The sequence below is a fragment of the Escherichia sp. E2586 genome (assembly GCF_005781105.1).
Classification (GTDB): domain Bacteria; phylum Pseudomonadota; class Gammaproteobacteria; order Enterobacterales; family Enterobacteriaceae; genus Escherichia.
Genome location: NZ_VATN01000007.1, coordinates 287,232 through 342,062, shown reverse-complemented (window position 1 = coordinate 342,062; position 54,831 = coordinate 287,232). Strand labels below are relative to the sequence as shown.

Below are 54,831 nucleotides of genomic sequence, written 5' to 3'. Positions count from 1 at the left end.
AATCCGGCCCCCGCAACCAATTATTGAACACCCTAACGGGTGTTTTTTTGTTTCTATTCTCCCATAAAAAAAGCGCCATTCAGCGCCTTTTTATCATCCTCTTCTCGCCAGCGTCGCCCCATCGGCAAAATACGCTTTAATTCCCGCAAGAATAGACTCCGCAACTTCCTGCTGGAAAGTCGCCGTTTTCAATTTGCGTTCTTCCTCAACGTTACTGATAAACGCCGTTTCGACCAGAATGGAAGGAATATCTGGCGCTTTCAGCACAGCAAACCCGGCCTGCTCAACCTGATTCTTATGCAGTTTGTTGATTTTCCCCAGCTTATTTAGCACGGCCTTACCAAACTTCAGGCTGTCGGCAATGGTCAACGACTGCACCATATCGAACATGGTGTGGTCGACATAGCGGTCGCCGCTTTTGCTCACACCACCAATCAAGTCCGAGGCGTTCTGGGTTTGTGCCAGATATTTTGCCGCAGTACTGGTTGCGCCTTTGGTAGAGAGCGCAAACACCGAGGAACCGCTCGGCTGGCGACTGGTAAAGGCGTCGGCATGAATAGAGACAAACAAATCAGCACGCTGTTTCTGTGCTTTTGCTACGCGCACTTGCAACGGAATGAAGATGTCTTCATTACGCGTCATGTAAACCTTCATATTGCCCTCTTTCTCGATCAGAGAGCGCAGACGGCGAGCTATTTGCAATACCACGTCTTTTTCGCGCGTTTTGTATTTCCCCACCGCGCCGGAGTCTTCGCCGCCGTGGCCAGGGTCGAGCATAATGACAATCGGACGATCGCGCCCGGCCTTGCCTGGCTGTGGGCCACTCTGCGCTGGCGGCACCTGCTTTTCGAGGTCGCCTTTGTTGTAATCTTCCAGCAGCGCCAGCAATGGGTCCTGCATGTCCTGAGCATTGGCCGGATAAAGGTCCATCACCAGACGTTCTTTAAACCCGGCGACCGGCGCGAGGGCAAACATCTGCGGTTTTACATTTTGCTTTAACTCAAAAACCATCCGCACGGTTTGCGGATCAAATTGGCCGACGCGTGCCGACTTGATGAACGGGTCGTCAGCGCGGATTTGCGCAGCCATCCCTTTGAGCACCGAGTTCAGGTTTACATCTTCGATATCCACCACCACGCGTTCTGGGTTACTCAACGCGAACTGCTTATATTTCAGCTGACGATTTGATTCTACCGTCACGCGGGTGTAGCTGGACGCAGGCCAGACGCGCACCGCCACGACCTGGCTGACCGCAGCCAGACTCACCTGGCTTACGCTCAATAGCCACATGGCGCCCGCGCCTTGCAGTAAACGACGACGGCTGATTGCAGTGTTGGATCCTGACATGCCTCTCCCGAGCAAAAGAAATCTAAGCTGTGTAACAAGTAAACGACCAATTTGACCGGAAACTTTAGCGAAAGACGCATAATCTGTCATCTATAAAACGGTAAACATTCTATTTATATTCACGGTATTACTGATAAAAAAGTCGCACTCGCATAAAATTTGCACTTGCGCACGGCGAAAAAACAGAATAAAAATACAATAATTTCGAATAATCATGCAAAGAGGTGTGCCGTGGTAAAGGAACGTAAAACCGAGCTGGTCGAGGGATTCCGCCATTCGGTTCCCTATATCAATACCCACCGGGGAAAAACGTTTGTCATCATGCTCGGCGGAGAAGCCATTGAGCATGAAAATTTCTCCAGTATTGTCAATGATATTGGGTTGTTGCACAGCCTCGGCATCCGTCTGGTGGTGGTTTATGGCGCACGTCCCCAGATCGACGCAAATCTTGCAGCGCATCACCACGAGCCGCTATATCACAAGAATACGCGCGTGACCGACGCCAAAACGCTGGAGCTGGTGAAGCAGGCTGCGGGTACGTTACAACTGGATATTACCGCTCGCCTGTCAATGAGCCTCAACAACACGCCGTTGCAAGGCGCGCATATCAACGTCGTCAGCGGCAATTTTATTATTGCCCAGCCGCTGGGCGTGGATGATGGTGTGGATTACTGCCATAGCGGGCGCATCCGGCGGATTGATGAAGAAGCGATTCATCGCCAACTGGACAGCGGTGCGATTGTGCTGATGGGGCCGGTGGCGGTTTCGGTCACTGGCGAGAGCTTTAACCTGACCTCGGAAGAGATTGCCACTCAACTGGCCATCAAACTGAAAGCTGAGAAGATGATTGGTTTTTGCTCTTCACAGGGTGTCACTAATGACGACGGTGATATTGTCTCCGAACTTTTCCCTAACGAAGCGCAAGCGCGGGTAGAAGTCCAGGAAGAGAAAGGCGATTACAACTCCGGTACGGTGCGCTTTTTGCGTGGCGCAGTGAAAGCCTGCCGCAGCGGCGTGCGTCGCTGTCATTTAATCAGTTATCAGGAAGATGGCGCGCTGTTGCAAGAGTTGTTCTCACGCGACGGTATCGGTACGCAGATTGTGATGGAAAGCGCCGAGCAGATTCGTCGCGCAACAATCAACGATATTGGCGGTATTCTGGAGTTGATTCGCCCACTGGAGCAGCAAGGTATTCTGGTGCGTCGTTCTCGCGAGCAACTGGAGATGGAAATCGACAAATTCACTATTATTCAGCGCGATAACACGACTATTGCCTGCGCCGCGCTCTATCCATTCCCGGAAGAGAAGATAGGTGAAATGGCCTGTGTGGCAGTTCACCCGGATTACCGCAGTTCATCAAGGGGCGAGGTTTTGCTGGAACGCATTGCAGCCCAGGCGAAGCAGAGCGGCTTAAGCAAATTGTTTGTACTGACTACGCGCAGTATTCACTGGTTCCAGGAACGCGGATTTACCCCGGTGGATATTGATTTGCTGCCGGAGAGCAAAAAGCAGTTGTACAACTACCAGCGTAAATCAAAGGTGTTGATGGCGGATTTAGGGTAAGCGATGGAAATCGCCAGATGCGACATGCGTAACACTCGTAGGCATGATAAGACGCACATGCGTCGCATCAGGCAATCACATTTATCCCCGCGAACCAAACAACGCTGCCAGCCCGCTACGCCGCTCGGTGCGCGTAGCGATTGCCGCACTTAAAATGCGTTCATCGGCATACAATGACAAACGCCGACGCGCGCGGGTCACCGCGGTGTAAACCAGCTCTCGCGTTACTACCGGCGTGCGTTGGCTCGGTAAAATCAACGCCGCATGGTCGAACTCCGATCCCTGCGATTTATGTACTGTCATCGCCCACGTGGTTTCGTGCTCCGGCAGGCGACTCGGTTGCACCGACTTGATATTGCCATCCGGCATTGCAAACCAGACGCGCGTCCCCTGCCCGCGATCCAGAGCGACACCGATATCACCATTAAACAACCCAAGCGCACTGTCATTACGGGCAATCATCACCGGCCGGCCTTCGTACCAGCGCGAGTGCGGATGACGATGAATTTTGCGCTTCTGTTGCATAAACTGTTCAATTCGCTCATTCAGTCCTGCCACGCCAAACGGCCCTTCCCGCAGGGCGCACAAAAGCTGATACTCATTGAACGCCTGAATGATTAAATCCGGCTCGGCACGTGCCTGAAGCAGATCCAGATAGCGTCCGTAACCCGCAAGAGCTTCCTCAAGCATCGCAATATAATCTTCGCCGCTCTGTAAAAGCCGTTTTTCGATATCAGTAAAATCCTGCTGAAAAACTGTTTTCACTGCCGTCTTATCGCCACGATTAATAGCCGCCGCAAGCTGACCAATGCCAGAGTTGCTGCCGAAACGGTAACTCTTTTGCAGCAGGCAGAGACTATCGCGCAATGATGCCGCTTCTGTGCCGCTTCCCGCCGGAACGTGGCTTCCCGTCAGGCGGCTCAACTGCCCGGCACGCTCTGCGGTAAAGCCCGCATTGGCATAAGCACAGATATCGCCCAGCACAGCTCCAGCCTCAACCGAGGCCAGTTGATCGCGATCGCCGAGGAAGATCACTCGCGCATGATCGGGCAAGGCATCGATCAGCCGAGACATCATAGGCAGATCAATCATTGACGCTTCATCCACCACCAGCACATCAAGATGCAGCGGGTTACCCGCATGATGGCGTAAACGCTGGCTACCTGGCTGCGCGCCCAGGAGGCGGTGCAAGGTGCTGGCGTCTTCTGGTATGCGTTTCTTTTGTTCATCGGTCAGCGGTAACTGGCGCAGAGCCTTGCCGAGAGATTCTGTTAAGCGTGCGGCAGCTTTCCCCGTTGGCGCAGCCAGGCGGATACGACAGCGTTCACCGTCGGCCATCTGAATTAACGCAGCCAACAACTTCGCCACGGTCGTCGTTTTACCTGTGCCGGGGCCGCCGGAAATTACCGAAATGCGCCGCGTCAGTGCCACTGCTGCCGCCACTTTTTGCCAGTTAACTTCATCACCAGGCGGAAAGAGTTTATCCAGCGTTTGCGCCAGCAACGCTTCATCCACCTCGATGGCATGATTCACCTCATTGAAGAAGCGCGCCACCGTACGCTCGTTACACCACATGCGATTCAGATAAAGGCGATCGCCACAGAGGATCATCGGCGTTGGTTCATCTCCCCGGCTGACCGCTTGTGAAGCCAGCAAGCATTCTTCCCAATTTTGTAGCTCACCGATTTCACTGACACAGGTCGCCAACAGCGGATGCGACGCCTCGTTATTTTCCAGTCGTGAAAGCGGCAAACAGACGTGTCCCTCTCCGGCATCATGACTTAACAGTGCCGCCGCGAGGGTGACGGCAGGATGTTCATCTCCCGCCACGGTCAGGGCAAATTGCACATCCAGCGGGCGTAGCTGTTTGTGCTCCACAGCTTCCAGTAATTGCTTTTGCAATTTCATTACGCCTCCTCCAGGGTCATACCGGCAAACATCTCATCCATCAGGTCAATCAACTCGGCGTTGGGTCGGGTCGCGTAGATCCCTTGTTGCGGATGTTCTTTATCAACGCCACGCAGGAACAGATAGATAACGCCGCCAAAGTGACGATCATAGTTGTAATCAGCAATGCGATGGCGCAGATAACGGTGCAGCGCCAGGGTATAAAGCTGATATTGCAGATCATAGCGGTGTGCCTGCATCGCCGCTGCCATAGCCTGTTGGGTGTAAGCCGAACTGTCTTCACCCAACCAGTTGGATTTATAGTCGAGCAGGTAATAACGCCCTTCGTGGCGAAACACCAGGTCAATAAAACCTTTTAACATGCCGCGCACCTGCATGAACTCCAGCGGCGGGCAGCCTGCGGATAGCGGGTCAAACTGGCGGATTAACGTATCAAGCTGACTGGCGATAAGCGGTTCACTAATCGGCAGATAAAACTCCATCTCCACCTGTTTATCGCGGTCGGAAAGCTGATTCAGGCTAACACCCGTTTCATTGAGTGGTGCCTGAAGAATAGCGGTGATCCACTCAGTTAACACAGGTTCCCAGTGCGCTTCAAAACCGCCAAGCTCCAGTTTTTCCCGCACCCAGTTCGGGTCAACCGGCTGGGTAAAATCCAGGTCTTCAAACAAACTGTGCAAGAACGTCCCCGGTGACGCACCGCGCGGAAACTGATGTGGTGTTAACGTCGGTTCTTCAACGACGCTGGCAACGCCTGCAGCATCGACATCCAGCCGAGGCATCAGATCCTGGGCGATACCGTGACCACGCTGTTGCAAACCAGAGTAGCTGGTGACGCGCCAGTTATCGCCGGGCAATCGTTGTAACGTCCTGGCATTCAGTTCTGCAGTTAAAGCATCATTAACCTGCCATGGCTGGTTATCACTGGTTTGTGCCGTTTGCCAGGCTATGTCATCATCGCACAATGCTTCAATACAGGCGCGAAGCCCTGCCGCATCTTGCGGTTCTCCTTTTTGCAGCAAGCGCCCGAGCGCACTTTGATGAACGTCGGTGTCACCTTTTTTATCGCCACGACGGCGCACCAGCGGCGCAACACCGAGACTGCAATGCCAGACCGAACGCGTGAGCGCCACGTAAAGCAAACGCAGATCTTCAGCCAGACGTTCGGCTTCAGCGAGATCTACGCTTTCTGGCGCAGCGTTAAGATCCAGAACTGCTTCAAACGAGCCTCGATCGTGATAGAACGCCTGATCCTGTACACGGAAATTGGTGATAAACGGCAGCCAGACCAGCGGATATTCCAGCCCTTTCGATTTGTGGATCGTGACGATCTGCACCAAATGTTTGTCGCTTTCGAGGCGCATTTGTTGGCTGGAGGCATTACTGTCTGGCTCAAGGATATGTTGCGATAACCAACGAACCAAAGCATGTTCACTTTCCAGCTGTGTTCCCGCTTCTTGTAGCAGTTCGCTGATATGCAAGATGTCAGTAAGACGCCGCTCGCCACCTGCCGTTGCCAGCAGGTTTTCTGCAATGTTGCGCGCCGACATCAGCGCTCGCAGCATTGGCATGACGCCGCGTTTGCGCCAGATTTGCCGATAACCATCGAACTCTTCAACCACCGCGTCCCACGCATTTTCGTCATTGTTCAGCGTTTCGATATCCAGCGCATTCAGCCCCATCATTGACGTTGCCAGCGCACTGCGCAGGGTATTCTCACGTTCGGGCGTCATCACCGCCTGCAACAACCAAAGCATTTCCTGCGCTTCCAGAGTTTCAAAAACACTGTCGCGGTTCGAAAGGTAAACGGAAGGGATTTCCAGCAACGTTAAGGCATCGCGCACCTGGGCGGCCTCCTGGCGGCTGCGCACCAGCACACTGATGTCCGAGGCACGTACCGGACGTGCATCATCGCCGTTCATCAGCAACGCTTCCCCGCGCTGCCCGGCCTGTAACCAGTCGCGGATTTGCGCGGCACATACCTGCGCCATCGTACTTTGATAATCGCCAACGCCGCAGCTTTCGCCTTCCATCAACCACATTTTCATCGCTGGCTGCGTTTCACCTTTAAATACAAAACGCAGTGCCTGATTTTTCCCAGCAGATTTCACAGGAATAAACGGTATTTCGCGAAACATGAACGCGTCATCAGTCTGGCTGAAAAGCTTGTTTACGCTGTTCACCATTCCTGGTGAAGAACGCCAGTTGGTATCTAAGGTGTAGTGTGCGTGAACTTCGCTACGCGCCTTCATATAAGTGAAGATATCCGCACCACGGAACGCATATATGGCCTGTTTCGGATCACCAATCAGCAGCAATGCGGTTTCCGGCTGATGGTGCCAGATACGGCGAAAAATCCGGTACTGCTGCGGGTCCGTGTCCTGAAATTCGTCGATCATTGCCACCGGGAATCGCGTACGGATCGCTGTCGCCAGAGCCTCACCGCTTTCGCTACGCAGCGCGGAATCGAGCCGACTTAACATATCGTCAAAACCCAGTTCGCCACGGCGACGTTTTTCACGCGCTACCGTTTCGCGGATCTCAGCCAATGCGCGGGTGATCACCAGATCGCGGATCGACAATGGTTCTGCAATCAGTTGATCGATCGCCTCAAACAGCGGATGTCGCGGGGTTTCTCCCCCGGCTTTCGTGCGATCTTCTAAGAAACGCTGAGAGAATTTTTCCAGCGACTCTGGCAACTGATAACTGTTTGTCTCTTCTTCTGCCCAGGCACTAATCTTGTCTATCCATTTAGCCTGATTGCTACGGTTAAACTTGCGTCGATCAATGCCAGAAGATTCGATCAGCGCATCCAGTTCACCCACTGCGTCGCACCACTGCTGTTTTACCGTATCAATACGCGCCACAATTTGCGCGTGGCGGGAAGCCAGCGTTTCATCATCGGGCGGCGGTGCTTTGATAACCGGCGCTTCGCCTTGCAAATAACGATTAATATCGCGCAGTAACGCCTGCGGCCCTTTCCAGGTTTCAAAGACGACCTGAGCAATTTCACGCGGTAACGGGTAGCAATGGCGACGCCAGAAATCGGCGCAGGCCTGGTAGCGCAGTAACGATTCATCTTCAATCAGTTGCTGCTCAAACAACATGCCGGATTCAAAGGCATTCAGGTTGAGCATACGCTGGCAAAAACCGTGAATGGTAAAGACTGCCGCTTCATCCATCTGCCGTTCGGCTAACAGCAACCACTGCGCGGCCTGTGCTTTATCGTCGATCTCTTCCAGAAGGCGTGCATAAAGAGGATTGTCGGTGGTTTCACGCAAACAGGCGATGCGCAACTCGTGGATATTGCTACGGATACGACCGCGCAATTCTGCAGTGGCAGCCTCGGTAAAGGTCACCACCAGCAGTTCTTCAACGGTCAGCGGGCGGGGAAAGGCGGCAGAACCGCCTAGTCCAAGTAACAGGCGCAAATAGAGCGCCGCAATCGTAAAGGTTTTGCCTGTGCCGGCAGAGGCTTCAATCAGGCGCTCGCCCTGTAAGGGCAAGCGCAAAGGATCTAGAGTCTCGGCGACATCACTCATTCTTTTCACTCATCAGGGGCATTGTTTGCTGCAACGCGCTGACGTTCTCCCACACTTTCCAGCCTTCAGGGTGTACATATTCTGCTTTCCCATTCTGGCTGCCGGAAATCTGCGACAGGATAGCCATGCCTTGCGGCTCGACTACCGCCTGATGGAAGAAATCGGCCAGTTTTTGCGGCGTCAGCAGTTTAATCTGGGCTACGATTTTATCACGCGAATCGAAGCGCATATTGCCGCGATCGAAATCTTTACTTAACTTCGATGCTTCTTCGCCGAGTGTTTGCGGTGCCTGCAGCATCTGGGTAATAACCGCCTGCTGGATTTGCGCAAACTCTTCTGGCTTCATCGCCCGCAATTTCGCTTCTGCTGTCGGGAAAAACGCCTTGTAACGCTCCCACAGGTACGATGGCTGTTTTTCGTTGCTTTGAAGCAGGAAGCCCATGCCCCACTGACGCCCTACGCTCATTGGGAACGCGAACACGGCATAGCCCAACTGTTCTTCGGTACGCAACTGATTGTAGAACCACGGCTGTACTATCTGCCCCAGCAGAGAACTATATGCTGAACTGGTGTATTCATCGTAGCCAGTCGGTACAAATACCGCTGCCAGCGCAGAGTCGGTGCTGTTACCGGCTTTTTCAAAGATGACGGATTGTTTTTTATCAACCAGTACATCTTTGTTACGACACCACTCTGAGCCATCAGCGCCCAACTGTTTTTGCACATCGCGCGCCAGCGTTGTTGCCTGGGCTTCAGTCATGTTGCCAATAACCATAAACTCTGGTCGAGCCCCTGATTTTAAGGCGTCGCGATAGGCCAGCACCTCTTTCAAGGTAATGGAAGGCAAAATTTTGCGCCTTTCATCACGCGAGAAGTAAGGCACCTGGGAGAGCATCTGCGCAGGCATAATCGCCTGCTCAAACGCTTTGCCCTTTTCTGCGGAATCCATCATCTGGTTATACCAGGATTTTGCCTGCTCAAGCTGATCTTCCGTAGCGGTATAGCTAAAGTACCCCTCGAGCAATGCCTGGAACAGCTGCGGCAGACGCTGGGTGTAACCATTAGCATTAACCATTAGGCCGTTGTTAGCATTGGTGGAAAAACTAATGCCGCCAACCGACGCCTGGTTGCTTAACTGATCAAGCGACAGCCCTGCGAGATAATCATTGAGCGCAAACATCACCTGATTGCGGGCGCTGTCCATGGCTTTCGGATTACGCAAAATCAGGCTGACATCGGCTTTTGGCTCGCTGGCAAAATAACGGCTCGGCGCATACACCACACGCAGGTTCGATTCATCCACGATCAACTCTGGATGATCGTATTTCTTCTCTGACTTAATCAGCGAGAAATCGTCAGGAATATAGGGGTTAAGCTCCGGTAAGGAGAGCGCAATATTGGCGGCTTTTTGCTGCCAGTCAGCGAAAATTTGTTCGCTGATTTTATCGACCTGATAAGGCGCATCGACAAAATAAGCCGTTTTATTGTGCGGCTCTTTCGGGCTGATATACCAGATACGCGCATTCTGTGGCGTCATCATCGCCAGACGTTCTTTTACTGCTTTAGCATCATACCGATCGGCAATATTGACCGCGTCCAACGTATGCGCCACAGGAACGCGAATCATGGTGTCCGCCAGCCATTCGACGTAATCCATATCACGGGTGATTGACGGATAACGGAAGTCGATATCCAGCACATTCGCCAGTTCATCGAAGTATTGTTTATCAATGCCTTTTTCACGTAACAGATTGAGATAGCTAAAAATTGCCGCCACAACCTGATCGCGATTCGCCAGGCCTTTATCGGTTAAAGACGCAGAGATCGCTAAAACGCCGCTGTTGCCGTTGACGATAGGATCGGAGTTGGCGCTAATGCCCTCAACTAATCCCTGTTTTTGCAGCCAGTCAGAAAGTGTACCTGGGCTGCGATTGCCAATCAGATAGGTAATCAATTCATCGGTTTTACTACGGAATTTCGCCGAATTGTTATCAATACGAAACTCGACGCGCAGCACTTTACGCGGCAACGCCGGAACATAATGAATGATAATGCCCTTTTGCGCGTCGGTGACTACCGGTACGGTGATTTCCGGTTTTTTGCTCTCTTTGTCCGGCACGCGACCGAAGGTGTCTGCCGCCATCTTCGCCAGTTCTGGTAGCGGTTTATTGCTGTAAATAACCGCTTTCATCAGATTGGCAGAATAATATTTCTCATGGAAATCTTTCAGCGCCTGCTGCACCGGATTACCGGGTTTGTCGCTTAAGGTTTCCAGGTTACCGCCAGAAAACTTTGAACCAGGGTGCGCCGGGTTGATCGTTTCTGCGCTGACCTGCGCCATGCGCATCCCGTCACGTGTGCGTGCCATAGTCAGTTCGGCGTTCACCGCATTACGCTCACGTTCGGCATATTTCTTGTCGAGCAAGGGTTCAGCGATAGCATCGGCCAGGCGGTCTACCGCACCAGGCAAGGCGTCGTTCTCAACTTCCAGATAGAAAGCCGTGCGATACGGCGCAGTGCTGGCATTGTGACTGCCGCCGTGCATTTTGAGGTATTCAGCCAGACTGTCAGCCTGCGGGTACTTTTTCGATCCCATCAGACTCATATGTTCAAGGTAATGAGCCAGCCCCTGATAAGCCTCAGGATCTTCCAGCGACCCAACGGGCACCACCAGCGCCGAAAGCGATTTAACCGCCTGCGGATCTGAAACCAGCAATACCACCATACCGTTATCCAGACGTATAGCCTGATACTGGCGGTTATCTTTATCGCTTTTACGGATGGTTTCCTGAATCGGCTGCCATCCCGTTTCTGCCTGACTTAAGGGTGCCCAAAGGGCAACAAACAACAATAATGCTTTGAACCAGGTGCTGCGGGGCATTCACGGACCTCATTATCAACTTTATTTTCCACCCAGATTCAACACGTTAATGAAAATCATCTGGCAGGACTTAATCTTGTGCTGCACGAGTCAGCCTATGTCTATATAACCATCAGTCCGTGACTGATGCGCATCATAAAGTAAGCAAATGAATTGCGCAATTTTTATACAACACTCATGACTGATTAAAGCGAAACAGCGGTAACAGGAAACGTTGCGACTGTTCAATGATGGCTTCCATTGTCTCTGGCGTTAATTGCCGCCATAGCCGTTGATACCAGATATCATCACCTTCGCCACGCACCATCATGTTGCCTTCGTAAGCCTGAAGGAATTTCGAACGAGCTTTTTGCAACGTGGATTCGTCGTCCAGCATGGCATCGTTTTCTGCGTCATAACAGGTTTTTAGCCATGCACCGCCACTTTCAGGTAACACCAGCAATGGCGCGGACATACCTTCACGATACCCTTCAATCAGCTGTGAGAGGTAATGCAAAGCCTGTTCGGCAGCAAGCGGCGGAAAACGCCACTCGCCGTCTTTGCGTAGAAAAAGGCGACTTTCACCATTACCACCGCTGGCACAGTAGACAAGGTGTTCCAGCCAAAGTTGCATTCCCTGCGCCACACTTAATAAAGAGGGACGCCAGCGCAACAGGCCATCTGACTGGACCTGCGGCAACCAGCCCGTTATTTGCACGCCGTTACAGGCGAGATCGATTTCCATGCTCTGGCCCGGCTGACGGCAGGCAATGACTCTGTCTGCAAGCTGCTGCATCTCCTGGCACTGTGTTTCCCAGAAAATTTCACCAAAGGCACCATACGGCAAATCACCTGCCGCCCGAAATCGGCGGAACAAGCGTTCGGCATCATCCTGCTCGACCAGTGCATTTAATAACTGCTGGTTGATTTGATAACGACTAATCCCTTCAAGAATAAAAGGTTCGGTATCGGGAATTTCGCTGTCTTCGGTACGGAAGTTCACTTGCAAACGCATCTGGAAAAACGCCCGCACCGGATGCGCCCAGAATCGTTGTAGCGTTTCCAACGGCACGGTTTCCGGCAAGGTAAACGGTAGCGGCTGAACAAATTCAGAATGTGCCTTACCTGCCTGGCTGGCCGCGGGTAGCCACTCGCGCGCATAGCTTTGTAAGTTACCGGGCTGGTAGTTTTGCGGGTCAAACGGCATCCGGGTATGGTGGCAAGTAAGATGCGCTTTTACCCTTGCCTCGCTTTCATCACAGTTAAGCGCTTCATCGCCCGGTAGATAATGGCTTTGCCCGATGTAGTCGATCAGTTCCTGCACCAGAACTGACGGGAATCGTTCGCTGTTATCCTGAATAGAGCGGCCGATATAGCTGATATAGAGTTTTTGCTGCGCGGATATTAACGCTTCCAGGAACAGATAGCGGTCATCATCGCGACGGCTACGGTCACCGCGCTTCGGTTTCTGACTCATCAGGTCAAAACCTAATGGTGCAAGCTGGCGCGGGTAAACGCCGTCGTTCATTCCCAGCAGGCAAACCACTTTGAACGGAATTGAACGCATCGGCATCAGAGTACAAATGTTAACTGGCCCCGCGAGAAAACGCTGGCTGATACGTTCCTGATCCAGGCGTTGTGCCAGTTCATCACGCAATAACGATAGCGGCACTGCGTCGCCATACTGCGCACCTAAACCTTCAGCGATAATCGCCTGCCATTGTTGCTCAATAAGCGTCATCGCCGCTTCGGTTTCCGCATCCGGCAGGAAGAAGGCATTGAGCATATCGCGGCAAACCGGCAGCCACTCCTCAAGCGGGCGCTCCTGCGCCAGCCCGCGACGCCAGATGTTTAGCTGCATTAGCAGTGACGCCAGGTGTCCTACCAGCTCTGCAATCAGGCCGCTCGATTCATCGTAAGGTAGAACCGATTGCCATTCCCCCTGAGCACTTTCCATCGCGTAGCCCAGCAACATGCGCGTCAGGCCAAATCGCCAGGTGTGTTGTCCGGTGGCGGGGAGTTCCAGCTCACGAACGTTATCGTCATCTATGCCCCAACGAATGCCGGATTCGTTGACCCACTGGCGCAAGTAACGCAGCCCTTCTTCGGTAATGTCAAACCGCGCCGCCAGCACCGGCACATCCAGTAATGCCAGCACATCCTCCGACACAAAGCGGCTGTCCGGCAACGATAACAGGCTGATAAACGCTTCCAGTACCGGATGCGACTGCCGCGCCCGACGGTCGGAAATGGCATATGGCAGATACCGATCCGCTGGCGCACTGCCAAACACGGCCTGAATAAACGGACTGTAGCTGTCGATGTCGGCCACCATCACGATGATATCTCGCGGAGTAAGTGTCGGATCTTCCTCCAGCATCGCCAATAAGCGATCGTGCAAAACTTCAACTTCACGCTGCGGGCTATGGCAAACGTGGAAGGTGATACTGCTATCCTGCGGGTCAAGCGGGCGTTTGTTATCGCTACGGGAAAACTCTTCGATGTTCACACCAGCAACGGCGTGGTTTTCCAGTTCCAGAATGTCGGACTGTATGTTATGCAGCAGGTTATCTGGCGTAACATCGACAAAAGCGTCCAGCTCCTGGCTGCTCTCCAGGTCAGAAAGGAGATAGATGTAGTCGCGCCCCAACTTACCCCAGGAGGCCAGTAGCGGGTTGCCGACATCCTGTTCACCGTCGCTGTTAAAGAGCTGTCCGGCATTTTCGCTATCGCGAAATAGCGGCAATTCGCGATCTTCAAAACTGTGTCGACGCTGGCGGGTCAGCAGTTTCGCCAGATAAGCAGGATCTTTAATATCGCCCCAGTAATAACGGCAAGGGTTGGTAAACAGGAGATGGATTTCAATATGTTTACCCAGCGCCTGTAGCGCCTGGAGATAAACAGGCGGTAACGCGGAAATACCGCATATAAAGACACGCGAAGGTAAGCCGGGTGGGCAGGTCGTCGCAGACTCCAGTGTTTCGATAAAGCGTTGATAGAGATTGGCACGGTGCCAGCGCGGTTGCCCGAGTTCATGGGTATATTCCACCAGCACCTTCCACAACGGCGCTTGCCAGGCCTGCGCTTCTCCCAGCCCTTCAACCAGATGCCCGGCTTCCCACTGTGCCAGCCAGTCCGGGCGATAGACCAGATATTGGTCAAACAGGTCCGCCGCTTTTGAGGAAAGCTGAAACAGTTTTCGCTTGTCGCTATCGTCAGTCAGGTAATGACGCAATAGTGTAAAATCTTCGCGATCCAGCAGTTGCGGCAGCAGAGTCATCAGTTTCCAGCTCATACTCCGCTTGTTAAAGGCGCTCTCTTTGGGGATCTCCGGTAATACACGGACAAACATATCCCAGATAAAGCTCGCAGGTAGCGGAAAATCAATGTTTGCCGCAATGCCGAATTTCTGCGACAGGGTCATTTGCAGCCACTGCGCCATACCGGTACTTTGCACCAGAATCATTTCTGGCTCGAAAGGATCGTCCAGCCGTTCGCGTTCGACAATAAACTCCATCAACGCTTCCAGTACGTCCAGACGATTGGAATGGTAGACCCTTAACATAGCGGCTCCTGACTACTGACGATTCGGGCAATGCAGGCGGGTCATCTCGCCTTCTCTGCCCCCGGGTGAAAATAGCGTAACGCTGATGCTGACACATCCCGCCTGCGATGTCTGCATTCGGTTGACCTGCCAGTTTGCAGGTGGCGAAATCGCGCGCAGTTGTGCTTGCTGCCAGGCGTGCCGCCAGAGCTGCTGGTACTGGTTTCTGCTGGCAAGACTGGTGCTTAATGTTCGCTGGTAACCAGATAACGCAGTGACAATCATCACCATCAGTACCATCGCCAACATCACCTCCGGCAGGCTAAAACCTTGCTGATTCTTCAGGGAAGCTGACATAACGCCTCCTCTTTCAGCGGACAAAAATCACTCCAGCCATGTGGCGAAAATACGATATTCCCATCGATGGCTTCCCCCATTCGCCATAATGAAACGTCTTCATAACCGGCTATTAGCAAGGCTTTATTATCCGCAAGTCTTCGCAGGCAAGCTCGAGCACCCGTTGCGGCATATTGCGAACACTGAACAGCTTGCTGTACCTGCCAGGCATGCATTTTCCCCCACTCAAGCGCCGACTGCACAATGGCCTGACGGCGTAATGACTGGCTTTCCATAGTCACGCGAGAGGCAAAACTACGATCCTGCTGGCTCATTCCTTGTAGCAGCAAGCTGCCCAAAACCAGCAGCATCAGGACCAGTGCCAGCGATGAAACACCCTTTTCGCGGTTCACAGGTTGAATCCTGTCACGCTATAGCTGGCAAGTACCACGGTTTGTGGATCAGCCTTGCTGGCAGCGTGCATATTAACCGTCAGCATCGGCGGGAAACCGCTGTTATCCTGTCGGGTAACCTGAAAAGTGTCGATAACGACGGCATCTGGATTGGTCAATTTATCCCAGCCCTTACCTTCACAGGATGTCGTGCCGCGTAGCGTTTCCAGGACATTGTCTTTTAGCCGAAATCCAATCTGGTCGGATTCTTTTCCCGGCTCATGCTCCCAGATACCGTTACTGTTCGCATCCCACTGCACAATGATGCAGTCACCCTGCCCAACAATTTTCAGACCTTCACCGGGACAGGTTCCATGACAATAACCTGCTCTCTGGAGATGCTTCGCGACTGTAAATACCCGCAGCCAGATTTCATCTTCCAGCGCCAGCTTGCGAGTAGTAATCAAACTTTCACGCTGTAATGCGGGCAGAAATCGCACAGCTCCCAGCAGCAGTACGCTACTGATTGCCATAGCAATCAGCACTTCCAGTAGAGAAAAACCTTGCTCTTTTATAAGCATCCTTCTGTTTCTCCTTGCTGACAAAGCCGGAGCCTTCCCCATGGCGAAACGACCAACCACCACTCGCCCGCTGAATTTTTGAAGCGAATATGTCCGGCCCATGCAGTATTGCGTAGGCCAAAGAAAGTGAGCGAAGGTGTCAGGTCGCTCATTTCGACTTCGGGCCAGCGAGGCACAAAGACCAGCGGTGAACTGCCATGACAGGTATTCGCCCCAGCGGCGGCACTCGCAAGACACCATGACGTTCCTTCCCTGATGACACTGATACTGTGGTCGCGGTTATGCCAGTTGGCATCCTCACGTAAATAGAGCAAATAGTCTCGCGCCTGGCTGGCGGTTTGCCATAACCGTTGCGACTGCTGCCAGTACTGCCAGCCATAGAGTCCACTTGCACTTAGCATGACCAAAATCAGCATCGCGACCAGTGTTTCAATCAGCGTATAACCACGTTGTTTTTTCATGCCGGCAGTATGCGGCGCGGAGAAAAAAAGACGAGTGCCAGTTTCTATTTCTTCGGCCCGTCTTCCGGACTATTTACCCTGTTGCAGGGCGTTGCAAAATTTCGGGAAGGCGTCTCGAAGAATTTAACGGAGGGTAAAAAAAACCGACGCACACTGGCGTCGGCTCTGGCAGGATGTTTCGTAATTAGATAGCCACCGGCGCTTTAATGCCCGGATGCGGATCGTAGCCTTCAATCTCAAAGTCTTCGAAACGGTAGTCGAAGATGGATTCGGGTTTACGTTTAATAATCAGCTTCGGCAGCGGACGCGGTTCGCGACTTAATTGCAGATGGGTTTGATCCATATGGTTGCTGTACAGGTGCGTGTCGCCACCGGTCCAGACAAAATCACCCACTTCAAGATCGCACTGCTGCGCCATCATATGCACCAGTAACGCATAGCTGGCAATGTTAAACGGCAGCCCCAGGAAGACGTCACAGGAGCGTTGATAAAGCTGGCAAGAGAGTTTGCCGTCTGCGACATAGAACTGGAAGAACGCATGGCATGGAGCCAGTGCCATTTTATCCAGTTCCCCCACGTTCCACGCCGAAACAATAATGCGGCGGGAATCCGGGTCGTTTTTCAACTGGTTCATCACTGTGGTTATCTGGTCAATATGACGTCCATCCGGCGTTGGCCAGGCGCGCCACTGTTTGCCATATACCGGGCCGAGATCACCGTTTTCATCAGCCCATTCGTCCCAGATGGTGACATTGTTTTCGTGCAGATAAGCAATGTTGGTGTCGCCCTGCAGGAACCACAGTAGTTCGTGGATGATGGAACGCAGGTGGCAACGTTTGGTTGTCACCAGCGGGAATCCATCCTGCAGGTTAAAACGCATCTGATGACCAAAAATGGAAAGCGTTCCGGTTCCGGTACGGTCGTTTTTCTGTGTGCCTTCGTCGAGCACTTTTTGCATCAGTTCTAAATACTGTTTCATGGTTCCTCAGGAAACGTGTTGCTGTGGGCTGCGACGATATGCCCAGACCATCATGATCACACCCGCGACGATCATCGGGATGGAAAGAATTTGCCCCATGCTGATGTACTGCACCCAGGCACCGGTAAACTGCGCGTCGGGCTGGCGGAAAAACTCAACAATGATGCGAAACGCGCCGTAGCCAATCAGGAACAAGCCAGACACGGCCCCCATCGGGCGCGGTTTACGAATATACAAGTTGAGGATAATAAACAGCACCACACCTTCCAGCAGCAGTTCGTACAACTGTGACGGGTGGCGAGGCAGCACGCCGTAAGTATCAAAAATGGACTGCCACTGCGGATTGTTTTGCAGCAACAGAATATCTTCGGTACGGGAACCCGGGAACAGCATGGCAAACGGGAAGTTCGGGTCAACGCGGCCCCACAATTCACCGTTAATAAAGTTGCCCAGACGCCCGGCGCCAAGACCAAACGGAATAAGCGGTGCGATAAAATCAGAGACCTGGAAGAAGGAACGTTTGGTGCGGCGGGCGAAGATAATCATCACCACAATCACGCCAATCAGGCCGCCGTGGAAGGACATGCCGCCGTCCCAGACACGGAACAGATACAGCGGATCGGCCATAAACTGCGGGAAATTGTAGAACAGAACATACCCAATACGTCCGCCAAGGAAAACGCCAAGGAAACCCGCATAGAGTAAGTTTTCAACTTCATTTTTGGTCCAGCCGCTCCCCGGCCGGTTCGCCCGACGTGTTGCCAGCCACATCGCAAAAATGAAACCTACCAAATACATCAGGCCGTACCAGTGAAGCGCAACGGGCCCTATTGAGAAAATGACCGGATCGAATTCCGGAAAATGCAGATAGCTACTGGTCATCTGTCACCACAAGTTCTTGTTATTTCGCTGAAAGAGAACAGCGATTGAAATGCGCGCCGCAGGTTCCAGGCGCTCCAAAGGTGCGAATAATAGCACAAGGGGACCAGGCTGGTTGCCGGATACCGTTAAAAGATATGTATACGATCCGCGCTATAGCCCCCCGCGAATCAGCCCGCCCATGCCGCGACGCTCCATAAATGCCGCAACCTGATGACGAACTTCAGTCGCCAGTTGTGCTTCCAGGCTGCGCTGCGCAAGGTTTTCCGCTTCGGCAAAATCAATGCGCCGCAGCAAATATTTTACGCGCGCGACAGAACGCCCGTTCATAGACAGATGGCGATACCCAAGTCCAATGAGGATTGCTACGCACATAGGATCTCCCGCCATTTCGCCACACAAACGGAGATCTATCCCTTGCGTTTCCGCTTCCCGGGCGATCATTGCCAGCGCACGTAACATCGCAGGATGCAGGCTGTCATAAATGTTCGCAACTCGCGTGTTGTTACGATCAACAGCCAGAATGTATTGAGTCAGATCGTTGGTGCCAACAGAGATAAAATCGACCCGGTTTACCAGGTGAGGCAACATAAACACCATCGATGGCACTTCCAGCATGATACCGATGCGCGGTTTCGGGATCGCATAGCCGATCATCTCCTCGACTTCACGTCCGGCACGTTCAATCAGGCGGCGTGCTTCGTCAACTTCATCGAGGCTTGTGACCATCGGCAATAAGATGTTCAGGTTGCCCGTTGCTGCATTAGCACGCAGCATCGCCCGCACCTGGATCAAAAAGATCTCCGGCTGATCGAGCGTAATGCGGATCCCACGCCAACCCAGACATGGATTCTCTTCGCTGATAGGCATGTAAGGAAGTTGCTTATCAGCACCAACATCCAGCGTGCGCAGCGTGACAGGCTTATCATTGAACATTTGCAACATGCCCTGATATTGCGCCACCTGCTCTTCTTCCGACGGGAAACCGCTTTGCAACATGAAAGGAATTTCAGTGCGATAAAGGCCGATACCATCAATGCGACTGCCCAGTTTTTCTTCATGTTCCGGGCTTAAACCCGCATTAAGCATGACTTTAATGCGCTCACCGCTTTTTAACTGTGCGGGTAAATTGACGTCATCTTCCGCCAGCCGGCTTAGCTCATTTTCTTCGCTAATTAGCCGTTGGTATTCTTGTAGCAACACCGGTTCCGGGTCGACCAGTAATTCCCCGCGATAACCATCAACAATCAGCGTCCGATGATGCAGCACTGAAGGTTGAATGTCCGCCCCCATCACGGTAGGAATACCCAGCGCGCGCACCATAATCGCCGCATGGGAGTTGGCCGCACCATCGCGTACGACGACGCCGACTAAGCGATCCTGGGGCAACTCCGCAAGGGTCGTCGCCGACAATTCATCTGCCACCAGAATGAAACGTTCCGGCCAGGCGTTCGGCCCCTGATTTGCATCATCAAGGTGAAACAGCAACCGCTGGCCCAGCGCGCGTAAATCGCCAGCGCGCTCTTTGAGATAGTTATCACTTAGCGCGGCAAACTGTTCAGCAAATTTTTCAATGACCGTTTTCACAGCCCACTCTGCGACCGAGCCTTTATCCACCTCGGCAAACAGTTCGCGGCGCAGACGGGTGTCGGAAAGCAGGTGCGAGTAAAGATCGAAAATGGCCGCAGTTTCTTTCTGCGCCCCGGCAGCAAAGCGTTTGCTGTAACGACGAAATTCGTTAGCTGCCTCTTCCAGCGCTCCGGTCAGGCGCTCACGTTCCAGCGCTGGATCCAGCGTTGATGCCTGATACACCTGTTCCATTAAGGGTAAAGTGGCATCCTGCCAACCTTCGGCAATCGCCACGCCGGGTGCAGCCGGTAATGCGCGGATTCGCGTCTGGCGATATTGTCCGAATAAGGCAGTCAACTGCGACTGGGAAAGAATGGCCGCCATCTGGGTAGCGAGCGTCACCAGAAAGGATTCTTCGCTTTCATCGTACTGGCGTAGCTCTCGTTGCTGCACCACCAGCACGCCAAGCAATTGGCGACGCTGAATAATCGGAACGCCTAAGAAAGCACGGAAACGCTCTTCTTTTACGGAGGGGACATATTTGAAGCTGGGGTGTTTTTGCGCATCCGCAAGGTTTATCGGTTCCGCCAGCCTGCCAACCAGGCCGACGATCCCTTCATCAAACGCGAGCGTTACGGTGCGACCTCGCGGTTTTTTCAGCCCCCGAGTCGCCATCAGGTAGTAACAACGTCGGTCGTGATCGGCCAGGTAGACCGAACAGACTTCGGTATCCATCGCAAGACAGATGTCGGTAACCAGTATATTCAACGCCTCGTTAAGGCGGGGAGCACTGGCTACCTTTTCGACTATTTCGCGCAGGCGAGTGAGCATAATTGGCGTGACTTAACCTCTTTTACGTCGATAAGTAGATGCGTTTTGTGGTTTAGGCGTATTGTCCTGTAGCGCCATCACAACACTCGCAAACTCTTTCATTACCCTGCGGTAGACATCACGTTTAAATGACACCACCTGTCTGACCGGATACCAGTAACTTACCCAACGCCAGCCGTCAAACTCTGGTGTACTGCTGGTTTGCATATTGATTTCCGCATCGCCGCTCACCAGCTGCAAGAGAAACCATTTTTGTTTTTGGCCGATACACACCGGCTTCGTGTCCCAACGCACCAAACGTTTTGGTAATTTGTAGCGCAACCAGTTACGCGTTGAAGCAAGGATTCGAACGTCTTTGCGGCTTAATCCTACTTCTTCAAACAATTCACGGTACATCGCCTGTTCTGCGGATTCTCCGGGGTTAATTCCGCCTTGCGGAAATTGCCAGGAGTGCTGACCAAATCGACGGGCCCACATTACTTGCCCCTGACGATTACAAATCACGATACCTACGTTTGGGCGGTAGCCATCGTCATCAATCACCGGACTACCTCAAAATAAAACTTTATATGCGAATGATTGTTTCATACTCCTGGAAGGCGGTAAACCACTCTCTGCAAGGCATTACACACTAATAACAATTGAATAACTCACAGTTAAGTGCAGAGTTATAAACAGCAGAGGGGGAACATCACCGTTTTTATTCACCTTTTCTGTGGATAGAGTTGTGAAGAAGTACGGAATTACTGCGGGAAAACCCAGAGCATTCTGAACAACCCCGATTCAGGCATTACAAAATAATAGTTACTAATCAATGAACTAGGTGCTTAAATCGCTACCAAACAGGTAAAATCGTGACCTGTATCACACTCACTGTATACGAGGTGGTGAAAGATCAACCAATGTCGTATTTATCCACAGAATGTGCCAATAAGTTAAGCACCGCATCACTAAAAATTGGAGTTTCGTCGCACGTCAAGGCTGTAAATGGAAACAGTAGTGAGGGTTTTTCACAGTTATCCCAGCTTTCTGTGGATAACATGGTGTAAGATCCTGTTTATTTTCAGTGACCAGATTTGGAAAACCTCCACATACGTTGCGCAACGTGGTTATCTGAAACCTAAAAAGCAATATAAATCATGCAATTGAATAACACGCGTGGAAAAAGTTACACTTGGTATATCCGGTATAAAATTGCTGCTCAATTTTTAATCAAGGTATAACACCATGCTCCAGCCTCGCCCATTGCTCTCTCCACCAGAAACTGAAGCGCAGTTATTTGCGCAAGCACAGCAACTTTCCGGTTACACATTGGGTGAGCTGGCGGCACTTGCCGGGCTGGTTGCACCGGAGAATTTAAAGCGCGATAAAGGCTGGATAGGCGTGTTGCTGGAAATTTGGCTTGGCGCCAGCGCGGGCAGTAAACCTGAACAAGATTTTGCGGCCCTGGGCGTAGAGCTAAAAACGATTCCTGTGGATAGCCTTGGCCGTCCTCTGGAAACCACTTTCGTTTGCGTGGCGCCTTTAACCGGCAATAGCGGCGTCACCTGGGAAACCAGCCATGTACGTCACAAGTTAAAACGCGTGCTGTGGATACCTGTAGAAGGCGAGCGCAGTATTCCTCTGGCGCAGCGGCGCGTAGGGTCACCATTACTGTGGAGTCCAAATGACGAAGAGGAACGGCAGTTACGCGAAGACTGGGAAGAATTGATGGATATGATTGTTCTTGGTCAGGTTGAAAGAATTACCGCTCGTCACGGGGAATATTTACAGATAAGACCTAAAGCGGCGAATGCGAAAGCGCTCACCGAAGCCATTGGCGCCCAGGGTGAACCGATTCTGACACTGCCACGCGGCTTTTATTTAAAGAAGAATTTCACCAGTGCGCTATTGGCTCGTCATTTTTTGATCCAGCACCCATCGCTTTGACCTGCCGCATTCCGGGCATATAATTACCGCTTCATTTTTTTGGCAGGGCTTTGTTTGATGTTATTTGCATGGGTAACCGATCCTAACGCCTGGCTTGCGCTCGGTACGCTGACGCTGCTGGAGATCGTTCTTGGGATCGATAATATTATTTTCCTCTCGCTGGTGGTGGCAAAACTACCTACAGCACAACGTGGCCACGCGCGGCGTCTGGGTTTGGCAGCGGCGATGGTCATGCGTCTGGCGCTGCTGGCGTCTATTGCCTGGGTCACACGTCTGACGAATCCGCTTTTTACAATATTCAGTCAGGAAATTTCCGCTCGCGATTTAATTTTGTTACTCGGCGGTCTGTTCCTTATCTGGAAAGCCAGCAAGGAAATCCACGAATCCATTGAAGGCGAAGAAGAAGGGTTGAAAACTCGCGTTTCATCATTCCTCGGCGCTATCGTGCAGATTATGCTGCTGGATATTATTTTCAGCCTCGACTCGGTGATTACCGCTGTGGGCCTGTCAGATCACTTATTCATAATGATGGCAGCAGTGGTAATTGCCGTAGGCGTGATGATGTTCGCCGCGCGCTCGATTGGTGATTTTGTCGAACGCCACCCTTCGGTAAAAATGCTGGCGCTCTCTTTCCTGATTCTGGTGGGCTTTACCCTGATTCTGGAAAGTTTCGATATCCACGTACCGAAAGGTTACATCTACTTCGCGATGTTCTTCTCTATTGCGGTTGAAAGCCTCAACCTGATTCGCAACAAAAAGAATCCGCTCTGATATTCCGTTCGCTCTCCTGCGGGAGAGCGTTAGGCCAGCTCTCCTCCTCACAGTTTAAGATTTTCCTGCTTTCATGATGTATAACGTCAGATTATAAACAGTCTATTATCATTAATGGGCAAAATAGGTGAGGATGACCGGATGAAAAAATGGGCAGTATTAATTTCTGCAGTCGGACTGGCATTTGCCGTTTCCGGCTGTTCCAGTGATTACGTCATGGCGACCAAAGATGGCCGTATGATTTTGACAGATGGAAAACCGGAAATTGATGATGACACCGGGCTGGTGAGTTATCACGATCAGCAAGGTAACGCGATGCAAATAAACCGTGATGATGTTTCGCAAATTATTGAACGTTAAAAAATAAGGTCAGCATCCGGCTGGCCTTAAGATTTTTCTCTTTCCCTTTTCCCTTCCCTCTGCCATTTTTATATTCCTTATGTCGTGATTATAAAAAGGAAACGGCTATGCAATATCACCGTATACCCCACAGCTCGCTGGAAGTCAGCACGCTGGGGCTTGGCACGATGACGTTTGGTGAACAGAACAGCGAAGCCGACGCCCATGCACAACTCGACTATGCCGTTGCTCAGGGCATTAACCTTATCGACGTTGCCGAGATGTACCCGGTACCGCCACGCCCCGAAACTCAGGGGTTAACCGAGACCTATGTCGGTAACTGGCTGGCAAAACATGGCAACCGCGAAAAGTTAATTATCGCCTCCAAAGTGAGCGGACCGTCGCGTAATAATGACAAGGGGATCCGCCCGGATCAGGCGCTGGACAGGAAGAATATCCGCGAAGCTCTGCATGACAGCCTCAAGCGTCTGCAGACTGATTATCTCGATCTCTATCAGGTGCACTGGCCACAGCGCCCGACCAATTGCTTTGGCAAGCTCGGTTATAGCTGGACTGATTCCGCACCCGCGGTCTCTCTGCTGGATACGCTGGACGCACTGGCAGAGTACCAACGCGCGGGGAAAATTCGTTATATCGGCGTGTCGAATGAAACCGCATTTGGCGTAATGCGCTATTTACATCTCGCGGATAAACACGACCTGCCGCGTATCGTCACCATTCAAAACCCCTACAGCTTGTTAAATCGCAGCTTTGAAGTGGGTCTGGCGGAAGTCAGCCAATATGAAGGCGTCGAGTTACTGGCTTATTCGTGTCTTGGTTTTGGCACGTTGAGCGGGAAATATCTCAACGGCGCAAAACCGGCTGGCGCGCGCAATACACTCTTTAGCCGCTTCACTCGCTACAGCGGTGAGCAAACGCAAAAAGCCGTCGCGGCGTATGTTGATATCGCCAAACGTCATGGTCTGGATCCTGCTCAGATGGCGCTGGCCTTTGTGCGTCGTCAACCGTTTGTTGCCAGCACTCTGCTGGGCGCAACAACGATGGAACAGCTGAAAACTAACGTCGAAAGTTTGCATCTGGAGTTAAGCGAAGACGTGTTGTCAGAAATTGAAGCAGTGCATCAGGTTTATACTTATCCGGCACCTTAAATCTTCCGCCTGGCGTTCTGCGCCAGGCATCTCTTGTCACAACTTTTTCAGAATATATTCACTACTTTTCGCCGCCTCTCTCCTGACAAAGCGCAATAGACTCTTTCGGTCAACGCCAGCGCGCGTTTCAATGCTTGTTAAGGATAACCATGTTGATTCTAAGACCACTTCCTCTCGCTATGCTGTTTGTCGGTTGCGTTTCTTCCGTTTGGGGTGCGCAATTAACCCAACCGTTAACGCTGAAAGACGTCACGGTTTATCTGCATGGTGCCAGCCTGCAAGGTGAAGAGACACTTAATTTACCAGCCGGAGAAAGCGAAATTATCTTCACTAATATCGCCAATTCGGTAACCGACGACAGCATCGCCATCTCTATCGATAACGGAGTGACTGTGCTTTCCTCACGTATTGAGTTACAGGGAACACAACCGAATACGCTGCCGTCAGATATTCAGCAACAGTTAAAAGCTGCCAGACAGGAACAGGCAAAACTGACCGCCGAGAAAGACAATATCGCGGCTCAAATTAAGGTATTAGAGGCAAATAGCACATTAACAAATAAAAGTGCCGCCGAAGTTGGCAAGTATCTGCAGATGGTGAAAGAGAAAAATGGTGAGCTATTACGTGTTGACAATGAACTGACGCAGAAACTTGCTGATAACCAGCTGGAAATTGAAAAGCTGGAGCAACGCGAGAGCATGAGTAACGGCGATTCAGAAGCAGCCAATGATCCGCAGGTTATCATCGCTAAGGTATATGTCCCAAAAGCCGTCACTGCGAAAGCGGTGGTGCGTTATATGACTCCTGATGCTACATGGACGCCGCTCTATGATATTCACGCCACGGCCATAAACCAGCCGCTGCGTCTGGTTTACAAGGCTAATATTCGCCAGTACACCGGGCTTACATGGAAAAACGTTAATCTCGTGCTCTCGACCAATGAACCTGATACTCACCTCACCTTGCCGCAACTGGAACCCCAGTATGTGGATGTTCCGGAGTATGGAGGTGTAAACGGCTCGCTTTCAGAATCACCTGTGATGAAACAGCGTTCGGAAAATTCGTCTGACCAGGATGTCTCAGAATTGCAGAAAGCCCTGGGGGCAGAGATGCAAAAAACAAGGGAGCAACGAGCCGGGCGCATGTATGCGGCATCGGCAGCGCCCGTTTCACCGCAACCAGAAAGTTTTACCGCGCAAAATGTTCGCTATGCACTTTCGCTACCGTGGCAAATCGACAGCGATAATACCGCGCGCACGGTGGTCATTAAGGAAGAGTCGGTCAACGGTAAATATCGCTTCTTTGCTATTCCAAAGATCAGTAATGACGCCTGGCTCCAGGTACAAATTAAAGAGTGGGAACAGTTAAATTTAATCCCCGGCGAAAGTCAGATCTTCTTTGGCAATAACCGTACCGGCGTGGGTTATTTACAGCCGCCGGAAGATGGCAAGTCGCTGGATATTCAGCTTAACCGCGATCCTAAGTTGATTATTCAGCGTAAAGCCGCACTCAAAAAAGAGAATGCGTTATCTATCTTTAATGACAGCGCAATACGTAACTTCAGTTACACCCTTAATGTGAAGAACAGCTACGGCGAAGCGGTGGATATTACTCTGCTCGACCAGATCCCAGTCAGTGCTAATAGTGATATTACGGTAGAAAAAATGCAGTACGGGCAGGCGCAGTTTGATGCAAAAACGGGTGAACTGACCTGGACGCTGAAACTGTCAGGCAAAGAGAACGTGAGTCTGCCATTCTCTTACAGCGTGAAGTATCCGAAAGGTATGCACCCTTCGGGAATGTGACCTTCGCCAGATGGCTGAATGTGCCATCTGGCAAAAGATTAATGACGGCGTTGCCAGATCCACAGCGCCGTTATTGCCAGCGCAAACAACGCACCAAAGCCAATGCCTATGGGCACGACTGGGATGCCTACCATTACTGCCAGCGAGTAAATTCCCAACATCAGCAGCATGGCGCTGTTTTCGCCGAGATTCTGTACTGCAATCGCATTCCCCGCCCCGACGCTTTTTTTGCCTCGCTCCTGTAATAATGCATTGAGCGGTACCACAAAAAAGCCTCCAAGTACGCCAATCAACATCAACAAGGCATAGGCTGGCAGCAGTTCGTGTTGCAGGGAGAAAATCAGCACCACCACGCCAATCAAAATGCCGGCTGGCATGCAGCGTGATACGGTTTCCAGGGTGACCAGTTTTGCTGCCGCCCCCGCACCAACCACGATGCCAATCGCTACCATCGCGTTGAGGTAGGTCGGGGTCGCGTTATCGGTAATGCCCAGCGCCACCGGCACCCACAGCACCAACAGGAAACGCAACGTAACCCCCGCGCCCCAGAATAAACTGGTGCCCACCAGCGAAAATCGTGTTTCACCGTTGCGCCATAATACGGCGCAAGCAGAGATAAAGCTGCGAGCCATGTTGATCAGATTCCACGACTGTCCCGGACGCGCCGCCGCCAGTTTTGGAATGTAGAGATTTGCCGCTACCGCGCCAGCATAAGCCAGCGCACAGGCCGCCAGCGCAGCAAGAACATGCCAGTCCGCCAGCACGCCACCGGCTACGGAACCGAGTAAAATCGCCGCAATGGTGGAGGCTTCCATCAAGCCGTTAGCTTTCACTAACTGATTACCGGTAGTTAACTCGCCAAGAATACCGTATTTCGCCGGAGAATAAGCCGCTGCACCGACGCCCACCAGCGTATAACCGAGAAACGGATTAATGCCAAAACAAATACTGGCAGCACCCAGCAACTTAAGGCCGTTGGCAAACATCATTACCCTGCCTTTCGCAAAGCTATCCGCCACCTGACCGACAAACGGCGCAAAGAGAATGTAAGCACCCACAAACACCATTTGCAGGATTGGCTGACTCCAGTCCGGATAGAACTGCGCTTTCAGTAACGCCAGAGTGGCAAACAGCAGCGCATTATCGCCAAATGCAGAGAGAAACTGCGCGGCAATAACTGCTTTCATTCCCTTCGACCATAGCGAAGTGTTAGTGTGCACTGACTCACTCATCGTGTTTTTCCGCTTCGTCTACCCAACTTTTCAACGTGACAAAGTCAGGCTTGCCGCTGCCCAGTAATGGCATCTGCTTCAGATAGCGAATGTCACGCGGTACGGCAAGTTCCGGTACGCCGTGCTCGCGGGCGTATTGCTGTAGTTTATCGCGCGTCAGTTCGCTGTCTGTAGTGAACAATACCAGCGCCTCGCCTTTACTGGCGTCGCTCTTAATCGCGGTGGCATGGACTTTATCTGGCGAAACACCAAGTGCCAGTTGTTCCACCATTTCCAGTGAAACCATCTCTCCGGCAATTTTGGCGAAGCGTTTTGCCCGCCCCTGAATCTGCACAAATCCCTGTTCATCAAAACGCACGATATCGCCAGTGTCATACCAGCCGCGCTCCATCTCACCGAGTATGTTCTCAGCCGTTGGCACTTCCAGCACGCCTGGTTTATCCACCCGCAGGTAGCCGTTCATTATGTTCGGCCCTTTTAGTTGCAGGCGACCACCTTCTTCAATACCCGGAACCGCCAGCAGACGTGCATCCATACCCGGCAAAATACGCCCGACGGTGCCAGGTTTCGCTGCCATCGGTACGTTGATGGACACCACTGGCGCGCATTCAGTCACGCCGTAGCCTTCAAGAATACGCAGGCCAAATTTATCCTGCCAAAGTCGTTTGGTGCTTTCTTGTAGTTTCTCCGCGCCAGCCACCACATAGCGTAGACGATAGAAGTCATACGGGTTGGCGAAGCGCGCGTAATGACCAAGGAAGGTCGAAGTACCGAAAAGCACCGTACAACTGCGGTCGTACACCAGTTCAGGCACAATGCGGTAATGCAATGGACTGGGGTAAAGGAAGACTTCTGCGCCCGTCAGCAGGGGCGTAAACAAGCCAACAGTTAAACCAAAGGAGTGAAACAACGGTAACGCCGACATAAAGCGATCGTTGGTGGTGAAATCGGCAATCGTTTTAATCTGCTCGACGTTCGCCAGAATGCTTTTATGGCTATGGACGACGCCTTTCGGATGGCCTTCAGAACCGGAGGTAAAGAGGATCAGCGCCTCTTCTTCTGGTTGCTGTTTTACCTGTGCCAGACGCGGCATCAACAGATGGGCGAAGATCCACACTTTGTCGGCAGTGGTGACATCCGCTTTTAAATCTTCCAGATACACCCAGCGTACCTGAGTCAGCTGCTCCGGCAGATGCCAGAGTTTGCCTTTGTCGAGGAACTGACGAGAAGTGAAGATAGTTTTGATTTCAGCCGCCGTAATGGCGCTGGTCAGCCCTTTTACCCCGGCGGTGTAGTTCATCATTGCCGGAATACGGCGACGGGCGATGGCCCCAAAAATCACTGCCGCACTGATGCCTGCATTGGGCAGCATTAAGCCGATTCTTTCCCCTTCAACGCTATATTTTTCGAGGATGCGACCAACAAACAGTGTTTTAGTGAGTAACTTGCGATAGGTATCTGGGGTAAAGTTGACGTCTTCGACACACTTTTTCCTGGCCCCAAAACGGTACATTGCGCTCAGTAGTGATTCGTACAGCGTTTCACGTGGGCGTACCGCCATACGCGCTTCCATCATAATTTGGTGCAGCATTTCCCCCGCGATTTTACGGCGGTCACGGGCGCGCGGCGCATCTGGCATCGGCACCTGCGTGGGAGGCAAAATATGCAGATGAATTTGCGGGAACAAGCGCCGTTTAACCAGACCTTTCAGGCGACTGAAGTGCGTAAGCTCCGCCCCTTCAATTCGCACCGGAATAACCGTCGCGCCTGACTTCGCCGCCACAAAACCGGCGCCATCGTAAATTTTCATCAGCGAACCGGTGGTCGTGATGCGCCCCTCCGGGAAAATCACTACTGGACGGCCTTGTTCCACCAAACGAACCAGATGTTTGATTGCCATCGGCTGTGTCGGATCGAGAGGAACGAAGTCGATAAATGATTTCAACCAACGCATATACCACTGCTGGCTGATGGAGGTGTAAACAGCAAACACTGGGCGAACGGGTAAAAATAGCGCCAGCAGAATGCCATCAATAAAAGAGGCGTGATTGGGCGTGATAAGAACGCGCTCGCCCTTCAGCGCCTGGGTGTCACCTGTCACGCGAACGCGGTACAGAGCAAGGCACAAATTTCGAAAAAAGCTAAAAAGCATTTCAACTCCCTTTGCTCATTATTCATTAAATGCGAATGCGGTGAGATTACACGAGATGAAGAGCTCGAGCGACAGTAAAGTCGGTGCGAAAAAAAACCTGCGCATCCGCGCAGGTTGGTGCAAGAGACAGGGTACGAAGAGCGTACCGAATAATCTCACCAATCAATACCTCTGGGATCTTGATTGTGGTCCGCACGACGACGCTTCGCCAGCGAGAAAAAGCAAAGGAATGAAGGGAAATGCAACGAGGTGTGTAAATTGTCGGTTACTGTTACAGATTTGCGACAGGCAAAAAAAACCTGCGCATCTGCGCAGGCTGGTGTAATTCATGTGCTCAACCCGAAGTTGACTTCACCTATCAATACCTCTGGGATCACCACTTTATCAACCTGTAGACAAATGCCACCAGCAGTCAATCGCAACAGCGTTTCGCAAAGTGTAACCAAAGGTTTGCAATCTCTTTTTTTCCTTACGTATTCTCGCTTCGCGCACACTTCCCACGCTGAAATCACAACGCCCCTTGAACCAACGGGCGTTTTCCGTAACACTGGCAGAATGTAAGCGTTTACCCACAAAGGTATTTTCATGGCGACCATTAAGGATGTAGCCCGACTGGCAGGCGTTTCAGTCGCCACCGTTTCCCGCGTCATTAATAACTCTCCAAAAGCCAGCGAAGCTTCTCGTCTGGCTGTGCATAGCGCAATGGAATCTCTGAGTTATCACCCGAACGCTAACGCCCGCGCGTTGGCGCAACAGACCACTGAAACGGTTGGCCTGGTCGTTGGTGATGTTTCCGATCCGTTTTTCGGTGCAATGGTGAAAGCGGTCGAACAGGTGGCTTACCATACCGGTAATTTCTTATTAATTGGCAACGGTTACCACAACGAACAAAAAGAGCGCCAGGCCATTGAGCAGTTGATTCGCCATCGCTGCGCCGCGCTGGTCGTCCATGCCAAAATGATCCCGGATGCCGATTTGTCCTCATTGATGAAGCAAATACCCGGCATGGTGTTAATCAACCGGATCCTTCCGGGTTTTGAGTGTCGTTGTATCGCTCTGGACGATCGCTACGGTGCCTGGCTGGCGACGCGCCATTTAATTCAGCAGGGTCATACACGCATTGGTTATCTCTGCTCTAACCACTCTATTTCTGATGCCGAAGATCGTCTGCGAGGGTATTACGATGCCCTTGCCGAAAGCGGTATTCCGGCTAATGATCGGCTGGTGACTTTCGGCGAACCGGACGAAAGCGGTGGCGAGCAGGCGATGACAGAACTGTTGGGAAGAGGCAGAAATTTCACCGCCGTGGCTTGTTATAACGACTCAATGGCGGCAGGCGCGATGGGCGTGCTCAATGACAATGGGATTGATGTACCAGGTGAAATTTCGCTGATTGGTTTTGATGATGTGCTGGTGTCACGTTATGTACGCCCACGGCTGACCACGGTCCGTTACCCAATAGTGACAATGGCGACCCAGGCTGCAGAACTGGCATTGGCGCTGGCGGATAATCGCCCACTGCCAGAAATCACCAACGTTTTTAGTCCTACGCTGGTACGTCGCCATTCAGTTTCAACACCGTCGCTGGATGCAAGTCATAACGCAGCCAGCGACTAGCCGCGATTAAAGCAACTCGAGCGCCAGTAATTCCTCAATGGTCTGGCGGCGGCGAATCAACCGCGCCTGACCATTATCAAACAGAACTTCTGGCAACAGTGGGCGACTATTGTAGTTAGATGACATTGACGCACCATATGCACCGGTATCATGCAGCACCAGATAATCGCCAGCCTTCACTTCCGGTAAGGCACGGGTTTCGACATTCCCCCCTTCCTGCTGGGTAAAGACATCGCCCGATTCACATAATGGCCCTGCGACAACGGTTTCCACCGTTGGCGCATGTTCAAGAGAGCGACCATCAGCCGCCAGCGCGCTAATATGGTGATAACTGCCATACATTGCCGGGCGCATCAGATCGTTAAATCCAGCGTCAACCAGCACAAAGTGGCGACTCCCCATTTGTTTGACGCTCCGCACCTGGGTAATTAACACACCAGACTGCGCTACCAGGAAGCGGCCCGGTTCGATTTCCAGTTTCACTGGGTGACCGAGATGGCGGGCGATTTGCTCACGCGCAGCATGCCACAGACCATAATAATGTTCAGTATCAACCGCCTCTTCTCCCTGCTGATACGGAACAGAAAGCCCGCCCCCCGCAGAAATAGCCTGTAAATCCTGACCGAATTCGATGACCTGATGCACCATCGCGCCACACACCTGCTCCAGATGCGCATAATCAACACCAGAACCGATGTGCATGTGAATGCCAACCAATTGCATATGATGACGTTGTATGACTTCCAGCGCGGCCGGAAGATCGGTATACCAGATGCCGTGCTTGCTGTTTTCGCCACCGGTATTGGTTTTTTGGCTGTGTCCGTGACCAAACCCCGGGTTAACGCGCAGCCATACCCGATGTCCTGGCGAAACCTGACCCAGTTGATCGAGCATATCAACAGACCCCGCATTCACCGGAATTTGCAATTCACTGACGCGCTCAAGCGTTGCCTGATCGATAACATCCGCGGTAAAGACGATGTCATCGGGATGCGTTTGCGGATTATATCCCGCCGCCAGCGCACGCTCGATTTCCCCCAATGAGACAGAATCCACTTTCACACCCTGCTCACGCATTAAGCGCAAAATATGAATATTGGAACAGGCTTTCTGCGCGAATCGCACCACATCAAACTGTTTCAGCGCTGCAATCTGCCGACGAATAATTTGCGCATCGTAAACCCACACCGGGCAGCCAAATTCTGAGGGCAAACGCAGTAGATTTTCGGCGGTGAGATCGGTATCGGTGCTGAACAGTGAATGTGGCATAACAAACTCCAGATAAGTGCTTTTTTATGATTACGCCACATCATAAAAAGAATAAAAAATATCGATTTATGTCGAGTCTATGCAAAAATGATATGGATTACCGGATTGCGAGAGAATGCTAATGGCCGCCGTTAACTTACGTCATATTGAAATTTTTCATGCGGTTATGACCGCCGGCAGCCTGACTGAGGCGGCACAACTGCTGCATACTTCACAGCCAACCGTCAGCCGCGAACTGGCGCGCTTTGAAAAGGTGATCGGGTTGAAACTGTTTGAACGCGTACGCGGTCGATTACACCCTACCGTTCAAGGGCTGCGTCTGTTTGAAGAGGTGCAGCGCTCTTGGTACGGGCTGGATCGCATCGTCAGCGCCGCCGAAAGTCTGCGCGAGTTTCGCCAGGGAGAACTGTCTATTGCCTGCCTGCCGGTCTTTTCGCAGTCTTTTTTGCCGCCGCTGCTACAACCGTTTCTGGCCCGTTATCCTGAAGTCAGCTTAAACATTGTCCCGCAGGAATCACCGCTACTTGAAGAGTGGCTTTCGGCACAGCGTCATGATCTAGGACTCACCGAAACGCTGCATACGCCTGCGGGTACGGAACGCACCGAATTACTGTCTTTAGACGAAGTGTGTGTTTTACCGCCGGGCCATCCGCTGGCGGCAAAAAAGGTATTAACACCGGAAGATTTTCACGGTGAGAACTACATCAGCCTTTCCCGCACTGACAGCTATCGCCAGCTGTTGGATCAGTTGTTTAGTGAGAATCAGGTTAAACGACGCATGATAGTAGAAACCCATAGCGCCGCGTCAGTTTGCGCGATGGTACGGGCGGGAGCGGGAGTTTCGGTAGTTAACCCACTCACCGCTCTGGATTATGCGGCAAGTGGGTTAGTGGTGCGGCGATTTAGTATTGCGGTTCCCTTCACCGTCAGCCTGATTCGCCCTCTACATCGTCCGTCATCAGCACTGGTGCAGGCATTCAGCAAGCATTTACAAACCGGTTTACCAAAACTGGTTGCCGCTCTTGAGGCTATTTTGTAGTGAATTACGACAGCATAAAGGCTACTGCATCCTCGGCATGAATAGCCGCAGTATCAAACACAGGCAGAACACTGCGCTCTTCTGGCACCAGTAAACCAATTTCCGTACAGCCAAAAATGACGCCCTGCGCGCCCTGTTCTGCGAGGCGAGCAATCACTTGCGCATAATAAGTGCGTGATGTTTCGCTAAAATGCCCCAGACACAGTTCTTCAAAAATAATCTGGTTAATTTTCGCCCGTTCATCCGCTTCAGGGATCAGACAGTCGATGGAAAATTGCGCCGCCAGTCGCCCACGATAAAAATCCTGTTCCATGGTGTAGCGTGTCCCCAGCAGCGCCACACGAGTTATTCCGGCACGGGTAATTGCACGTCCAGTGGCATCCGCAATATGTAAGAAAGGCAGTGAACAACGGGATTCGATAGCATCCGCTACTTTGTGCATCGTATTGGTACATAACACAATGCCTTCAGCCCCCGCCCGCTGTAAGCCAAGTGCCGCTTCAGCCAGAATTTCTCCTGCTTTATCCCACTCCCCGCAACGTTGACACTCTTCTATTTCATGAAAATCAACGCTATGTAGCAGCACTTGCGCAGAGTGAAGCCCACCAAGTCGCTGTTTAATGCCTTCATTTATCAGACGATAGTAAGGAATAGTGGATTCCCAGCTCATACCCCCTAGCAGACCAATTGTTTTCATTCCTTTCTCCTGACTTGTAAGTTAATGCAGCAAGGCTGAATAAGGAACTCAACGGCCTGGCGCCCGATCTCTATTAGCGAAAAAAAGACCGGATGTACAGCACATCCGGCCAGAGACATCAGATGCCGATATTTCTCAATTTCTCGCCTGCCATCAGTTTGCGTTCGATATGCTCCAGCGTGACATTTTTGGTTTCCGGAATGAGCCAGAAGGTAATACCCACAAACGCAATATTCAGCGCGGTGTAGAGCCAGAACGTACCGGCAGCACCAATGCTGTCGAGCAGCGTCAGGAAGGTCGCGCCGATAATCATGTTCGACACCCAGTTCGTGGTGGTCGAACAGGTAATACCAAAATCGCGGCATTTCAGCGGCTGAATTTCAGAGCACAGGATCCACACCACTGGCGCGGCGCTCATCGCATAACCGGCAATACACATCATCGTCATGCCAACAGAGAGCCAGGACAGGCCACTGGAAGCCGTACCGTTATCAAACTGCATCAGGCAATAGCCCAGCACCAGAGTGCCTAACGCCATCACGCTGAAACCAATTTTCAGTGCCGGTTTACGCCCGGCTTTATCTACCGTAAACACTGCAATAAAAGTAGCAAACATAAAGGTTAGCCCCACGACCAGAGTCGCAATCATCTGCTGTTCGGTCGTCGTAAAGCCCGCCATTTTGAAGATACGCGGCGCGTAGTACATGATGATGTTCATACCGGTAAATTGTTGCATCGCCTGCAACAACATACCGAGGAACACCGCGCGACGGACGTTACGGTTGATTTTAAACAGCGCCCAACCGCCCTGTTTTAATTTCAGGCTTTCACGAATTTCGTTAAGTTCTTCTCGCGCTTTTTCTGATGTATCGCGCAGCATACGCAGCACTTCTTCCGCCTCGATATGACGCCCTTTCTCCGCCAGCCAGCGCGGGCTATTTGGTAGGAAAACAACCAGAATAATCAGCAGGACTGCCGGTAAGGCAAGAACACCTAACATTGCACGCCAGTTACCGCTATAGCTGAATGCCGTGTCGGATAAAAACGCCAGCACGATGCCCAGCGTTACCATCAACTGGTACATACTGATCATCTTGCCACGTACGTTTTCACTCGCCATTTCAGAGAGGTACAGTGGAGCTGTATAAGAGGCAATCCCCACGGCAATACCAAGCACCACACGAGCGGCGATTAACATTTCTACGCTGGTCGCAAAAGCCGATCCTATCGAACCGAGCACAAACAGGATGGCCCCTGCCATCAAACTGTATTTACGTCCCAGGCGGAACGACAGCCAACCGTTGAACAGCGCACCAATTGCCGCGCCGAGCATCATGCTACTGACCACCCATTCCTGTAATCGACTGGTTAGCACAAAGTGATCGGTAATGAACGGCAACGCTCCGGCGATAACCCCGATATCAAGACCAAATAACAATCCTGCGACCGCAGCAGCTACCGAAACAAACATATTCATACGACGCGTATCTCGCAGAGGACGCGGCGTTAAAGCAGATTCCGTATTGATAGTCACCATTTTTTCCTGCCAGCAGAGAATAAGACATAGTGAAAAAATACGTGAACAACTCATACAGGTGTCAGGTCGGAATTAGCATAAATATGGATTAAATTGCTACGACATGCGGTTATGTGATGGATATTCCAATTTTCAAATTAAGTAAAATTATTGACGTTATTATTAACTACATAATTTTAAAGCAGATAAAACTCATAAAATTTATTAATTGATAATTGATATGGATTATTTCATAACCGAGATATGGATTATGATGATCTGCAGGTATAAAAAACCCTGCCATACGGCAGGGTCATAAAAATGAATTGAATAACTTAACGCGCCAGCCAGCCGCCATCTACGGCAATGGTATAACCATTCACATAGTCTGAAGCACTGGAGGCAAGGAATACCACCGGCCCCATCAGATCGCTCGGCAATCCCCAACGCCCTGCCGGGATGCGGTCAAGAATTTCCGCACTACGCTGTTCATCAGCCCGCAGTTGTTGGGTATTGTTGGTCGCCATATAGCCCGGAGCAATCGCATTAACGTTGATGTTATGTTTTGCCCATTCGTTCGCCATCAGACGGGTCACGCCCATCACGCCGCTTTTTGATGCAGTATACGAAGGTACGCGGATCCCGCCCTGGAATGAGAGCATGGACGCGATATTGATAATCTTGCCACCGTTGCCCTGTGCGATGAAGTGTTTCGCCGCCGCCTGAGACATGAAGAATACACTTTTGATGTTCAGGTTCATCACATCGTCCCAGTCTTTTTCACTGAAATCGAGTGCATCTTCACGGCGAATCAATCCGGCGTTATTGACCAGGATATCAATATGGCCGAACTCTGCTACCGCACGATCCAGCAGTGCAGGAATGCCATCAATCTGACGTAGATCGGCGGTCAGGCTTAAAAAACGACGCCCCAGCGCCGTGACCTGTTCAATGGTTTCTGTCGGTTCAACGATATTAATGCCGACGATATCACAGCCCGCTTGCGCCAGTCCCAGCGCCATCCCCTGCCCCAGCCCAGTGTCACAGCCAGTGACTACCGCGACTTTACCATCAAGAGAAAATTCTTTTAAAATCATGATAATACCTTATTGATTTTGCCCGCAACTAGCGCAGATCTTTAACGGCAACGTGGTCCATATCATCGAAGACCTGGTTTTCACCGACCATGCCCCAGATAAAGGTATAAGCTTTGGTCCCTACGCCGGAGTGGATAGACCAACTCGGGGAAATGACTGCCTGCTCGTTATGCATCACAATGTGACGCGTTTCTTGCGGTTGCCCCATCATGTGGAAAACGCAGGCGTCATCATCCATGTTGAAATAGAAGTAAACTTCCATCCGACGCTCGTGGGTGTGGCATGGCATGGTATTCCACAGGTTTCCCGGAGCCAGCTCCGTTAGCCCCATGCTCAACTGGCAGGTTTCCAGCACATCTGGCACAAAATATTTGTTAATTGTGCGACGATTACTGGTGATGTTATCGCCCAGCGTAACCGGAGCGACTTCAGCCGGGGTCACTTTTTTAGTGGGATACGTCGTATGAGCAGGTGCGCAGTTGTAATAAAACTTCGCCGGAGTGGCACTATCAATGCTGGCAAAGACCACTTCTTTTGCACCTTTGCCAACATAGAGAGCGTCGCGGTGACCGATTTCGTAGCATTGACCATCGACGGTAATCGTACCAGCGCCGCCAATATTAATAACGCCCAGCTCGCGACGCTCCAGGAAGTAGCTCACGCCCAGTTGTTTTCCAACTTCCCCGCCAACAGAAACCGTTTTTGCTACCGGCATAATGCCGCCAACAATAATGCGGTCAATGTGGCTGTATACCATCGTGTACTCATCCGCGACGAATACCTTTTCAACCAAAAATTCATTGCGCAGCCCCTGTGTATCCAGCGTTTTTGCATGCGCACTGTGGATGCTCTGTCTTACGTCCACATCAACCTCCGATAATCATTGAACTGTAAAATTACAACGATTGTGAAACATCGTTTCGTTTTATTCTTTAAAGGATGATATGCCTGCACAGTGCGCTTTTCAATCAAAAATAAAACATTGTTTCATTTTTCGATAAGGGATTGAGAAAAGTGTCGCGTCGATCACGAATAAGTCAGGTGAAGGCAAAACTCAGTGTCTATGGGGTATGTGCGCAGACGTGCCAACCATCATCATGAAATGGCTTGATGGCGGCAGATGTTTAACGAATAGAAAGGAATTTAGATCGGGTCGTCACGTTCAATAGTTAACGCCACGCCCTGACCACCGCCAATACAAAGTGTAGCCAGCCCTTTACGCGCGTTGCGTTTTACCATTTCATGGACCAAAGAAACCAGAATACGGCAACCGGATGCGCCAATCGGGTGACCCAACGCAATTGCGCCACCGTTAACATTGACCCTACGTTCATCCCATTCGAGCATTTTGCCAACAGAAAGCGCCTGCGCGGCAAACGCTTCATTAGCCTCAATAAGATCGACATCAGAAAGCTGCCAGCCCACACGCTCAAGGCAACGGCGAGTCGCATATACCGGAGCAATCCCCATCAGCGCAGGATCGACACCAACACTGGCAAAGGCGCGAATACGTGCCAGCACGGGTAAATTCAATGCTCGCGCTTTGGCTTCGCTCATCATCATTACTGCAGCAGCACCATCATTAATAGATGAAGCATTACCCGCAGTAACAGAACCGTGGCTATCAAATGATGGGTTTAAGCTAGCCAGCCCTTCTGCACTGGCATCCGTACGCGGCTGTTCATCGGTATCAACAATCAGCAGCTGCCCATTGTTTTGCGTTCTTACCGGGACAATCTCATCGTTGAATCGTCCAGCGTCAATGGCCGCCCGCGCTTTTTGTTGTGAACTAAGTGCATAGGCATCTTGTAATTGACGGCTGATGCCATATTCACGCGCCAGATTTTCGGCAGTGACACCAATATGGTAATCATTGAACGCGTCCCATAAACCATCATGCACCAGACTATCAACCAGTTGGCTATCGCCAAGCTGTGCTCCGGTGCGGCTATCAGTCAGGACATGTGGTGCGCGACTCATGTTTTCCTGACCACCGGCGATGACAATATCAGCCTCGCCACACTGGATCGCTTGTGTGGCAAGATGCAGTGCTTTTAACCCGGAACCACAAACATCATTAATCGTAATTGCCGAAACACTGTTGGGTAGACCACCTTTAATGGCCGATTGCCGTGCTGGATTCTGCCCAGCCCCTGCGGTCAGAACCTGCCCCAGAATCACTTCATCCACCGCATGTGCAGCAACGCCAGTGCGTTCTAATAACGCTTTCACGACCAGGCTACCAAGTTCTACGGCAGAATGGCCAGCCAACGCCCCACGAAAGCAGCCGATAGGTGTTCGTAACGCACCGACAATCACAACGTCTTTCATCACAACCTCGCACAGATTAACAGCGCAATAGTAAATGATTGTTAATAAAAATTATTTTAAATGTTTAAAAATAGTGATTTTTATCACAAAGGAAATTCACCGGAATGAGGGATGGATACCCAACTGGCACGCAAGGTTTGCATCTACTAACCCATGAATCCATGAGCTGATATAGCGTTAATCTCCCATGTTTGTCCTGGTTTATGGTAAATTGCCCTCCATTTTTCTTAATTTGTAGATGATACGTTCAAATAATGTCTAAAGTTTGGTCAAAAGAAGAAACTCTCTGGAGCTTCGCACTTTACGGCACAGCCGTTGGCGCAGGCACGCTCTTTCTCCCTATTCAGCTAGGTTCAGCGGGAGCGGTGGTCCTGTTTATTACAGCACTGGTCGCATGGCCTTTAACATATTGGCCACATAAGGCCCTGTGCCAGTTCATCCTTTCTTCAAAAACATCCGCAGGCGAAGGGATTACTGGCGCAGTAACTCATTACTATGGCAAGAAGATCGGCAATCTGATTACCACTCTTTACTTCATTGCTTTTTTTGTCGTCGTGTTGATATATGCAGTGGCGATCACCAATTCGCTGACAGAACAGCTGGCAAAGCATATGGTCATCGACCTGCGCATTCGTATGCTGGTGAGTCTGGGTGTTGTGTTAATTCTGAATCTCATTTTTCTGATGGGGCGCCATGCCACAATTCGGGTAATGGGATTTTTGGTGTTTCCACTAATTGCCTATTTCTTATTTCTTTCTTTCTACCTCGTCGGTAGCTGGCAACCAGCTCTATTAACTACCCAAGTAGAGTTCAATCAGAATACCCTTCACCAGATATGGATATCGATTCCCGTGATGGTTTTCGCCTTTAGCCATACGCCCATTATTTCTACGTTTGCTATTGATAGACGTGAAAAATATGGCGAACACGCTATGGATAAATGCAAAAAAATTATGAAAATCGCTTATCTCATCATCTGTGTGAGCGTGCTTTTCTTCGTCTTTAGCTGCCTGTTATCAATACCACCATCTTATATTGAAACAGCTAAAGAAGAGGGTGTTACCATTTTATCGGCACTTTCTATGCTGCCAAATGCCCCTGCATGGTTGTCGATTTCGGGAATAATTGTCGCGGTTGTAGCAATGTCTAAATCATTTTTAGGTACCTACTTTGGTGTTATTGAAGGTGCAACGGAATTAGTCAAAACAACGCTACAGCAGGCAGGGGTTAAAAAAAGCCGTGCATTTAACCGCGCGCTGTCAATTATGTTAGTATCACTGATTACTTTCATCGTTTGCTGCATCAACCCTAATGCAATTTCGATGATTTATGCGATCAGTGGTCCACTTATTGCCATGATTCTTTTTATCATGCCAACGCTGTCAACATATCTCATCCCGGCACTTAAGCCCTGGCGTTCCATCGGAAATCTAATTACGTTGATCGTCGGTATCCTGTGCGTATCGGTAATGTTCTTTAGCTAATCACTGATGTGAATGGTTCAAAATAACCACTATTTTGAACCATTCCAATTCTTACAATGCACATCTTGCTTTGTTCACCCCCCCAAACGCTCCATAACTTAAACGAGCATTATCAAGCTGTTATCCTAAATAAAAATCTGAACATCTTAATTAAGACTATTTAAGATGCATCACTTAGATTTACAAGATATCTTCTGGTCATTCGAAAACAATTTGTAGTATAGATATTCTTAATGCATTAGGCACTTGTCTGATTTGCAATAAGGCCAATATGATTAACTGAGTGAAATCCAATCACATTTAAAGCTTAATGATGCACGCTTAAACATACCATTAAGAATAATGACAAATACGGATTAAACACAATTTTTCATAAAAAGCTTACTAAATCAGAGTGTATTGACATCATCAATAACCAATGAAATTATGCAATTATCTATGAATAGGGAGGTTATTAACATGAGGCTTTGTAGTCGCTATAAAAGTCTTACATGCAATAGTTGCTCAATGCATTGCCAAATAATGCCAGAAAAATCACCACGTTTGCAGTATTGTGCAAATGCATGTTTTTGTATGTGGCCCGAAGAGAGTTCGTATTTTAATCGTGGCGTGGTTGAAGGTATATTAAGTAAAAACCACAACGCTCGATTAAGCGGATATATTTTTGTAGATTTTTCAGTAAGCTTTTTACGCCTTTTTTTAGAGAGTGACTGGATCGACTATCTTACGAGTACTGAGATGGGAATAGTGTTAGTAAGCGATCGAAATATGCAATCTCTTGCTAATTACTGGAGGAAACACAACTCCGCGATATCAGCCATTATATATAATGATGATGGCCTGGATATTGCTAACGAAAAGATCAGGCAACTATTCATTGGTCGTTATTTGTCATTTACCAGAGGCAATACGTTAACTCAAATGGAATTCACCATTATGGGACATATGGTTTCTGGTTATAATCCATATCAGATTGCAGAGGTTCTTGATATGGATATCCGTAGCATCTACGCCTACAAGCAAAGAATTGAAAAAAGGATGGGTGGTAAAATAAACGAATTATTTATCCGTTCACACTCCGTTCAGCACTGAAACGTAACTGTCGATAATAATAAGCATTGTATATACGGGCACTTATAAAGATGCCCGTATTTTATCACATGAACTTTTAATTCAGTTTATTTGAGCGCTTATTTAATTATGTCACCTTACGCGCTACCGCAAAAATGAAAAGATATTGCGAGAAGAAGGCATAAAGACAACGGTTAAGAGTGTTAAATTTGTTAATTCACATGGAATTTTAAGTTGCATTGATATGCTATAATTATAGTTTGTATGATAAATATAAAATTAATATATATTTATTCCATGAATACTAATATACTTATCAAACTATATAATTTCAATTTACTTAATTTTATGTTTCATTGACGTATGTACTGGATTATTAACGATAATATTGAGTTCTGGCCAGAGCACAGAAAATTAATTTCGGTACATGACGCCGAGCTTAACGCCGTTCTGACAACGCCAGCAAGCAGGTGCTTATCTCTGCTACTTGAAGCCTTTCCTGATGTGGTTGCACAACAGGATTTTTTCTCCAGAGTCTGGGAAGAAGAAGGCATGCGAGTACCGGTCAACACGTTATATCAAAATATATCGATTATCAGACGCGGGTTTCGCACGGTTGGTGAAACCAACCATTCGCTTATTGCAACCGTGCCGAGAAAAGGTTTTAAGCTCAGTAATGATATAAACATAGAAAACCATGTAATAATCCCTTCTGCAGATGCACAAAAGACCATATCTCCCCAATGCTTGAACGTTAAAGATGAGTTTAAAGAGACAAGTGCTCATCCAGATAATTATCTCAGAAATATAGTCAGGCTATCTAAAAATTATTTACCCATGCTAAGTGCATTTGCCGTAGGTTTGCTTACCGCATTTTTTCTCTGGCACAATAGTCAACCCAAATCATTCTTTAAAGATTACAAAACTGTTGCACAAATAAATGGTTGTCATTTCAATGTTACAGAAGATAGCATTGATGGGTTGAAAGATCTCGATAAATATAAGAACCGTATATTAGGATCTAGAATTGATTGTAAAAAATACCCCTGGCTATATTTCCCTCTCGATAAGTCATCTCCCGGATTGATTGTTATGGCATGCAAAAAGAACCATAGTAATAACACAGTTGCAGACTGTTTAACTCTATCGTATCGCGGAGTTAACCATGATTCGTTATAAAAAAACGCTGTTTATTATTTTATGCTTTCTCAGTGGCTTCATTTTTTTTATTGCCTATCATTATTCCAAAGAACAAATAGTATACAATGAGAAATGCACGGCCAATTGGATTATATTTAATGACCAAGGGAGGGCTAATCTCACTATTGACTTTATGTATAATAAAAATAAAAAGACAGGAACTGTTGCACTTAGCGGTACCTGGAAACAAAACACGAACACTTATAAATCATTTCGCCGAGATATTGAATATACGTGGATCGAAAATTATGACACTTTGCATCTTACCTCTACCAAAATAAATAAATTTGATATTATCGATCAAATTTCAGACGATAATCTTGCACAACTCCTGCCTGATTTTTATATATTTCCGGGAAAAATGATAAGCTATAATGTTCAAAAACAGAACAATCATGATTTTCTTTTAAGCATTGGCAATAGAGCAATTATGTATTGCGCAAGGTAACAAAACAACTTGATGCTGCATCTGTAATTGAAAGTCCAAACAACAAATGTAACATTTCAGGCATTGGAATATAATCTTTATATATTCTTATATCCATCTTCATCCCTGACAGTTTATGCGGTAATCCCCTCCCCCATTCAAATTACATCCGTCATTAAAAAACCCTTCCGCACTCCACTATGACAATAATGGTGTAAAAATAAACGCTGGTTCGCACAGAGATATTTAATAGAGCACATAAACATAATAGTTGCTAATACATAAAATTACTCTTGCAATAATTCTTTCACACCAGATTGTAAGTCGACGCATAGCTATTCCCCACAGCCTATCATTTTATCTTAAATGAACAATCACATTAAATTAAGAAATGTGATAATCATAACTTTATCGATTATTTTCAATTAGTTATATACTTACATGATTAACAAATCATTAATTAAGAATATTTCAGATTACAATCACATCAAGCTAATATAAATTAACTTAAACAATCATGATGAATTTAGTAAAAAGAAATATTAAATGAAATATATGAATATCAGTTATATCTGTTACTCATGCAGGATGCCAAAAACCACAAACTTAATAGAGGTGAGCTAATGGATTTAGAAAATAAGTTCTCATATCATTTCCCTGATGGAATCATACTTACAGCAGATGGCATTCTTACAAAAGGGAATGAGGAATTTTACATCCCGCCGAAAGAACTCGGTGTATTATTTGTATTGCTTGAATCGGCGGGAAATGTTGTATCCAAAGATGCGATCATCGAATCTGTATGGAAAAATGTAATTGTAAGTGACGAATCCCTTACACGATGCATCTATTCATTAAGATGTATTTTTGAAAGAATTGGCTACAACCGTTGCATTGAAACCATATATAGAAAAGGTTATCGATTCAGTGGGCAAGTATTCAAGATAAAAGAAAATCAAGATAATGTTCCAGGCAGCACTATTGCTTTATTTCCATTTACAATATCTCACAGCAGTCAGGATCCATTAGCACTTAATCAGGAACTTGTACAACTAATCTCAAATAAAAAAACCGATGATCTATATATATATCCAATGGCTGCAACCCAGTATTGCATAGATAATAAATCTCAGACAGCCTTCCTGGCCAGGTTCAAACCCGATTATTTTGTCACAGGAAGAATCAGCAAATATGATGCTTCAAATAGTTTATATATTGAAGTAATCGATGCAAAAAGTTTTTATCTTATTGCCAGCACACATCTTGAGGCAGATGACATACAAAAAATCTCACACTTTATAATTAGTAACTTATATCTGGCAATGAAGAAAACTAAAGTAGAACCAGGTTTTATGTCCCGACACGTACCTTCTGATGAAAATATTTTATCAGCCGAAATGTCTGCCGGGAAAAATGAACTGAATGAATTCACGCCTGAAAGCATTGCCAATGCAATAACTATATTTGAAAGTGTTAAAAATAAAACTAATGCTCAGTCAATAACCAATGAATGCTACTGCCTGTTGGCTGAGTGTCATATGTCTATGGCACTTCATGGTCTATACGAACTTAAACATGCAACTCAAAAAGCATTGGCCTTTATAGATAAGGTATCTGATAAAAATATTTTCGATGGAAATATTTTAGGAATTATGGGACTGATAACCGGTCTTTCCGGACAAACGACTGCATCACGCATTTTTTTTGACCATGCACAGACACAAGTATTAGATGTAGCCTCCTTGTATTACTATAAGACACTGGTAAATATATATAATGAAAGAATTGAAGATGCTATCGCTTGTATAGACCAGTCACTGCTACTTGAACCAAAAAGACATAAAGCCGCTATAATAAAAAAATGCATTGATGTATATGTTTCTACAACACAGAATGAAAGAAAAGCGTTCTCTTATCACGGAACAGAGAAAGAATATCATTTAGTTATTATCAATAACATTCAAAAATTGAAGCAATTGACAAAAGTTAATAGCATTATTGATTTTAATGCTCAATATGAGGTCGCTTGATCTGCAATAAATATCATAAGCAGAATAGCGCTCTATATTTTGAGGTATACACTCTATTTTTATAGGGGATATTGGATTTATCAACATCTGACGTGAACGTATCAACAATAACGGAAGAATTCGATGACTATGAAAAAAACTGAGAAAGAGAAAAAGTAAGAAACTGGAGCGGGCGAAGGGAATCGAACCCTCGTATAGAGCTTGGGAAGCTCTCGTTCTACCATTGAACTACGCCCGCTTCGAGATGCGTAAGGCATTATAAACCTTACGCTCTCCTAAGCAAGTGCCTTGCTACTGACTGCTGATTAATTCGCCATCAGCACTTTGGCTTGCTACCCTGTGGCGGCAAGTAGCGCAAAGGATCTATTGCCGTAGCACGGTAACGAATCTGGAAATGTAGCCGCACGGATTCCGCATCAGTACTTCCCATAGTCGCTATCTTTTGCCCGGCTTTAACACTTTGTCCATTGTTCACCAGCATCGTGTCGTTATGGGCATAAGCAGTAATGTAATCTTCACTGTGTTTAATCATTATAAGATTACCGTAACCACGCAGCTGATTACCCACATATACCACTTTCCCGGCACCTGCAGCGTATATTGGCGTCCCGCGTGCCGCCGCAATATCAATCCCTTTATTGCCGCCATCTGCCATTGAGTAAGGCATAATAACCTTTCCGCTCGTTGGCCATAACCAGCAACGTTGCCCAACCGGCGGCCATGAAGATTTCGAAACGGCCGAAGACGGTGTCACTGACGCTGTTTTTGTCGTCGATTTGCCGGTGGATTTGCGCGTGCCGTTACTACTTTTTTTCGCCCCACCCAGTTTCAGCTTTTGGCCGATTTCTATGGTATAGGGGGGGGAGATGTCGTTGAGTCGGGCTAGCTCTTTTACGCTGGTTCCCGTGGTGCGTGAAATACGATAAAGCGTATCCCCCCGTTTCACGGTGTAAACGGAGCCGGAATACGTTCCTGTATCTGATGATTTGCTACCCGAGCAGCCAGCCAGAAGCAGCCCTACCGATAACAGCATCACGATACCCAGAGTTTTTTTATTCAGGCGTCCTGCGCTCAAAATCTTTCCTCGCTAAAAAACAAGACGCTATATCATAGCAGCCCCCCGTCAGATCCCCAATCCATTGCGTGGGAACAGGCATGTACGAATCAATAACTGTTAAAGAATCAATTAGCACCGTTGGCAAACATCGGAACCATCCTGATTGACCTCTAATACTCATTTATCACAATGATTTTTATCACGCTCATATTGATAAACTGCACTCACTTTCTTTGCTGATAAAAATGCATCATCCGTAGCGTTTTTTTAACGACATCACACTTCCCCTCTCCCCTCGTGTTTATAGTCGTTTCTGGCGTAATTCTTGCCTGCAAAGACTTAATCATTGCCATAAGAACCAAATGTTCAAATCAAGGGGATTTCTATGGAAGCGCGGGAAGCAACCGCTACAGGTGAATCATGCATGCGCGTCGATGCCATTGCGAAGGTCACCGGGCGGGCACGATATACTGACGATTATGTTATGGCGGGCATGTGTTACGCGAAATATGTACGTAGCCCAATTGCACATGGTTATGCGGTGAGCATTAACGATGAACAAGCCAGAAGTTTACCAGGCGTACTGGCCGTATTTACCTGGGAAGATGTTCCTGATATTTCCTTTGCCACGGCGGGCCATGCCTGGACTCTGGATGAGAATAAACGCGATACCGCCGATCGCGCCCTGTTAACACGCCACGTCCGCCATCATGGCGATGCGGTTGCTATTGTCGTGGCCCGTGATGAACTCACAGCGGAAAAAGCAGCGCAACTTGTTCACATCGAATGGCAAGAATTACCCGTCATTACCACGCCAGAAGCGGCACTGGCAGAAGACGCAGCGCCAATCCATAGCGGTGGCAATTTACTGAAACAAAGCACAATGTCGACAGGTAATGTCCAGCAAGCAATCGACGCCGCCGATTATCAGGTGCAGGGGCATTATCAGACGCCGGTCATTCAACATTGTCATATGGAAAGCGTGACCTCATTGGCGTGGATGGAAGACGATTCACGAATTACCATCGTTTCCAGCACCCAAATCCCGCACATTGTCCGCCGCGTTGTCGGTCAGGCTCTGGATATTCCCTGGTCGTGCGTGCGGGTTATCAAGCCCTTTGTCGGCGGTGGTTTTGGTAATAAACAAGATGTACTGGAAGAGCCGATGGCGGCATTTCTGACCAGTAAACTCGGCGGCATTCCGGTTAAAGTTTCCCTAAGCCGCGAAGAATGTTTTCTGGCGACCCGCACTCGCCACGCTTTTACCATTGACGGACAAATGGGCGTCAACCGCGATGGTACGCTAAAAGGCTATAGCCTGGATGTTCTGTCTAACACCGGCGCTTACGCTTCACACGGTCATTCCATCGCTTCTGCAGGCGGCAATAAAGTTGCTTATCTCTACCCGCGCTGTGCCTATTCTTATAGCTCAAAGACTTGCTATACCAATCTACCCTCAGCGGGTGCGATGCGTGGCTATGGCGCACCGCAGGTGGTTTTTGCTGTTGAATCTATGCTGGATGACGCTGCTGAAGCGCTGGGCATTGACCCGGTTGAAATTCGTTTACGCAATGCCGCCCGCGAAGGCGATACAAATCCACTCACAGGCAAACGCATCTACAGTGCCGGATTGCCAGAGTGCCTGGAAAAAGGGCGGGAAATCTTTGAATGGGAAAAACGCCGTGCAGAGTGCCAGAACCCGCAGGGCAATCTGCGCCGCGGCATTGGCGTTGCCTGTTTTAGCTACACCTCTAACACCTGGCCTGTCGGTGTAGAAATCGCTGGCGCGCGCCTGTTGATGAATCAGGATGGAACCATCAACGTGCAGAGCGGCGCGACGGAAATCGGTCAGGGTGCCGACACGGTGTTCTCGCAAATGGTAGCTGAAACCGTGGGCGTTCCGGTCAGTGATGTACGCGTAATTTCGACGCAAGATACCGATATTACGCCATTCGATCCAGGCGCATTTGCCTCACGTCAGAGCTATGTTGCCGCACCTGCGCTGCGCAGTGCGGCACTGTTATTAAAAGAGAAAATCATCGCTCACGCCGCAGTAATGCTGCATCTGTCGGCGATGAATCTAACCCTGATAAAAGGCCATATCGTACTGGTTGAAAGACCGGAAGAGGCGTTACTGTCGTTAAAAGACCTGGCAATGGATGCATTTTATCATCCTGAACGTGGCGGGCAGCTTTCTGCCGAAAGCTCGATCAAAACCACCACGAACCCACCTGCGTTTGGCTGTACCTTTGTTGATCTGACAGTCGATATCGCGCTGTGTAAGGTCACCATCAACCGCATCCTCAACGTTCATGATTCGGGCCATATTCTTAATCCGCTGCTGGCTGAAGGTCAGGTACACGGCGGGATGGGGATGGGCATCGGCTGGGCGCTTTTTGAAGAGATGATCATCGACGCGAAAAGTGGCGTGGTGCGTAACCCAAATTTACTGGATTACAAAATGCCGACCATGCCGGATCTGCCACAACTGGAAAGTGCGTTTGTCGAAATTAATGAACCACAATCTGCATACGGACATAAGTCACTGGGTGAGCCGCCAATTATTCCTGTTGCCGCTGCAATTCGTAATGCGGTGAAGATGGCTACCGGTGTCGCAATCAATACGCTGCCGCTGACACCAAAACGGTTATATGAAGAGTTCCATCTGGCAGGATTGATTTGAGGATAACATCATGTTTGATTTTGCTTCTTACCATCGCGCAACGACCGTTGCCGATGCAACCAACCTGCTGGCTCAAAATCCGCAGGCCAAACTGCTCGCCGGTGGCACTGACGTACTGATTCAACTCCACCACCACAATGATCGCTATCGCCATATTGTTGATATCCACAATCTGGCGGAGCTTCGGGGTATTACGTTGGCGGAAGATGGTGCACTACGCATCGGCTCTGCGACGACCTTTACTCAGTTAATAGAAAATCAGTTAACGCAACATCATCTCCCGGCATTATGCGCTGCGGCTTCGTCTATTGCCGGCCCGCAAATCCGTAACGTCGCGACCTACGGCGGAAATATTTGCAACGGCGCCACCAGCGCAGATTCAGCAACACCAACACTGATTTATGACGCGAAGCTGGAAATCCATTCACCGCGTGGGGTTCGTTTCGTCTCGATTAATGGTTTTCATACCGGACCAGGCAAGGTTTCCCTTGAGCATGATGAAATTCTGGTCGCGTTTCATTTTCCTCCGCAGCCAAAAGAACACGCAGGTAGCGCACATTATAAATATGCCATGCGCGATGCGATGGATATTTCAACAATCGGGTGTGCCGCTCACTGTCGATTGAACAACGGCTACTTCAGCGAGTTGCGTCTGGCATTTGGTGTTGCCGCACCAACGCCGATTCGCTGCCAACATGCCGAACAGGCTGCACAAAATGCGCCATTAAACCAGCAAACACTGGAGGCCATCTGCGAATCTGTCCTACAGGATGTCGCACCGCGTTCTTCATGGCGAGCAAGTAAAGAGTTCCGTCTGCATCTCATTCAGACGATGACCAAAAAAGTGATTAGCGAAGCCGTCGCTGCGGCGGGGGGAAAATTGCAATGAATCACAGCGAAAGTATTACTATTGAATGCATCATTAACGATATGCCTTTTCAGCTTCACGCCGCGCCAGGTATGCCGCTTTCGGAACTGCTCCGCGAACAAGGGCTGCTTAGTGTCAAACAAGGATGCTGCGTTGGTGAATGCGGTGCCTGTACAGTGCTGGTTGACGGAACCGCGATAGACAGCTGCTTATACCTGGCCGCATGGGCTGAAGGAAAACAGATCCGCACGCTGGAAGGCGAAGCGAAAGGCGGCAAACTTTCTCATGTACAACAGGCTTATGCGAAATCTGGCGCTGTACAGTGTGGTTTTTGTACGCCGGGGCTGATTATGGCCACTACGGCAATGCTGGCAAAACCTCGAGAGAAACCGTTAACCATTACGGAAATTCGCCGTGGCTTGGCCGGGAATCTGTGTCGCTGTACCGGATATCAACTGATTGTGAATACTGTTCTGGACTGTGAAGAAACGAAGTAAAACGCAATCCGGCCTGAATTCAGGCCGGATTTTTTGATGACTATGCGCTTAACAATTCATATTTCTTAATTTTACGATAAAGCGTGGCGATGCCAATACCAAGCTCATCAGCGACTTGCTTCTTACTGTTATGCCGTGAGAGCGCTTCGCGAATCATCTGCTTTTCCATCTCCTCCAGCGCTGTGCCGCCAGCATCATCAAGAGCCAAATGTGCCTCGCTGGCTTCTGGCATCTCACTTTGCTCCGCCGTACCGTTATTAACCAGATTTGGTGGTAGTAGCGTACTGTCGATGACTTCGCCCGAAGGAACGACGTTGACCAGATACTCCATCAAATTACTTAACTCTCGCAGGTTTCCTGGCCAACGATGCTTACGCAGTAACTCAACAACATCGGGAGCAATACCCGGGTAAACCGATCCCAGACGACGGGTATGGAGATGTAAAAAGTAATGCACCAGCAGTTCAATATCTTCCTGACGCTCACGTAGCGGTGGCAGAGTGATAGGAATAACGTTAAGTCGGTAGAAAAGATCTTCGCGGAATTTACCTTCGGCTATGAACTGAGCCAGATTCTGGTTAGTTGCAGAAATGATGCGGATGTCGACCTGTATTGGGCTACTGGCGCCAATAGGCAGGATCTCACGCGCTTCAATCGCCCGCAGCAGTTTTGCCTGAAGCATTAAAGGCATATCGCCAATTTCATCAAGAAACAGCGTCCCCGTGTTTGCTGCCTGAATCAGCCCTGTTTTACCGTTGGCAGAAGCGCCAGTAAATGCGCCTTTAACATAACCAAACAACTCACTCTCCAGAAGCTGTTCCGGAATCGCCGCGCAGTTGATAGCGATAAAGGGTTTGTTCCGTCGCCCACTCAACTTATGAATAGCACGGGCCACCACTTCTTTTCCGGTCCCGCTTTCACCAACAACCATGACGCTGGAGGGGCTAGGTGCGATGCGGCTAATCAGCCGTTTTAATTGCCGCATAACACGGCACTCGCCAACCAATTGTTCAATATGCGGTTCATCAGATGCATTTGCCACGGAAAAACTGGTATGGGATTGGTGAAACGCCATTAAAAATAGCTGTCGTCCCTGAATGTTATGCAACTGACCAATTATCAATTCACTTTTATCATCCCACGAGACAATATGTTGCATATGTCCATGAGTAAAATTACTCTCAAATGTTAATGGCCTGAAACGGATAAGTTTCCCAACCATATTATTTTGCACAACGCCAAGTGTTTTTAATGCAGTCTGATTAACGAACTGAACACGATTTTCCTCATCAATAACTAATACACCTTGATCCATATTATCGATCATGGTAGCAAATATTTTACTGATGTTATCTCCCGGCCCCTGATCTTCCAGGAGTTTCGAGACAAAAATAGTCGATATATGGCGAACGTAATCTGAAAATTCGCGTAAATTATCACTGATATGTTCTTGTTGCTCATGAGTAACAGCAATCAAACTTATCACTCCGACACAACGATCCTGCAGAATAACGGGCGTCCCCAGGAACGCCTTCTCACGACAACTCTCTTTACTGTCGCAGCCTTCACAAAGGGGATCGAAGCGAGAATGTGTCACGACCTTTTCGGTTTTCGTTTCGAGGACATAGCGGAGCAAGCGTGAGTTGCCACTCAACTGGCGACCAAGAAATTTCCCGTATGCGCCGGTTCCAGCGACGCGACACAAGTTTTCATCAACGATCTCAACCTCAAGCTGCAAAACGCTGGCTAGCATTCTGGCAAAACGCTGAATTGTTGGTTGAATTTGCATCAAAACTGACTGCGTATTAGCAAGCTCCATAGCTTTACCTTCCAGAATCACTTAAAAGTCGATCATTGAAGACGTTGATGGTTCACAGATCATAACGATATTAACTCAGGCAAAAATCGCTTTGCTAAAAACATAAGATTTTTATCACTTTCTAATGAAATTATGGAAGTGATATCACATTTCTATATCAATATGAGAATTACGGGAGTGAGTTTATCAAACTGACGAGCTTTCACCTGTCCCTTTATCTTATTTCTGATACTTAGCAGCAAATAAATAACTGCGTTAAAAAAGCCAAACGTTTCCGTATATTTTTAACTTCCGTAGTGTGGCGATAATTTGTGATCAATCCCACATATCCCCTGTCAGATTAGCGTTTCGTGACCGCGTAGATAATTCTGGCATGTTTATTGTTAGTCCCTGGTATAGCTGTGAAAACACCAATCACTTTGGCAAGTCACAGTGAAATAAACCACTTTGCCTGTCATTCCACTACCGGGACTTTATGATGAAAACTGTTAATGAGCTGATTAAGGATATCAATTCGCTGACCTCTCACCTGCACGAGAAAGATTTTTTGTTAACGTGGGAACAGACGCCAGATGAACTGAAACAAGTACTGGACGTTGCCGCAGCATTAAAAGCACTGCGTGCTGAAAACATCTCTACCAAAGTCTTTAATAGTGGATTAGGTATTTCCGTATTCCGCGACAACTCCACTCGTACCCGCTTCTCTTATGCTTCTGCGCTTAACCTGCTCGGCCTTGCACAGCAGGATCTTGATGAAGGTAAATCACAGATTGCGCACGGCGAAACTGTCCGTGAAACCGCTAATATGATCTCCTTCTGCGCTGACGCTATCGGTATTCGTGACGATATGTATCTGGGCGCGGGTAACGCCTATATGCGTGAAGTTGGCGCGGCACTCGACGATGGCTACAAGCAAGGCGTACTGCCGCAGCGCCCGGCTTTAGTTAACCTGCAATGCGATATTGACCATCCGACTCAATCAATGGCTGACCTGGCATGGTTACGTGAACACTTTGGTTCACTGGAAAACCTGAAAGGTAAAAAAATCGCCATGACATGGGCATACTCCCCAAGCTATGGCAAACCGCTGTCTGTACCACAAGGCATCATCGGTCTGATGACCCGCTTCGGTATGGATGTCACCCTTGCCCATCCCGAAGGTTACGACCTGATCCCGGATGTCGTTGAAGTCGCTAAAAACAATGCTAAAGCCTCCGGCGGCAGCTTCCGTCAGGTAACAAGCATGGAAGAAGCATTCAAAGACGCTGACATCGTTTATCCGAAGTCCTGGGCACCTTACAAAGTGATGGAAGAGCGTACTGAACTGCTGCGCGCTAACGATCACGAAGGACTGAAAGCGCTGGAAAAACAGTGTCTGGCACAGAACGCACAGCACAAAGACTGGCATTGTACTGAAGAGATGATGGAGCTGACCCGTGATGGCGAAGCCCTGTATATGCACTGCCTGCCAGCCGATATCAGCGGCGTATCCTGCAAAGAAGGTGAAGTTACTGAAGGTGTATTCGAAAAATACCGTATCGCAACCTACAAAGAAGCCAGCTGGAAGCCATACATCATCGCCGCGATGATCCTGTCCCGTAAATATTCCAAACCAGGCGCACTGCTCGAACAACTGCTGAAAGAAGCGCAAGAACGCGTGAAATAACCCCCTCGGGCCGATCGACAGGTCGGCTCTCTATTTCCAGAGGCCAAAAGGATAGGATATGTCCGTTTTCTCATTGAAGATTGATATCGCCGATAATAAATTTTTCAACGGCGAAACATCACCGCTCTTTTCGCAAAGACAGGCAAAACTGGCGCGCCAGTTCCACCAGAAAATTGCTGGCTATCGCCCAACACCGCTTTGTGCGCTGGACGATCTCGCAAACCTTTTTGGTGTGAAGAAAATTCTCGTTAAGGACGAATCAAAACGATTCGGT

At 49.4% G+C, this 54,831-nt stretch carries 42 protein-coding genes and 1 tRNA gene (1 of these 43 cut by a window edge); 18 read left to right on the top strand and 25 right to left on the bottom strand.

Annotated features, from left to right (window positions below):
* Window positions 1-93 precede the first annotated feature (93 nt).
* Window positions 94-1,347, bottom strand: a complete 1,254-nt coding sequence (gene amiC / locus FEK50_RS09470; RefSeq protein ID WP_044189882.1) for an N-acetylmuramoyl-L-alanine amidase AmiC — start codon at window positions 1,345-1,347, stop codon at window positions 94-96.
* A 231-nt stretch (window positions 1,348-1,578) separates the two neighbouring features.
* Here amiC and argA point away from each other — a divergent pair, with 231 nt between their 5' ends.
* A complete protein-coding gene (argA, locus tag FEK50_RS09465) occupies window positions 1,579-2,910 on the top strand; it encodes an amino-acid N-acetyltransferase (RefSeq protein WP_130207716.1) in 1,332 nt (443 codons plus the stop codon).
* An 81-nt stretch (window positions 2,911-2,991) separates the two neighbouring features.
* On the opposite strand, the gene recD is transcribed toward argA, so the two are convergent.
* The 13 genes from recD to FEK50_RS24725 form a co-directional block, all read right to left on the bottom strand.
* The gene (gene recD, locus FEK50_RS09460; protein WP_131162008.1) at window positions 2,992-4,818 is read right to left on the bottom strand and encodes an exodeoxyribonuclease V subunit alpha; all 1,827 of its coding nucleotides are present in this window, start codon (window positions 4,816-4,818) and stop codon (window positions 2,992-2,994) included.
* A complete protein-coding gene (recB, locus tag FEK50_RS09455) occupies window positions 4,818-8,360 on the bottom strand; it encodes an exodeoxyribonuclease V subunit beta (protein WP_131162007.1) in 3,543 nt (1,180 codons plus the stop codon). The genes recD and recB overlap by 1 nt, the downstream gene beginning before the upstream one ends.
* A complete protein-coding gene (gene ptrA, locus FEK50_RS09450) occupies window positions 8,353-11,241 on the bottom strand; it encodes a pitrilysin (RefSeq protein WP_131162006.1) in 2,889 nt (962 codons plus the stop codon). Before ptrA ends, recB begins: the two co-directional genes overlap by 8 nt.
* A 175-nt stretch (window positions 11,242-11,416) precedes the next feature.
* Window positions 11,417-14,785 (bottom strand): exodeoxyribonuclease V subunit gamma, encoded by a 3,369-nt coding sequence (gene recC, locus FEK50_RS09445; protein WP_131162005.1) that lies wholly within the window; start codon window positions 14,783-14,785, stop codon window positions 11,417-11,419.
* Window positions 14,786-14,797: 12 nt separating this feature from the next.
* On the bottom strand, window positions 14,798-15,121 hold the full coding sequence (locus FEK50_RS09440; RefSeq protein WP_130207726.1) for a prepilin-type N-terminal cleavage/methylation domain-containing protein: 324 nt from the start codon (window positions 15,119-15,121) through the stop codon (window positions 14,798-14,800).
* A complete protein-coding gene (locus FEK50_RS09435) occupies window positions 15,106-15,513 on the bottom strand; it encodes a DUF2509 family protein (RefSeq protein ID WP_130259369.1) in 408 nt (135 codons plus the stop codon). Before FEK50_RS09435 ends, FEK50_RS09440 begins: the two co-directional genes overlap by 16 nt.
* The gene (locus FEK50_RS09430) at window positions 15,510-16,073 is read right to left on the bottom strand and encodes a prepilin peptidase-dependent protein (protein ID WP_131162004.1); all 564 of its coding nucleotides are present in this window, start codon (window positions 16,071-16,073) and stop codon (window positions 15,510-15,512) included. Before FEK50_RS09430 ends, FEK50_RS09435 begins: the two co-directional genes overlap by 4 nt.
* Window positions 16,064-16,534, bottom strand: a complete 471-nt coding sequence (locus FEK50_RS09425) for a prepilin peptidase-dependent protein (protein WP_130207732.1) — start codon at window positions 16,532-16,534, stop codon at window positions 16,064-16,066. Before FEK50_RS09425 ends, FEK50_RS09430 begins: the two co-directional genes overlap by 10 nt.
* Before the next feature lie 184 nt (window positions 16,535-16,718).
* The gene (gene thyA / locus FEK50_RS09420) at window positions 16,719-17,513 is read right to left on the bottom strand and encodes a thymidylate synthase (protein ID WP_131162003.1); all 795 of its coding nucleotides are present in this window, start codon (window positions 17,511-17,513) and stop codon (window positions 16,719-16,721) included.
* A gap of 6 nt (window positions 17,514-17,519) precedes the next feature.
* The gene (lgt, locus tag FEK50_RS09415) at window positions 17,520-18,395 is read right to left on the bottom strand and encodes a prolipoprotein diacylglyceryl transferase (RefSeq protein ID WP_032239304.1); all 876 of its coding nucleotides are present in this window, start codon (window positions 18,393-18,395) and stop codon (window positions 17,520-17,522) included.
* 150 nt (window positions 18,396-18,545) lie between these two features.
* Complete coding sequence (gene ptsP / locus FEK50_RS09410; RefSeq protein ID WP_130207734.1) at window positions 18,546-20,792, bottom strand: phosphoenolpyruvate--protein phosphotransferase; 2,247 nt, start codon at window positions 20,790-20,792, stop codon at window positions 18,546-18,548.
* A gap of 12 nt (window positions 20,793-20,804) precedes the next feature.
* A complete protein-coding gene (gene rppH, locus FEK50_RS09405; protein WP_130207736.1) occupies window positions 20,805-21,335 on the bottom strand; it encodes an RNA pyrophosphohydrolase in 531 nt (176 codons plus the stop codon).
* 352 nt (window positions 21,336-21,687) lie between these two features.
* Window positions 21,688-21,834, bottom strand: coding sequence for a hypothetical protein (locus FEK50_RS24725; RefSeq protein WP_276319965.1), 147 nt, complete (start codon window positions 21,832-21,834; stop codon window positions 21,688-21,690).
* 185 nt (window positions 21,835-22,019) lie between these two features.
* Between FEK50_RS24725 and mutH the strand changes: the two genes are divergently transcribed.
* The 5 genes from mutH to FEK50_RS09375 all read left to right on the top strand — a co-directional run bounded on the left by mutH (window position 22,020) and on the right by FEK50_RS09375 (window position 26,805).
* Window positions 22,020-22,721 carry a DNA mismatch repair endonuclease MutH gene (gene mutH, locus FEK50_RS09395; RefSeq protein WP_130207740.1) on the top strand — a complete coding sequence of 234 codons (702 nt, stop codon included), beginning with the start codon at window positions 22,020-22,022 and terminating at the stop codon, window positions 22,719-22,721.
* Between the two features lie 57 nt (window positions 22,722-22,778).
* Window positions 22,779-23,492 carry a TerC family protein gene (locus FEK50_RS09390; RefSeq protein ID WP_064529833.1) on the top strand — a complete coding sequence of 238 codons (714 nt, stop codon included), beginning with the start codon at window positions 22,779-22,781 and terminating at the stop codon, window positions 23,490-23,492.
* A gap of 141 nt (window positions 23,493-23,633) precedes the next feature.
* Window positions 23,634-23,852, top strand: a complete 219-nt coding sequence (ygdR, locus tag FEK50_RS09385) for a lipoprotein YgdR (protein WP_000758660.1) — start codon at window positions 23,634-23,636, stop codon at window positions 23,850-23,852.
* Between the two features lie 107 nt (window positions 23,853-23,959).
* Window positions 23,960-25,000 (top strand): NADP(H)-dependent aldo-keto reductase, encoded by a 1,041-nt coding sequence (locus FEK50_RS09380; RefSeq protein WP_130207742.1) that lies wholly within the window; start codon window positions 23,960-23,962, stop codon window positions 24,998-25,000.
* 149 nt (window positions 25,001-25,149) lie between these two features.
* The gene (locus tag FEK50_RS09375; RefSeq protein ID WP_131162002.1) at window positions 25,150-26,805 is read left to right on the top strand and encodes a DUF4139 domain-containing protein; all 1,656 of its coding nucleotides are present in this window, start codon (window positions 25,150-25,152) and stop codon (window positions 26,803-26,805) included.
* Between the two features lie 38 nt (window positions 26,806-26,843).
* Here the strand turns inward: FEK50_RS09375 and lplT are convergent, their stop codons facing one another.
* Window positions 26,844-28,037 carry a lysophospholipid transporter LplT gene (gene lplT / locus FEK50_RS09370; RefSeq protein ID WP_130237472.1) on the bottom strand — a complete coding sequence of 398 codons (1,194 nt, stop codon included), beginning with the start codon at window positions 28,035-28,037 and terminating at the stop codon, window positions 26,844-26,846.
* Window positions 28,030-30,189, bottom strand: a complete 2,160-nt coding sequence (gene aas, locus FEK50_RS09365; protein ID WP_131162001.1) for a bifunctional acyl-ACP--phospholipid O-acyltransferase/long-chain-fatty-acid--ACP ligase — start codon at window positions 30,187-30,189, stop codon at window positions 28,030-28,032. Before aas ends, lplT begins: the two co-directional genes overlap by 8 nt.
* A 585-nt stretch (window positions 30,190-30,774) precedes the next feature.
* Between aas and galR the strand changes: the two genes are divergently transcribed.
* Window positions 30,775-31,806, top strand: coding sequence for an HTH-type transcriptional regulator GalR (galR, locus tag FEK50_RS09360; protein ID WP_131162000.1), 1,032 nt, complete (start codon window positions 30,775-30,777; stop codon window positions 31,804-31,806).
* A 6-nt stretch (window positions 31,807-31,812) separates the two neighbouring features.
* On the opposite strand, the gene lysA is transcribed toward galR, so the two are convergent.
* Window positions 31,813-33,075 (bottom strand): diaminopimelate decarboxylase, encoded by a 1,263-nt coding sequence (gene lysA / locus FEK50_RS09355; protein WP_130221485.1) that lies wholly within the window; start codon window positions 33,073-33,075, stop codon window positions 31,813-31,815.
* A gap of 121 nt (window positions 33,076-33,196) precedes the next feature.
* Here lysA and lysR point away from each other — a divergent pair, with 121 nt between their 5' ends.
* Complete coding sequence (gene lysR / locus FEK50_RS09350; RefSeq protein ID WP_130217894.1) at window positions 33,197-34,114, top strand: DNA-binding transcriptional regulator LysR; 918 nt, start codon at window positions 33,197-33,199, stop codon at window positions 34,112-34,114.
* Between the two features lie 4 nt (window positions 34,115-34,118).
* Here lysR and FEK50_RS09345 read toward each other — a convergent pair whose 3' ends face one another.
* The 5 genes from FEK50_RS09345 to FEK50_RS09320 all read right to left on the bottom strand — a co-directional run bounded on the left by FEK50_RS09345 (window position 34,119) and on the right by FEK50_RS09320 (window position 39,755).
* A complete protein-coding gene (locus FEK50_RS09345; protein ID WP_131161999.1) occupies window positions 34,119-34,811 on the bottom strand; it encodes an aspartate/glutamate racemase in 693 nt (230 codons plus the stop codon).
* A gap of 118 nt (window positions 34,812-34,929) precedes the next feature.
* Window positions 34,930-36,348, bottom strand: coding sequence for an arabinose-proton symporter AraE (gene araE / locus FEK50_RS09340; RefSeq protein ID WP_130207760.1), 1,419 nt, complete (start codon window positions 36,346-36,348; stop codon window positions 34,930-34,932).
* A 314-nt stretch (window positions 36,349-36,662) separates the two neighbouring features.
* Window positions 36,663-37,424, bottom strand: coding sequence for a 2-dehydro-3-deoxy-D-gluconate 5-dehydrogenase KduD (gene kduD, locus FEK50_RS09335; RefSeq protein ID WP_130258075.1), 762 nt, complete (start codon window positions 37,422-37,424; stop codon window positions 36,663-36,665).
* A 28-nt stretch (window positions 37,425-37,452) separates the two neighbouring features.
* The gene (gene kduI, locus FEK50_RS09330; RefSeq protein WP_130207764.1) at window positions 37,453-38,289 is read right to left on the bottom strand and encodes a 5-dehydro-4-deoxy-D-glucuronate isomerase; all 837 of its coding nucleotides are present in this window, start codon (window positions 38,287-38,289) and stop codon (window positions 37,453-37,455) included.
* Window positions 38,290-38,567: 278 nt separating this feature from the next.
* A complete protein-coding gene (locus tag FEK50_RS09320) occupies window positions 38,568-39,755 on the bottom strand; it encodes an acetyl-CoA C-acetyltransferase (protein ID WP_130207766.1) in 1,188 nt (395 codons plus the stop codon).
* A 254-nt stretch (window positions 39,756-40,009) separates the two neighbouring features.
* Between FEK50_RS09320 and FEK50_RS09315 the strand changes: the two genes are divergently transcribed.
* The 5 genes from FEK50_RS09315 to FEK50_RS09295 all read left to right on the top strand — a co-directional run bounded on the left by FEK50_RS09315 (window position 40,010) and on the right by FEK50_RS09295 (window position 45,967).
* Window positions 40,010-41,239, top strand: a complete 1,230-nt coding sequence (locus FEK50_RS09315) for an amino acid permease (RefSeq protein WP_131161998.1) — start codon at window positions 40,010-40,012, stop codon at window positions 41,237-41,239.
* Window positions 41,240-41,698: 459 nt separating this feature from the next.
* Window positions 41,699-42,331, top strand: a complete 633-nt coding sequence (locus FEK50_RS09310) for a helix-turn-helix transcriptional regulator (protein ID WP_130207770.1) — start codon at window positions 41,699-41,701, stop codon at window positions 42,329-42,331.
* 342 nt (window positions 42,332-42,673) lie between these two features.
* Entirely contained in the window at window positions 42,674-43,489 is an 816-nt protein-coding gene (locus tag FEK50_RS09305) for a transcriptional regulator (RefSeq protein WP_130259381.1), read from the top strand.
* Complete coding sequence (locus FEK50_RS09300) at window positions 43,476-43,958, top strand: hypothetical protein (RefSeq protein WP_130217902.1); 483 nt, start codon at window positions 43,476-43,478, stop codon at window positions 43,956-43,958. Before FEK50_RS09305 ends, FEK50_RS09300 begins: the two co-directional genes overlap by 14 nt.
* 602 nt (window positions 43,959-44,560) lie before the next feature.
* Window positions 44,561-45,967, top strand: a complete 1,407-nt coding sequence (locus FEK50_RS09295; RefSeq protein ID WP_131161997.1) for a winged helix-turn-helix domain-containing protein — start codon at window positions 44,561-44,563, stop codon at window positions 45,965-45,967.
* Between the two features lie 164 nt (window positions 45,968-46,131).
* Here FEK50_RS09295 and FEK50_RS09290 read toward each other — a convergent pair.
* A tRNA-Gly gene (locus tag FEK50_RS09290) sits at window positions 46,132-46,205 on the bottom strand.
* A gap of 78 nt (window positions 46,206-46,283) precedes the next feature.
* Window positions 46,284-47,042 (bottom strand): amidase activator ActS, encoded by a 759-nt coding sequence (actS, locus tag FEK50_RS09285; RefSeq protein ID WP_130217906.1) that lies wholly within the window; start codon window positions 47,040-47,042, stop codon window positions 46,284-46,286.
* Window positions 47,043-47,409: 367 nt separating this feature from the next.
* On the opposite strand from actS, the gene xdhA reads away from it, so the two are divergent.
* From xdhA to xdhC, 3 genes are read left to right on the top strand one after another with little or no spacing between them, the layout of a single operon-like run.
* Window positions 47,410-49,707 carry a xanthine dehydrogenase molybdenum-binding subunit XdhA gene (xdhA, locus tag FEK50_RS09280; protein WP_131161996.1) on the top strand — a complete coding sequence of 766 codons (2,298 nt, stop codon included), beginning with the start codon at window positions 47,410-47,412 and terminating at the stop codon, window positions 49,705-49,707.
* A gap of 10 nt (window positions 49,708-49,717) precedes the next feature.
* Window positions 49,718-50,596 (top strand): xanthine dehydrogenase FAD-binding subunit XdhB, encoded by an 879-nt coding sequence (gene xdhB, locus FEK50_RS09275; protein WP_130207782.1) that lies wholly within the window; start codon window positions 49,718-49,720, stop codon window positions 50,594-50,596.
* Window positions 50,593-51,072 (top strand): xanthine dehydrogenase iron sulfur-binding subunit XdhC, encoded by a 480-nt coding sequence (xdhC, locus tag FEK50_RS09270; protein WP_131161995.1) that lies wholly within the window; start codon window positions 50,593-50,595, stop codon window positions 51,070-51,072. The genes xdhB and xdhC overlap by 4 nt, the downstream gene beginning before the upstream one ends.
* A 40-nt stretch (window positions 51,073-51,112) precedes the next feature.
* Here the strand turns inward: xdhC and FEK50_RS09265 are convergent, their stop codons facing one another.
* Window positions 51,113-52,891, bottom strand: a complete 1,779-nt coding sequence (locus FEK50_RS09265; protein WP_130258073.1) for a sigma-54-dependent Fis family transcriptional regulator — start codon at window positions 52,889-52,891, stop codon at window positions 51,113-51,115.
* A 478-nt stretch (window positions 52,892-53,369) separates the two neighbouring features.
* Here FEK50_RS09265 and ygeW point away from each other — a divergent pair, with 478 nt between their 5' ends.
* Together ygeW and dpaL are read left to right on the top strand one after the other, a co-directional pair.
* Entirely contained in the window at window positions 53,370-54,557 is a 1,188-nt protein-coding gene (ygeW, locus tag FEK50_RS09260) for a knotted carbamoyltransferase YgeW (protein ID WP_001360948.1), read from the top strand.
* Between the two features lie 58 nt (window positions 54,558-54,615).
* Window positions 54,616-54,831 carry the beginning of a diaminopropionate ammonia-lyase gene (dpaL, locus tag FEK50_RS09255; RefSeq protein ID WP_131161994.1) on the top strand. 981 nt of this gene lie beyond the right edge of the window, so only the first 216 of its 1,197 coding nucleotides appear in the window; the start codon lies at window positions 54,616-54,618; the stop codon falls past the right edge of the window.

Coding starts and splice junctions, on each gene's coding strand:
- amiC (WP_044189882.1), bottom strand. CDS start 1,347: ATGTCAGGATCCAACACTGCAATCAGCCGTCGTCGTTTACTGCAAGGC.
- recD (WP_131162008.1), bottom strand. CDS start 4,818: ATGAAATTGCAAAAGCAATTACTGGAAGCTGTGGAGCACAAACAGCTA.
- recB (WP_131162007.1), bottom strand. CDS start 8,360: ATGAGTGATGTCGCCGAGACTCTAGATCCTTTGCGCTTGCCCTTACAG.
- ptrA (WP_131162006.1), bottom strand. CDS start 11,241: ATGCCCCGCAGCACCTGGTTCAAAGCATTATTGTTGTTTGTTGCCCTT.
- recC (WP_131162005.1), bottom strand. CDS start 14,785: ATGTTAAGGGTCTACCATTCCAATCGTCTGGACGTACTGGAAGCGTTG.
- FEK50_RS09440 (WP_130207726.1), bottom strand. CDS start 15,121: ATGTCAGCTTCCCTGAAGAATCAGCAAGGTTTTAGCCTGCCGGAGGTG.
- FEK50_RS09430 (WP_131162004.1), bottom strand. CDS start 16,073: ATGCTTATAAAAGAGCAAGGTTTTTCTCTACTGGAAGTGCTGATTGCT.
- FEK50_RS09425 (WP_130207732.1), bottom strand. CDS start 16,534: ATGAAAAAACAACGTGGTTATACGCTGATTGAAACACTGGTCGCGATG.
- thyA (WP_131162003.1), bottom strand. CDS start 17,513: ATGAAACAGTATTTAGAACTGATGCAAAAAGTGCTCGACGAAGGCACA.
- lgt (WP_032239304.1), bottom strand. CDS start 18,395: ATGACCAGTAGCTATCTGCATTTTCCGGAATTCGATCCGGTCATTTTC.
- ptsP (WP_130207734.1), bottom strand. CDS start 20,792: ATGCTCACTCGCCTGCGCGAAATAGTCGAAAAGGTAGCCAGTGCTCCC.
- FEK50_RS24725 (WP_276319965.1), bottom strand. CDS start 21,834: ATGTTATCCACAGAAAGCTGGGATAACTGTGAAAAACCCTCACTACTG.
- mutH (WP_130207740.1), top strand. CDS start 22,020: ATGCTCCAGCCTCGCCCATTGCTCTCTCCACCAGAAACTGAAGCGCAG.
- FEK50_RS09390 (WP_064529833.1), top strand. CDS start 22,779: ATGTTATTTGCATGGGTAACCGATCCTAACGCCTGGCTTGCGCTCGGT.
- ygdR (WP_000758660.1), top strand. CDS start 23,634: ATGAAAAAATGGGCAGTATTAATTTCTGCAGTCGGACTGGCATTTGCC.
- FEK50_RS09380 (WP_130207742.1), top strand. CDS start 23,960: ATGCAATATCACCGTATACCCCACAGCTCGCTGGAAGTCAGCACGCTG.
- FEK50_RS09375 (WP_131162002.1), top strand. CDS start 25,150: ATGTTGATTCTAAGACCACTTCCTCTCGCTATGCTGTTTGTCGGTTGC.
- lplT (WP_130237472.1), bottom strand. CDS start 28,037: ATGAGTGAGTCAGTGCACACTAACACTTCGCTATGGTCGAAGGGAATG.
- aas (WP_131162001.1), bottom strand. CDS start 30,189: ATGCTTTTTAGCTTTTTTCGAAATTTGTGCCTTGCTCTGTACCGCGTT.
- galR (WP_131162000.1), top strand. CDS start 30,775: ATGGCGACCATTAAGGATGTAGCCCGACTGGCAGGCGTTTCAGTCGCC.
- lysA (WP_130221485.1), bottom strand. CDS start 33,075: ATGCCACATTCACTGTTCAGCACCGATACCGATCTCACCGCCGAAAAT.
- lysR (WP_130217894.1), top strand. CDS start 33,197: ATGGCCGCCGTTAACTTACGTCATATTGAAATTTTTCATGCGGTTATG.
- FEK50_RS09345 (WP_131161999.1), bottom strand. CDS start 34,811: ATGAAAACAATTGGTCTGCTAGGGGGTATGAGCTGGGAATCCACTATT.
- araE (WP_130207760.1), bottom strand. CDS start 36,348: ATGGTGACTATCAATACGGAATCTGCTTTAACGCCGCGTCCTCTGCGA.
- kduD (WP_130258075.1), bottom strand. CDS start 37,424: ATGATTTTAAAAGAATTTTCTCTTGATGGTAAAGTCGCGGTAGTCACT.
- FEK50_RS09320 (WP_130207766.1), bottom strand. CDS start 39,755: ATGAAAGACGTTGTGATTGTCGGTGCGTTACGAACACCTATCGGCTGC.
- FEK50_RS09315 (WP_131161998.1), top strand. CDS start 40,010: ATGTCTAAAGTTTGGTCAAAAGAAGAAACTCTCTGGAGCTTCGCACTT.
- FEK50_RS09310 (WP_130207770.1), top strand. CDS start 41,699: ATGAGGCTTTGTAGTCGCTATAAAAGTCTTACATGCAATAGTTGCTCA.
- FEK50_RS09305 (WP_130259381.1), top strand. CDS start 42,674: ATGTACTGGATTATTAACGATAATATTGAGTTCTGGCCAGAGCACAGA.
- FEK50_RS09300 (WP_130217902.1), top strand. CDS start 43,476: ATGATTCGTTATAAAAAAACGCTGTTTATTATTTTATGCTTTCTCAGT.
- FEK50_RS09295 (WP_131161997.1), top strand. CDS start 44,561: ATGGATTTAGAAAATAAGTTCTCATATCATTTCCCTGATGGAATCATA.
- xdhA (WP_131161996.1), top strand. CDS start 47,410: ATGGAAGCGCGGGAAGCAACCGCTACAGGTGAATCATGCATGCGCGTC.
- xdhB (WP_130207782.1), top strand. CDS start 49,718: ATGTTTGATTTTGCTTCTTACCATCGCGCAACGACCGTTGCCGATGCA.
- xdhC (WP_131161995.1), top strand. CDS start 50,593: ATGAATCACAGCGAAAGTATTACTATTGAATGCATCATTAACGATATG.
- FEK50_RS09265 (WP_130258073.1), bottom strand. CDS start 52,891: ATGGAGCTTGCTAATACGCAGTCAGTTTTGATGCAAATTCAACCAACA.
- ygeW (WP_001360948.1), top strand. CDS start 53,370: ATGAAAACTGTTAATGAGCTGATTAAGGATATCAATTCGCTGACCTCT.